The following is a 55908-nucleotide window of genomic DNA, read 5'->3' as shown; positions in this document are numbered from 1 at the left end:
GGGCGTGGTCGCGCTGCCCAGCTACATGGCCGCGCCGCACGTGGCGCGCGGCGAATTGCTGCCGCTGCTGCAGGACTGGCGGCTTCCACCCATGCCGATGCATGTGATGTTCCCGCCGAACCGGCACATGAGCCAGCGGCTGCGGGTGTTCATCGATTGGGTGGTGGAAGCGTTGGGGTGATGCACACGCACCTGTAGAGCCGAGCCCACGCTCGGCTGCTTCTGGCATCACCAAGCCCGCGCTACGCGCGCCAGCCGAGCGTGGGCCCGGCTCTACCGGCATGCGAAAATCACCACAGCACGTAACAGGAAACATCGCCACGCATGAGTCGCATCGTCGCACTGGATACCGAAACCACCGGCATCTCCCACCGCCTGGGGCACCGGGTGATCGAAATCGGTGCCGTCGAACTGATCGACGGCCAGCTCAGCGGCCGCCAGTTCCACACCTACCTGCAGCCGCAGCGCAAGGTGGACTGGGGCGCACAGCGCGTGCATGGCATCAGCGATGCGATGCTGGTGGGCAAGCCGCTGTTCTCCAGCAAGGCCGCCGAACTGCTGGACTTCCTGCGCGGCAGCGAGATGGTCGCGCACAACGCCACCTTCGACGTGGGTTTCCTGGACAACGAGCTGCGCCTGGCCGGCATTCCCGGCACGCTGGCCCAGCACTGCCGCATCACCTGCAGCCTGAAGCTGGCGCGCGGGCGCTGGCCCGGCCAGGGCAACAAGTTGGACGATGTGCTGCAGCGCCTGCGCATCCCCGGCAACCGGGGCCTGCACGGTGCGCTCAAGGATGCCCATCTGCTGGCCCAGGTGATTCCGCACCTGCGCTGAGGCTTGCCCGCTGTTACATCGGACGTAACCAGCGCTCGATCATCGCCACGCCACAGGCCACCCCGTCTTCATCGCTCATCGCCACGCCCAGGGCCGCCGCGCGCGCGCGTACTGCGTCGGCTTCTGCGAAGGTGATGGCTGCTGCCAGCGTTGCTGCATCCAGTCGCTTCGGTGACAACGGTGCCGGTGCCACGCCCAACCGACACAGGCGATCGGCCCAGAAGAACTGATCCGCAGCGAACGGCATCACCAGCGAGGGAATGCCGGCCCGGCAGGCCGAATGCGTGGTGCCGCTGCCACCGTGGTGGATGGCGAGTGCGCAACGCGGGAACAGCGCTTCGTGTGGGGTCGGCCCCAGTACGAAGACCGAATCGGGCAAGCGCATCGCAGGCAGTCCCACCCAGCCAGGAAACAGCAGTACCCGGCGTGGCGCCAGCGCCTGCAGCAAGGCCGGCAGCACGCGTTCGCGATCAAAGCCGGTCATGCTGCCGAAGCCAAGGTAGACCGGCGGCGGGCCGGCATCAAGGAAGGCCCGCAGATCGGCCGGGGGCGCCCAGGGCGCATCAGGAAGCCGCCATTGGCCACAGACGATGTGGTCGGCCGGCCAGTCCGCCGGTGGCGGCAGCAGCTGCGGTGAGATGCCATAGAGCATCGGCAGGCCGGACCACAGCGCGCGGCGCGGCGATTGCCCCAACTGCTGGCGTGCCGCGTTGATCGGCCGGCGGAACTGGCGCCAGATCAGGCCGTTGACCCACCCGTAGCTGGCCCGGTTCAACCAGCCCGGCGAGCGTCCGGGCGGCAGGAACGGGGAGCGGAAGGCGCGCGTCGGGGTCAGCGGAATCATGCCGCTGCCGATGACGGGAATCCTGCGGCGTTCGCCCACGCTCATGCCGACGAAGGCCGCCAGGCCACCGGTCAGAATCGCATCGCAGCCTTCGGCGGCGGCATCGGCCTGGCGCATCCAGCCGCTGACATGCTGCAGCGCCATCCGTGCCAGGCCGGTACTGGCGGCGGCAACGCCGTTGCCACGCGAGACCAGTGCGACCACGTCGTCATGGATGTCACCTTCAAGGGCCGCGTGGGGCACATCCAGTGCCTGCGCGCTGCCCAAGGTGCCGCCATCGGCCAGTAGCGTCACCTCGTGGCCCGCGCCGATCAGCCCATGGCAGAGCATGGCCAGGGGACGTGTGTCGCCTTCGGTTCCGTAGGTCAGGGCCAGCAGCCGCATGGGAAGCTCCGCAGTGGTCCGGGCCAGTATGGCGGCTGGCGCAGGGTCCGGCCTGCCGTGTTCAGTCCCCGGCCTGTGGGTAACTTGCGCAAGTGCTTGAACCGGTGCATAATGCGCGGCTCGCTGTGTCCGGTTTTCTACCGGGCGGCGCCCCTGGGAGCACGTCCCCGGCCGCCCAACGCCAGCGTAACCCTTTGATTCTCTTGACGTGTGGTGGGCAACCATCGAGGCCGCCGTCTCCCGGGCTACGGGCTGACAACTACTATTATCGAGGTGCGCAATGTCCCGCGTATGCCAGGTTTCCGGCAAGCGAGTGCAGACGGGTAACAACGTCTCGCACGCCAACAACAAGACCCGTCGTCGTTTCCTGCCGAATCTGCACGAGCGCCGTTTCTGGGTGGCCAGCGAGAACCGCTGGGTCAAGCTTCGTGTTTCCGCGCATGCACTGCGCACCATCGACAAGAACGGCATCGATTCCGTTCTGGCTGAGCTGCGTGCGCGCGGCGAAAAGGTCTGAGGAGTAAAGCATCATGGCAGGCAAGCGCGATAAGGTCCGTATGATTTCCTCGGCCGGTACCGGCCACTTCTACACCACGGACAAGAACAAGAAGAACACCCCGGGGAAGATGGAATTCCTGAAGTACGATCCGGTCGTGCGCAAGCACGTCCTGTACAAGGAAGGCAAGATCAAGTAATCCGCACGGATTGCTGATTCCCGCGAAGAAACCCGCCCTTGTGGCGGGTTTTTTCATGTCTGGCACTTCCCCCTGGTGGGTGCCGACCCTGGTCGGCACTGCCGCACTCCCTGCGCACGCTGTCGCCAATGACGCCCTGCGCGGAATGATGGGCCGAATGCGATAAGTGATTGTGTCTACCGGTTCCGGCTCTTCGCGCGCTCCAAATCAATTGGAACGACGGGCCCTGCCGTGCCCATGATGGCAAGCCGCTGCGGTTGCAGTGGCCGGGCTTGCAATCCCGTGAAGTCAATCAATCAGTAGACTCGCCAGCCGTCGCCGGAGATCCCTCCGGCGACGGTTGGTGACCTATCCGCCTCTATGGCGGACGGTGCGAGGGGGCCTTGCGCCCGCCGGTTCGTTTGCTGATTGATTGCTTCCCGGTATTGCAACCACGCATCGTCCGCCACCTTCACGGTGGCCAGATCCGTTGAAGGAGGTTGCATGAACACCCCGTCACACCGGCAGGACCTGGAACTGGGCTGGCTGCGCCTGCAGCGCATGCTGCAAGGCATCGAGGGCATGGCGCTGCTGCTGTGCGACCACCATCTGGCACTGGCCAACGGTGCGCCGTCGCCGCTGCCGGAGGCGCAGCTGGAGCGGGCCGCACAGGCCATTGCCTGCATGGCGCTCAACGGCCGCCGCCATGCCGATTCGGTACGCCAGCTGTGCGAGGTGCCGGTGCGGCACTGAGCCATTCTGTAGAGCCGAGCCCACGCTCGGCTGCTCTGCGGTCGGAACGAAAGGCAGTCGAGCATGGCTCGACTCTACAAATCCCGCTGGGCAGAATGGCCCATCACCTCCCGACGGGCGACACGATGCTGTTCGAGTGGTTGCTGGGTTCGTACCTGCTGCTGATCGACTGGCTGATCCGGCTGGTCGCGCTGTGCTGGATTCCCACCCGCACCACGCCGGGGGCGGCGCGCAGCTGGCTGCTGCTGGTCGGCTTCGTGCCGCTGCTGGGCCTGCCGCTGTACCTGCTGTTCGGCCACCCGTGGCTGTCGCGCGAGCGCATCCGGCGTCAGGCCGAGGCCTCGCAGGTCATCCGCGAGGAACAGGCGCTGCAGCATCGCCTGCGCTGGACACCGCAGCCGGACACCGCCAGCGCCGAAATCGTGCCGCTGGTGCAGCGCCAGGGCGATTTCATGCCGGTGCACGGCAACGCCGTCGACCTGCTGACCGACTACGACGAATCGCTGCACACGCTGATTGCCGACATCGACCAGGCCGAAGACCGCGTGCACCTGCTGTACTACCTGATGTTCGATGACGCGGTGGGCGAGGCGATCGTCGAGGCCCTGCAGCGTGCGGCTGCACGCGGCGTGCAGTGCCGCGTGCTGCTCGACGCGGTGGGCGCCAAGCGCGGCCTGCGCGCCTATCGCAAGCGCCTGCAGGCGCGCGACATCGAGGTACGCGCGATGCTGCCCGGCGGCCTGCGCTGGCGCCGCAGCGGGCGCATGGACCTGCGCAACCATCGCAAGATCGCGGTGATCGACAACGAAGTGGCCTATGTCGGTTCGCAGAACCTGGCCGGCCCGCAGTTCGTGCCCGGCCACCCGAACCGCGAGCTGGTGGCGCGCGTGCGTGGCCCGGCAGTGGCGCACCTGGAAGCGGTGTTCGCCAGCGACTGGTACATGGAAACCGGCCAGCGCCTGGACGTGATCGCCGATGTGCCCGAGTGCAGTGACGACATCGCCACCCAGCTGCTGCCAAGCGGCCCGGCCTATCCGTACAGCAATGCGCGCGATGCGGTGGCGGCGCTGATCCACCTGGCACGGCGACGGCTGGTGATGGTCACGCCGTATTTCGTGCCTGACGAAGCTACGCTCAGCGCGTTGCGCATTGCGGCCTTGTCCGGTGTGCAGGTGCAGCTGATCCTCTCGGCCAGCAACAACCAGCGGCTGACCTCGTGGGCGCAGGAGGCGTACTACGACGAGCTGCTGCGCTGTGGCGTGCGCATCGCGCTGTACGAGCCGCAGTTCCTGCACGCCAAGCACATGAGCGTGGACGAGGACATCGCCGTGCTCGGCTCGATCAACATGGACATCCGCTCATTCGCGCTGAATGCCGAGATCGGCCTGGTCTGCTACGACCGCGCGCTGGTGCAGCAGCTGTGTGCGATCGAGGATGGCTACCTGCGCGAGTCGCGGCAGCTGGACCTGCAGCAGTGGCGCAGCCGCCCCACGTGGCGGCGCAGCCGCGAAGGCATCGCACGGCTGGCCGATGCGTTGATGTGAGGCGGCGGCAATCGCCCGCTTCGGCAACCCGGCCCGTCATCGCCGATGGCCTACAATCGGCGCATGACTGATTCACCGCGTAATGGCGAACTGGACCTGGCAATCATCGGTGGTGGTGCGGCCGGGGTGCTGGTGGCGATCCAGGTGCTGCGCCAAGCCAAGGCGCCGCTGGCGATTGCCGTCTTTGAACCCGCCTCGCAGCTGGCCCAGGGCATCGCCTATGCCACGCCGTGGCCGGAGCACCTGCTGAACGTGCCGGCGGCGAAGATGAGTGCGTTTGCCGACCAGCCCGGCGATTTCCTCGACTACCTGATGGCCGCCAACGCCTACCCGGGCCAGGCGCGAGAGGTGCTGGGCGAGCGTTACGTATGCCGCCACTACTTTGCCGCCTACCTGCAGCAGCGCCTGCAGGAGGCCGCTGCGGCCAGCCCGGCGCAGCTGCAGGTGATCGCGCAGCCGGTGCTGGGCCTGCAGCCGGATGACCATGGCTACCGGCTGACACTTGGCGATGCCCAGACGCTGCACGCCGTGCAGGCGGTGCTCGCCACCGGCAACAGCATGCGGCCGCTGCCGGTGGCCGGTGCCGAGGCACTGCCCGCCGATGATGTGATCGAGGCCTGGGACTACGACGGCGTGCGTACCCTGGCCGGTGAGCAGGCCGTGGCCATCGTCGGCTCCGGCCTGAGCATGGCCGACACCGTGCTGGCGCTGGTTGCCGCCGGCCACACCGGCCCGCTGCACGTGATCTCGCGCCATGGCCTGCTGCCGCTTCCGCATGCGCATGGCGGCCTGCCCACGTTCGACCCGGCCACGCTGCTGCCGATGCGCCTGCGCCAGCGCCTGCGCGCATTGCGCGGGTTCGCTCGCCAGGCGCAGGCCGACGGGCTGCCGTGGCAGGGCGTGATGGACCGCATCCGTCCGCATGGACAGGCGCTGTGGTGCAGCCTCGACGCGGCCGACCAGCGCCGCTTCCTGCGCCATGTGGTGCGCTACTGGGACGTGCATCGCCACCGCATCGCCGAAGAGGTCGACGCACAGCTGCAGGCGCTGATCGAAAGCGGCCAACTGCGCATTCACCGGTCCCGCCTGCAACGCGTCGGCCGCGAAGGCGATGCCCTGCGGCTGTCGGGTCGCGATGCCAACGGCAATGAACAGCACTGGACGATCGGCGGCGTGGTCAACGCCACCGGCGTGGAAACCCGCGCCAGTGCGCTGCGCAATCCGTTGCTGCAGCAGCTGCAGGCCGAGGGCCTGGCACGCCCCGGCCCGCATGGGCTGGGCCTGGACAGCACGGTGCCGGGCGACCGCCTGCGTGCTGCCGGTGGCCAGCCGCAGGCACGGCTGGGCGTGCTCGGCAGCCTGCGCATCGGCAGCCTGTGGGAAAGCCTGGCGGTGCCTGAACTGCGTCAGCAGGCGCAGGCGCTGGCCAGCCAGGTGGTCGCAGGAGCCGCGACGGCGATGCCGTAAAATGGAGGCATGGATGTCTCCCACCTGCTTGATGGCCTGAACCCGGCCCAGCGCGAAGCCGTCTCCGCTCCCCCCGGCCACCACCTGGTGCTGGCCGGTGCCGGTTCCGGCAAGACCCGCGTACTCACCCACCGCATCGCCTGGCTGCATGAAGTCGATGGCGTGCCGACCCACGGCATTTTCGCGGTGACCTTCACCAACAAGGCGGCCGGCGAAATGCGCCACCGCATCGACGCCCAGCTGCCTCATGGCAGCCGTGGCATGTGGATCGGTACCTTCCACGGCCTGGCCAACCGCCTGCTGCGCCTGCACTGGCAGGACGCCAAGCTGCCAGAAGGCTTCCAGGTGATGGACTCGGACGACCAGCTGCGGCTGGTCAAGCGCGTGGTGCAGGCGCTGGAGCTGGACGACGGCAAGTACCCGCCCAAGCAGATCGCGTGGTGGATCAACGCGCAGAAGGACGAGGGCCGCCGCCCGCAGCACATCCAGCCCGAACCGCACGACGCGTGGCTGGAAACCATGCGCCAGGCCTACATCGAATACCAGGCGCGCTGCGACCGCGCCGGCCTGGTCGACTTCGCCGAGCTGCTGCTGCGCGCGCATGAACTGCTGCGCGACAACCCGGCCCTGCTGGCGCATTACCGCGCCCGCTTCCGCGAAATCCTGGTGGACGAGTTCCAGGACACCAACGCCATCCAGTACGCCTTCGTGCGCGTGCTGGCCGGCGATTCCGGCCACGTGTTCGTGGTCGGCGACGATGACCAGGCCATCTACGGCTGGCGCGGTGCCAAGGTCGAGAACGTGCAGGGCTTCCTGCGCGACTTCCCGGGTGCGCAGACCATCCGCCTGGAGCAGAACTACCGCTCCACCGCCAACATCCTCGGCGCCGCCAACGCGGTGATCGCGCACAACCCGGATCGCATCGGCAAGCAGCTGTGGACCGACAGCGGCGACGGCGAGCCGATCGACCTGTATGCGGCGTACAACGAGATGGACGAGGCGCGCTACATCGTCGAGCGCGCCCGCCAGTGGGTGCGCGACGGTGGCAGTTACACCGAAGTGGCCGTGCTCTATCGCAGCAACGCGCAGTCGCGCGCGCTGGAAGAGGCGCTGCTGAGCGAGCAGGTGCCGTACCGCGTGTATGGCGGCATGCGCTTCTTCGAGCGTGCCGAAATCAAGGACGCGCTGGCCTACCTGCGCCTGCTGTCCAACCGCAATGATGACGCCGCTTTCGAGCGCGCGGTCAACACGCCCACCCGGGGCATCGGCGACCGCACGCTGGACGAAGTGCGCCGCGAGGCGCGCGCGCAGGGCATTTCGTTGTGGGAAGCGACGATGCTGGTCACCCAGGGCAGCGCGCTGGCCGCACGTGCGCGCAATGCACTGGCCGGCTTCCTGGGGCTGGTCAACGAGCTGCAGGCCCAGACCGTGCACATGACCCTGGCCGAGCGCGTGGACCACGTGCTGGCCCGCTCGCAGCTGCGCGAGCACTGGAGCAAGGAAAGCCGCAATTCGCTGGATTCGGAATCGCGTACCGACAACCTCGACGAACTGGTCTCGGTGGCGTCGCGCTTCGTGCGCCGCGCCGACGACATCGAGGAAGTGGGCGAGGACATGGACGAGCTGGTCGCGTTCCTGGCCTATGCCGCGCTGGAGGCCGGTGAAGGCCAGGCGCAGGCGGGCGAGGACGGCGTGCAGCTGATGACCCTGCACTCGGCCAAGGGCCTGGAATTCCCGCTGGTGTTCCTGGCCGGCCTGGAGGAAGGCCTGTTCCCCAGCGCACGTTCGCTGGAGGAAAGTGGGCGTCTGGAAGAAGAGCGTCGGCTGGCCTACGTGGGCATTACCCGCGCGCGCCAGAAACTGGTGCTGAGCTATGCCGAATCGCGCCGCATCCACGGCCAGGACAACTACAGCCTGCCATCGCGCTTCCTGCGCGAGATTCCGCGCGAGCTGCTGCACGAAGTGCGCCCGAAGGTGCAGGTCTCGCGTCCGGCCTCGCTGGGCAGCAGCCGGGTGATGGGCCATGCCTCGATCGAGGCACCGCCGGTCAAGCTTGGCGCACTGGTCACCCATCCCAAGTTCGGCGAAGGCATGGTGACCGACTACGAAGGCAACGGCGCCCACGCCCGCGTGCAGGTCGAGTTTGCCGACGCGGGGAGCAAGTGGCTGGTGATGGCCTACGCCAACCTGACGGTGATCTGATCACCGTCGGGGGGGCAGGAATTCCTGTAGAGCCGAGCCCATGCTCGGCTGCCTCTGGCGGGAAAGAGCAGCCGAGCATGGCTATGCCGGTCGTCCTGACCGGCACCCTTCGGGCCGTCGCAAGCGACGTTGGCAGCGGCTCCTGCCGCTACCTTCGGCTCTACAACAGCGGTCGGCTATCAGCCGGTGGTGAATGTCTCCACGGCTGCCACCAACCCGGCGCGATCCATTGCTTCTTCATCCTGGCGGTTGCGGATCAATACGTAGTGGCCCTCCTCCGGCGACAACACCTCGATCACCTCATTACGATAGTTGGTGATCTCGATGAAGCCGCTGCTCACTCCGTTGAGGTTGTCGATCTCGGCCATTAACGTCTCCAGGCTCACGATGGCGCCGTCCTTGTCCGTTCCGCCGCCAGTGCGGGGATTGTCGAAGTACACGCATATCTTCGGCTGCCTGGTCCTATGCCAGTTGTTGACGTCAACGATGTGATGTGTGGACCACCTGAAATCCTCTGCTGATTCGTTGCCGTTGAACTCACACCGGAAGATCGGCAGGCATAGGAACAGCCCCGTGCGCTTCTCGATCCGATTCAGAAGCCCGTGATAGGTGCTGGGAACCGCCATCGCATGAGTGAACCCATAGGCGTTGGACGGAATCTCGAAGATCGTTGGCCCATCATGTGAAAGATGGTGCGGTGCGTTCAGCACAACGCTGGTGGCGAATTCCGGATCATCGACATTCTTGGACGCGATCGCGAGGTCATGTCTCTTGGCATTCCTCACGCAGCAATAGAGTACGTACGTCGCGACTACGTACTTGCTGAAGTAGCACCGTGGACTTCGGCCACCTCTCCGAACGACGTTAACAGGTCATCCTTGGTGATCATGGACATCTGGACGGTGGCAAAAGCACATGGTGGCCCCTTGAACGGTCATCCGACCATGCAATTTGTCTGAAAGCACCCTGTTGGTGTCAGAGCCCTTTTCCGTTGGAAAAGGAATTCGACCCCGATTAGGCTGCGCTCATGACCCGCAACGTGCTCTTCCTCTGCAGCCAGAACCGCCTGCGCAGCCCTACGGCCGAGCAGGTATTTGCCGATTGGCCGGGCATCGAGACCGCCTCGGCCGGGCTGCTGGCCGACGCCGAGGAAGTGCTCAGCCCTGAGCTGCTGCAGTGGGCGGACCTGGTGTTCGTGATGGTGCGCGCCCACCGCAACCGGCTGTCCAGCCGCTACAAGGCATGGCTGAACGGCAAGCGGGTGGTCTGCCTGGATATTCCCGACGACTACGACTACATGGACCCGGTGCTGGTGGAGCTGCTGAAACGGAAAGTGCCGCCGTTCCTGCGCTGACGGGCTGTTGTAGAGCCGAGCCCACGCTCGGCTGCTTCTGGCTGGAAGAACAGCCGAGCATGGGCTCGGCTCTACAGGGGTGCGCAAAGGGCAGTCGAGCAAGCTATGCCGGTCGTCCTGACCGGCACCCTTCAGGCCGTCGCAAGCGACGTTGGCAGCGGCTCCTGCCGCTACCTTCGGCTCTACAATAGGCGGCACTTCTTCCAGGAACGCCCCCATGACCGAACCCGCGCTGCACGTCACCGTGACCTTGAATGCCCGGCTGCAGCCCGAACATCGCCACGAGCTGTTCGAAGATCCGCTCGATGCGCTGCTGCAGGCGGCCAATGTCGGCGAGATCACCGGTGGCGGCACCGCGATGTCCGACGACGGCGAGGTCGAATACGGCGATATCGAAGTGGCGCTGGTCGATGCCGATGGCGTGCCGAAGCTGATCGATCTGCTGGAACAGCTGGGTGCGCCGAAGGGCTCGAAGATCCAGGGCGCGGGTGAAGCCGATCGCAGCTTCGGCGTGACCGAGGGCCTGGGCATCTACCTGGATGGCCTGAACCTGCCGGACGAGGTCTACGAACAGTGCGATTCCAACCACGTGTTCGAGCAGCTGTCCGAGCGCATTGATGGCCTTGGCGAGATCTGCAGCTGGTGGCAGGGCCCGAGCGAGACCGCGCTGTACATGTACGGCCAATCGTTCGAGACGATGCGCGATGCGATCGCTGAATTCGTGGGCAGCTACCCCCTGTGCCAGAACGCACGCGTGGTGCAGATCGCCTGAGGGCGGAAAATGTGGAGCCGAGTCATGCTCGGCTCATGCATCCGAAGCCGAGCATGGGCTCGGCTCTACAGAAGGGGGGCGGGCAAGCGGGTGGCGCGCACGGGCCGCTGCACGGCGCCGGATTGATCCTGCTCAAGGCGCCGCCTCCACATCCGGTGTGTAATGGTGTTGTTCCCATCTGGCAGACCGCCACGGAGCCCTACCATGTACAAGCGCATCCTGATTGCCACTGACGGGTCCGAGCTGGCCGACAAGGGCCTGGCCAAGGGCCTGGAGCTGGCCAAGGACCTCAATGCCGAGGTCGATATCGTGACCGTGTCCGAGCCGTGGGCCGTGGGCATGTATGACGCCATGGGCTGGAGCGTGGGCTACATGAACAGCCCGGAATACAAGGCTGACCGCGAGGAGGGCGCGCAGAAGGTGCTGCAGCCGGCGCTGGCCAAGGCCGCCGAGCAGGGCATCACGGCCAACCCGGTGCACGTGCTGGACCGCTACGCGGCCGACGGCATCATCGAGACGGCGGCCGAGCGCAACAGCGACCTGATCGTGATGACCTCGCACGGCCGCCGTGGCGTGACCCGTGTACTGCTGGGCAGCCAGACTGCCGAGGTGCTGGCGCGCAGCACGCTGCCGGTACTGGTCATCCGCTGATCCATACCCGCTGATTGAAGCGTTCCCCGGGGAGGGGACCCGACGCCGGTGCGCAGGATGCGTGCCGGCGTTGTTTTTTGTAGGGGGCTGGGGTGAATCCACGCATGGCGTGGATCTACTGGATCGCAGGGATCCGACCCGGTCACCTCACCAGCTGTACAGCTTCCAGTAGACCGGCGAGACACCGTCCTTGTCGTTGTCCATGCGGCCGTCGCCGTTCTTGTCATACATGTAGAACGGGGCACCGCGCGACGGGGTCACCTTGACCATGCGCAGCTGGCCGGACACACGGTATTCCTCGATGGTGTCACCGTTGTCCATGGTGCGCCTGGACACATCCGCGCCCTTGACGTCCACCGGGGGAGCACCCGCGCCACCCATGCTGGCGCAGCCAGCGAGCAGGAGCAGGGAAGCCAGCATCAGGGTCTTCATCGGCGGGGGCCTTTGCCTGGAAAGAGCCCTGATTATGCCCCATCGCGGTGTGCGCGCCGTGTCGCCGCGGTGCAGGCACGGGCGCGTAGAATCAGCGCATGAGCAGATTAGTCCTGATCGACGGGTCCAGTTACCTGTACCGCGCGTTCCACGCGCTGCCGCCCCTGTCCAATGCACAGGGTGAACCCACCGGCGCGCTGTTCGGCGTGGTCAACATGCTGCGTTCGACGCTGAAGGAGCGCCCGGCCTACGTCGCGTTCGTGGTCGATGCGCCCGGCAAGACCTTCCGTGATGACCTGTACGACCAGTACAAGGCCAACCGCCCGCCGATGCCCGATGAACTGCGCAGCCAGGTCGAGCCGATGTGCCGCATCGTCGAAGCGCTGGGCATCAGCATCCTGCGCATCCCCGGCGTGGAAGCCGACGATGTGATCGGCACGCTTGCGCTGCAGGGCCTGGCGCAGGACCTGAAGGTGACCATTTCCACCGGTGACAAGGACTTCGCCCAGCTGGTGCGGCCGGGCATCGAGCTGGTCAACACCATGACCGGCAGCCGCATGGATTCCGACGCGGCGGTGATGGACAAGTTCGGTGTGCGCGCCGATCAGATCATCGACCTGCTGGCGCTGATGGGCGACGCGGTCGACAACGTGCCGGGTGTGGAGAAGTGCGGGCCGAAGACCGCTGCCAAGTGGCTGGCCGAGTACCAGCACCTGGACGGGGTGATGGCGGCCGCGCCGACCATGAAGGGCAAGATCGGCGAGAACCTGCGCGCTGCGCTGGAACGCCTGCCGCTGAACCGCGAATTGGTGACGATCCGCACCGATGTGGAACTGGAGGCCAGCCCGACCACGCTGGCGCTGCGCGAGCAGGATGTTCCGGCGCTGACCGAGCTGTATACGCGCTATGGTTTCACCCAGGCGCTGAAGGAGCTGGGCGCGCCTGTGCCGGCACCGGTGGCCGCCAGCGAGGCGACCCCGAGCCTGCGCGGCACTGCGGCCGGCTTCGCGCGTGGCAGCGTCGAGGCGCCCGCCGCCGGCACGCTGGATCCGGCACTGTCCGCGCCGGGTGAATACGAGACCGTGCTGACCAGCGGGCAGCTGCAGGCCTGGGTCGAACGCCTGCAGCAGGCCGACCTGATCAGCTTCGATACCGAAACCGATGCGCTGGACGCGATGCGCGCGCGGCTGGTGGGCATCAGCCTGGCCGTCGAGCCGGGCAGGGCGGCGTACATTCCGGTCGGCCACGATTACCCGGGTGCGCCGGCCCAGCTGCCGATGCAGCAGGTGCTGGATGCACTGCGCCCGGTGCTGCAGGACCCGGCGAAGAAGAAACTGGGCCAGCACGGCAAGTACGACCTGCATGTGCTGCGCCGTCACGGCGTGCAGGTGCAGGGCTACCACGACGACACCATGCTCGAGAGCTTCGTGCTCAACTCCACCGCCACCCGCCACGACATGGATTCGCTGGCCCTGCGTTACCTGGGCTACACCACCCTCAAGTTCGAGGACGTGGCCGGCAAGGGCGCCAAGCAGATTCCGTTCTCGCAGGTGGGCATCGACGAAGCCAGCCGCTATGCGGCCGAGGACGCCGACATTACCCTGCGCCTCCATCGCGCGCTGCAGCCGCAGCTGCTGGCCGAGCCGGCGCTGGACAGCGTGTACCGCGACATCGAGATGCCGCTGGTGCCGGTGCTGACCAGCATTGAAGCCAACGGCGTGCGGATCGACACCGACGAACTGCGCCGGCAGAGCCAGGACCTGTCCTCGCGCATGCTGGCCGCGCAGCAGAAGGCCACCGAGCTGGCCGGCCGCAGCTTCAACCTGGATTCGCCCAAGCAGCTGCAGGCGGTGCTGTTCGACGAGCTGAAGCTGCCGGCGGTGGTGAAGACCCCGAAGGGCCAGCCCAGCACCAATGAAGAGGCACTGGAGGCAATTGCCGACCAGCACGAGCTGCCACGGGTGATCCTCGACTACCGCGGGTTGGCCAAGCTGCGCAGCACCTACACCGACAAGCTGCCGGAGATGGTCAACCCGGACACCGGCCGGGTGCATACCAGTTACCACCAGTCCGGTGCCGCCACCGGCCGCCTGTCCTCATCGGACCCGAACCTGCAGAACATCCCGATCCGCACCGAGGACGGCCGCCGCATCCGCCGCGCGTTCGTGGCGCCGGAGGGCTTCCAGCTGCTGGCCGCCGACTATTCGCAGATCGAGCTGCGGATCATGGCCCACCTGTCCGAGGATCCGGGCCTGGTGCGCGCCTTCGAGCAGGGCGCCGACGTGCACCGCGCCACCGCCGCCGAGGTGTTCGGGCGCACGCTGGAGGAGGTGACCCCGAACGAGCGCCGCGCCGCCAAGGCGATCAACTTCGGCCTGATGTACGGCATGAGCGCCTTCGGCCTGGCCCGCAATCTGGGCATCGACCGTGGCCAGGCACAGGACTACGTGGCGCTGTACTTCAGCCGCTATCCGGGCGTGCGCGACTTCATGGAGCGGATGCGCCAGCAGGCCCGTGACCAGGGCTACGTGGAAACCCTGTCCGGCCGCCGCCTGTACCTGAACGACATCCACGCCCGCAACCAGGGCCTGCGTGCCGGTGCCGAGCGCGCCGCGATCAACGCGCCGATGCAGGGCACCGCCGCCGACATCATCAAGCGTGCAATGGTGGATGTGGACCAGTGGCTGCGCGACAGCGGGGCACCAGCGCGGATGATCCTGCAGGTGCACGATGAACTGGTCTTCGAAACCGAAAGCAGTTTCGTTGAAGACCTGCGTTTGCAGGTGGTGGAGCGCATGTCGCAAGCGGCCAAACTGCGAGTGCCGCTGGTGGTCGATACCGGCGTCGGCAGCAACTGGGATGAGGCGCACTGACGGAATTCAGGCCGAAAACGATGTGAATGTGTTCATGAGTCGGGGGTTTCTGACTCGACCATGAATGTTGCCCCGATTGAAATTCATTAAATGGGGCCCCTTCACGAACCGTTAGTGTTCGGAGTGCTTCTATAACTCCCGACAGGCGCAATGCCTGTTGTGGATCTCTCCCATCCCCTGGAGCAGATCTCGGAACGGGGACTCCTCCCCAAGTGCCCGTTCCCCGGCCCCGTTGACCTCCCCCTGGTCAGCGGGGCTTTTTATTTGTGCCGTTGCCAGACGCCATCGCCTGCGCCACGCTGGGCCACCGTTCCGCAGGGGAAGACCATGCCCGACCTGTTCGCCCTGGCCATGCCGTGGTGGGAATTCATCCTGCGCGCGGTGGTGGTGTATGTCGTGGTGCTGGGCATGGTCCGGCTGGGCGGCAAGCGGGCCCTGGGGCAGATCACGCCCTTCGACGTGCTGCTGATCGTGCTGCTGGGCAACGCGGTGCAGAACGCGCTGCTGGGCGCTGACACCTCGCTGGGCGGCGGCCTGCTGCTGGCGGCGACCCTGATCCTGCTGAACTACGGGGTGGGCTGGCTGACCACCCGGAACCGGCGGATGGAGCGGTTGATCGAAGGAGAACCCACCGTAATCGCGCGCGATGGTCGCCTGTTCGAGGCGGTACTTCGCCGCGAGCTGATCAGCCGCGCCGACTTCGATGCCGCGCTGCGCCAGCAGGGCGGGCTGCAGATTGAAGACGTGCAGATTGCCCTGCTGGAGACCACCGGGCACATCACCATCATCGCGCGGAAGGGCAGCTGACCAGCGCCGAGCCCACGCCCCGCGCGACGGCACCCCTCAGAGCCAGTCGCGCGGCACCAGATAGTCTGCCAGGCGCGATTCGGGGCTGCCCGGTTCGGGCGAGAAGCCGTATTCCCAGCGCACCCGCGGTGGCAGGCTCATCAGGATGCTTTCGCTGCGGCCACCGCTCTGCAGCCCGAACAGGGTACCGCGGTCGTAGACCAGGTTGAATTCCACGTAGCGGCCGCGGCGGTACAGCTGGAACTCGCGTTCGCGTTCGCCATGCGGGGTGTCCTTGCGCTGCTGCACGATCGGCAGGTAGGCGTCGAGGAAGCCATCGCCGACCGCGCGCAGATAATCGAAATCGCGCTCGAAGTCGCCGTGCAGGTCGTCGAAGAACAGACCGCCGACACCGCGCGTTTCGTTGCGATGACGCAGGAAGAAGTATTCGTCGCACCAGCGCTTGTGCGCGGCGTAGCGTTCGTCGCCGAACGGCGTGCACAGGTCGCGTGCGACCCGGTGCCAATGCTGCACGTCCTCGTCGAACGGGTAGAACGGGGTCAGGTCGAAGCCGCCGCCGAACCAGCTGGCCACCACTTCGCCGTCGCGCTGCGCCTGGAAAAAGCGCACGTTGGCATGGGTGGTCGGCACGTACGGGTTGAGCGGGTGGAACACCAGCGACACGCCGGTGGCGCGCCAGGAGGCGCCCGCCAGTTCCGGGCGGTTGGCCGAGGCTGACGGTGGCAGGCGGCTGCCAGCCACGTCGGAGAAGCCGATGCCGGCCTGCTCGAACACCGCACCGTCGCGCAGCACGCGGGTACGCCCGCCACCGCCCTCGGCACGCTGCCACAGGTCTTCCTGGAAGCGGGCCCGGCCATCGACGGCCTCGATCGCCGCACAGATGCGGTCCTGCAGCTCGGTGAGGTAGGCGCGAACGCGCTCGAATTCGTTCATGGCGCGTACTTTACCGCAGGGCCCGGCCAACGCCGCGGACAGGCCCTGGCAGGCTCAGCGCTTGCGGTTGGTAGTGCGCGGCGCCGGAGCGTCGTCCAGGGCCGCTTCATCAACCGCCTTCTGCAGGGCACCGCCCAGCGTGATCAGCTCCCAGTTCTGGGTTCCGAGCACATCGCAGGCCACATGCAGGCCGCTGCGGTCGGCCTCGCACAGTTGCCCCAGGATGGCGCGTGCATCCACGTCCGCCCCATTGCCCTGCGCGGTGACCAGGTTCTCGCACCCTTCGCGGACGCCGGCGCGGCAGACCGTGGTGTAGTGCTCTGCGGCCTGCAGCCAGTGCCCGGACAGCGCCAGCCGGTTGCCGAGTATGTTGCAGCCCTGCAGCTTGCCCTGCGCACAGCAGGCGTCGGCGCCGTCCTCGTTGGCCAGCGCCAGTGGGCAGTCCTGCGGCAGCGGCAGCACCGTGTAGTGTTTCGGCGGGCTGCAGGTGCTCGCGCCCTCGCCGGTCGGCACGAACACCTGGAAGCGTGTCCACGTGTCCAGGCCCAGCAGCTGGCCCCCGGGCAACGGCCGCAGCACGAAGTCGCCGCCCTTGTCGTGGCGGATGCGGATGTCGCCCTCTTCGACACGGGCACGCAGCTGGCTGTCCCAGCCGATGCCGACCCGTCCTGCATCGCCGAAGTCCAGCGTATCCATCAGGCCACCTGCGGCGCGGAAGGTACCGCAGGGCAGCGCCGTAGCCGGCTGCGGCCGCAACGAGGCGCCCAGCGCCCGCAACGCAGGCAGGCGCTCACAGGCGGCGCTGTCCTTGCCGGGCGCGCACGCTGTGGCCAGTGCCTGCACCGCCTGCAAGGGGTCGCCGGATTCCCACGAGAGCTCGGCCACGCGGCTGCAGAAGCCGCCATGGCCGACCTGCTGGCACAACTGCAACAGCTGCTGGCGCTGCGCGGCCGGCACCACCACCGGCGTGGAGGGTGACAGCACGGAGCTCACCGCTTCGACCATCGCCGCACCCATCGCGGCCTTGACGATCTGCTCCTGCAGCGCCGGATCCGCTTCCAGCGCCGCTGCACAGGCCGGTGTCTCGTTGCTGAAGCCGCCATTCCGGCACGGCACAGGCAGTTCGATGCCGGCCAGTGCGGTATCGAGGATGGCCTGTTGCTGCGCCTCATCCGGCGTGGCCGGCGCCCTGGCCTCGTCATGCCAGCGATCGGCCAGCTGCAGGCACATGCCGGGCACGCCCTCCCGGCAAGCCGCTGCCAGCACGGTCGGGGTCGCTTCGCGACGGTTGTCCAGGCACGCCGCCGCATCGGCCAGGCAGCTGCCTTCAGCCGGGGTGGCGGCTGCGGCGCATTGTGCGGGGGCCTGCAGGGTGTAGACCGTGCCATCCACCTCGACCGTGCGGCCCCGATCGCGCACTTGCAGCACGCTGGGCAGGCCGTACTCCAGGTTCACCAGCTGCAGCTTTCCGTCGATCTGCTGGAACGCGACCGGCGTCGGTGCGCTGCCGAAGTGCTTCTGCTCGCCGCGGTTGGATGAGCTGACACGCAGCGTGCTGCTGCCTTCGTCGGCCTCGAACAGGCCGCATTGCGGTGACTGTGCCGCGGCCACCGGCGTGGCCAGCAGCAACGCCCAGGCCAGCCAGTGGCGGTACGGTGCGCGTGAGAGCATGTCATCTCCTTGACGATCAAAGGCAAACGCCGGGTGCTGCCGGAGGCCCTGGCCCACGCCCGGCAGAACTCAGTGGAAGCGCGCGCGCACGTCGGGGCGCAGCAGTCGCCAGGCCAGCCAGCCCTGCAGGCCGAGAAGCACGAACGACATGCCGACCACGGTCAGCGTGATCAGCCAGCGTTTCAGCTGCAGCTCCTGCAGCAGGGCCGGGTCATCGGCCAGCAGCGGAATGAAGTCGCCCATGAACAGGTCCAGCCACCAGGCGGCTGCGAAGTTGGTCAGGGCACTCAGCAGCAGCAGTACCACGAAGCTCCACAGGCCCCAGCGACGTTCACGCAGCAGGCCCCAGCTGGACACGGTCGAGGCCAGGCACAACAGCGCGACGACCATTGACGCGGCCACCGGGTGCGCCAGCAGCCAGACCAGGCTGTGCAGCTGCTGTTGCTGCACTTCGCTTTCCACCAGGCGCCACAGCCTGAGGTTCTGCAGCGGCCACAGCACCAGTCCCTGCAGCACGAAGTAGATCGTCAGCAGCAGTGACAGCCAGAACGAAGCCTGTGCGACCGGGCGCACCCAGGCGTGATAGGCCGGGGAAAGCGGCGAGGGGATCGACGGGATCGACATTGACATCCGATGTCCTTGCAGTCGGCGCCCGCCTGCTCAGCGGGCCGTCGCCCGGGTGGCGACGGCCGGCAGGATATGGTGTTCGCTCAAGGGTGCCAAGGGCAGGCCATGCGGCGGTTGCAGCGGCACCCAGGCCAGTTCGGCAATTTCGGCGCGCGCCTGCGGCGCACCGTCCACCTGCACCCACCACGCCTGTGCCTGCACGCGGTGGCCGGGCTCGTTCACCGCCCAGTCCTCGAACGTGCCCAGCGCGATGGCGGCATCGGCGCGCAGCTGCACGCCCAGTTCCTCGTCCAGCTCGCGGGCCAGCGCCTGCAGGGGCGCCTCGCCGGGTTCGGGCTTGCCACCGGGCTGGATGAAGCGGCGCGCACCCTGCTTGCGCACCACCAGCGCCCGGCCGCGGTCATCCAGGATGACCGCAGCCACGATCCGGATCGTGGCTGCGGCATTGCTCACTTCAGGTTCTGCTCGAACAGCTTGAGGATGCGCTTGTACTGGTCCAGCCAGGAATCGGCACGCACATAGCCGTGGCGTTCCAGCGGGTACGGGGCGATCGACCAGTTGTCCTTGTGCAGTTCGATCAGGCGCTGGGTGAGGTTCACCGAGTCCTGGAAGAACACGTTGTCATCCATCATGCCGTGGGCGATCAGCAGGTTGTCCTGCAGGTTCTGTGCGTACTCGATCGGCGAGGACACGCGGTACGCCTCCGGGTCGATGTCCGGGGTGTTGAGGATGTTGCTGGTGTAGCCGTGGTTGTAGTTGTGCCAGTCCACCACCGGGCGCAGCGCGGCGCCGGCCTTGAAGGTGCCCGGCGCACGGAACAGCGCCATGAAGGTCATGAAGCCGCCATAGGAACCGCCGTAGATGCCGGCGTGGTCGCGGTCACCCTGCTGGGTGTCGACCAGCCAGTCCAGGCCGTCCTTGTAGTCTTCCAGTTCCGGGTGGCCCATGTTGCGGTAGATCGCCGTGCGCCAGTCGCGGCCGTAGCCCTCGCTGCCGCGGTAGTCCATGTCCAGCACGATGTAGCCCTTCTGCACCAGCAGGTTGTGGAACATCTGCTCGCGGAAATAGGCCGGGTAGCGCTGGTGCACGTTCTGCAGGTAGCCGGCGCCGTGCACGAACATCACGATCGGGTACTTGCGGCCCGGTTCCTTGTTCTCCGGTTCGTAGTACTTGGCCCAGACCACGCCGGCACCATGCTTGGACGGCACTGCCACCAGCTTCGGCTGGATCCACTGGCGTGCCTTGTAGTCGGCGGTGCGGGTGTCGGTCAGCACGCGCGCCTGGCCACCGGCACTGGGCAGCACCGCCAACTGCGGCGGCAGATAGGCGCCGGAGTAACGCACCAGCAGCTGCTGGCCGTCCGGCGACAGCGAGAAGTCTTCCACGCCGTTGAGGCTGGTCAGCTCGCGCACCTGGCGGCTGCCGGTGTCGACCGCGCAGACTTCGTAGTCATGCGGCGCCTGCTGGTTGCACAGGAAGTAGAAGCCCTTGCCATCGGCCGACGGCACCGGTGCCGAGGTTTCCCACTTGCCGCTGGTCAGCGCCTGCGGCTTGGCGGTGCCGACCTGGGTGTACAGGTGCGAGAAGCCCGATTCCTCGGACAACAGCCACAGCGTGCGGCCATCGGCCATCCAGCCGAAATCGTTGAAGCCCCAGTTGATCCAGGCGTTGTCGGTCAGGCGGTGGCGGTTCTGCACGCGGCCGTCGGCAGCATTGACGCTGATGATCCAGCGGTCCTTGTTGTCGTTGGCGCGCAGCATCACCGCGGCCTGCTGGCCGTCGGCGCTCCAGCGGATGCCGCCGCCCATGAAGTCGCTCATCACCTGCACGCTGCGCTCGCCCTTCAGCGCATCCTTGCCGGCCTTGCGGCGCAGTTCGGCCAGCGGGTCGGTGCTGATGCCCGGCAGGCCGGACAGCGAGACCTTCTCGGCCTTGCCGGTGCGCACGTCCACGTACCACAGGGTGTGTGGCTCGAAGCCGTTGCGGCCGACGCGGGTGCGGGTGTCCTCGGTTTCCTCGTAGCCCGACTCGGTCACGTACAGCGGCATCTTGCTGGTGCGGCCGTCGTCGAAGTCCTTCGGCTTGGTCACCACGATCAGGTGGGTCAGGTCCGGCGACAGCACGCTGTCACCGATCTCGACGTCGGCGCCCAGGTAGACCGGGCCCGGTGCGCGGGTCGGATCAGCCTGGCGCCAGCGCTGGTCCTGGTCCTTCAATGCCTCGCGCTGCTCGCGGTCGCGGCGCAGGGTTTCCAGCGTGCGCAGCTGCTGGTCGCGCAGCACGTCGGCCTTCGGCGGCGTGCGCGGGTCCTTCTCGGCCTTCAGGCTGGCCACCTGCTGCACGCCGCTGGCGGCGGTCCAGTGGAACCAGTTCTGGCCGACGCGCCAGATCACGCCGTTGTCCGCGGCAAAGTTCACGTTGCCCGCGCGCTCGTTGCTGCGGGTCAGCTGGGTCAGCGCGCCGCTGCGCAGGTCGCGCACGAACACATCGCCATTGCGCACGAAGGCGCTGCGGCTGCGGCTGCGGTCGTAGACCGGATCGGCCACGTCCAGGGTGCCGCGCTGGTCATCGGCCACCTGCGCGGCCACGCCGCCGGCCACCGGCTGGCGGAAGGTGTCGCGCACCGGGCTGCCGTTGCGCTTGAGCTGGTATTCCACCTGCTGGCTGTTCCACGACCACCAGGCCTTCTCGACCGGCGGACCGATCCAGTCCGGGTCGGCCATGGCCTGTTCGATGGTGATCGGCGTCGGCGCGGCATGCGCGGCCGGTGCGGCCAGCACGGCCGACAGCAGGAGGGACAGGGGCAGCACTCGGGACATGGGCGGACGGCACCAGAAGAGGAAACCGGGCAAGGGTAGCAGCCGTCCGGACCGGGGGAGGGGGCCACAGGTCATGCAACCCGCTTGGGCAAAGGCCCGGCAGGGCATCGCGTGGCGCATGATGGGCGCCTGATCCGGACGGAACCGACCATGTACTCCTACGACTACCGCATTTCCTTGGGGGTGCAGCACCCTGCGGTCTCCAGCGCCGACATCTCCGCCCGGCTGGGGCTGGAACGGGGGTTCTTCCGCGATACAGGCACCGACCTGCTGGACGGTGATGGGCACTTGATCCGGGTACATGGCTTCACCCGGGTGAGCTTTGAACTGGCTGCTGGCAAGGACGGCTGGCTGATGGACGCCTGGCCGCAGGTGGTCGAGATGCTGCAGGTACGGGTGGAGGTGATCCATGCGTTGAACCAGGAAGGTGCCGACGTCCGCCTGCGCATCGCCGTCTTCGGCAAGCAGGCCTGGGCTGGGTATGAACTGGACGACACGCTGGTGCGCCTGATGGCCGACCTGCGGCTGGGCTTCCATGTGGAAACCTATTTCCCCGATCCGCCGGCCGACCCCGGGACCGACGACGACGCCTGAAATCTGCACTGCAACCGGTGGCCGGCCTCGCGCATCCATTCTCCTGAACCCGCATCATCCACCGAACAGGAGCCCGGCCATGCAGGAACTGATCCCGATCACCCTCTTCATCTGCATCGCCTACGCGATCCATGCCATTGCCGATGCGCGCGCGCGCAGCAAGCTGGTGGCCCCGCACGTACCGGAGGAAGTGATCCGCTCGCTGGCCGTGCTGGAAGAAGAGCGCCGCCGCCAGGGTGCGTTGCGCTGGGGCATCAGCCTGGTCTGCCTGGCCCTGGCCATGGCCCTGCTGGAAGCCATCGGGGCCCGCGACCTGACCTTTGGTGCCGCTGCCGCGCTGGTCGGCAGTGCCGGCCTCGGCCAGTTGCTGGCCTGGCACTTCACCCGGCCTGCCGCGCGCAAGGGCTGAGGCAGGCATGCCACGGGCACAGGGGGCGCCCCGCGCATGAGCCTGCTGGGCGGAGCATTGGCTGCATGGCGGGGACGCCGCCGCGATGTCCGCGTTGAGCCCTCGCTGGACGCGGGCGACGACCGCGCCCTGGTCATCGCCATCATCGACGGCTCGCAACCGGCGTTCGCGCAGCTGGTGCAGGCCCATCAACGTACCTGCGCGCATCTGATCGGGCGGATGGTCGGCGACCGCGACCAGGTGGCCGACCTGCTGCAGGAAACCTTCCTGGCGGTATTCCGCCAGCTGCACCGGTTCCGCTTTGAATCCTCGCTGCGCACCTGGGTCTCAAGGGTGGCCTACACCACGGCGTTGCAGCACCTGCGCCGGCGGCGACTGGAGGCGCAGTGGATGGTGGCGGTGGAGGCGCCGGAGGAACTGGGCATCGGCGATGAAGGCCCCGGGCCCGCCGAGTTGAGCGAGGCGCTACAGGCCGGGCGCCAGCTCAGCGCGGCACTGGAACGGCTGAGTCCGCCGCAGCGCCTGATCGTCGGCCTGCATTACCTGGAGGATTTCGATCTGGCCGAGATCGAACAGGTGACCGGGCTGGCGCGCGGTACCATCAAGAGCCACCTGCACCGCGCGCGCCAGACCCTGAAGCAGGAACTGACGCGGCATGCCACCGCCGGAGAGCTGCTGTGAACCCACCGACCGACCCTCGCGATGCGGAAGCGCGCGCGCTGGCACAGGCGTTGCGTGAGCAGGCGCAGCAGGAAGACACGCCGGATGTGAGCGAGGCGCTGCAGAAGCGCATTGCCGCTGAGTCGCGCGACGATGGCGTGGGTTATGTGGTGGTGCAGGTGCTGTTGTTTGGCGCCCTGCTGGCTGCGGCGGCCTGGTATTTCTGGCACTGAGGCACCCGCCGGGCAAGGGGCCACTCCAATCGCGGTGGGTAGATGCCGACCTGGGTCGGCGCGTGGGCGTGTGTGCCAACCAAGGTTGGCAGCTACCAGAACGGTTGACCCCTGCGACAAAGTGAAGCAGCGCGTCACCCGGTCGCATCCCGTCTTAACGAAATCCTCCTAAAGTGGTCCGGTATCCCACCGGTCGCAGGCAGGAGGCGTCCCTTGGACGCGTTGTTGTTGTCCCGGATCCAGTTCGGATTCGTCATCAGTTTCCACGTGCTGTTCCCCGCCTTCACCATCGGTACGGCCAGCTGGCTGGCCTTCATCGAATGGCGCTGGCTGCGCACGAAGTTGCCGGTGTGGCGCGAGCTGTATTTCTTCTGGCAGAAGATCTTCGCGGTGTCGTTCGGCATGGGCGTGGTCAGCGGCATCGTCATGGCGTTCCAGTTCGGCACCAACTGGCCGCGGCTGAGCGAGGTGGCCGGCACGGTCATCGGCCCGCTGCTGACCTACGAGGTGCTGACCGCGTTCTTCCTCGAAGCCAGCTTCCTCGGCGTGATGATGTTCGGCTGGGGCCGGGTCTCGCCGCGCCTGCATTTCCTGTCCACCTGCATGGTTGCGCTGGGCACGCTGTTCTCCACGTTCTGGATCCTGTCGTCCAACAGCTGGCTGCACACGCCGGCCGGCTACGAGATGGTCAACGGCATCGTGCATCCGGTGGACTGGTGGCAGGTGGTGTTCAATCCCTCGTTCCCCTACCGCCTCGCGCACATGGCGCTGGGCTCGTTCATCACCACCTGTTTCGTGATTGGTGGCGTGGGTGCGTGGTACCTGCGCAGGGGCACGCACGTGGAAGCGGGCCGGCGCATGCTGATCGCCGCTGTGGCATTCGCCGCGCTGACCGTGCCGGTGCAGATCTTCGTCGGCGACATGCATGGCCTGAACACGCTCAAGCACCAGCCGATGAAGATCGCGGCGGTGGAAGCGCATTGGCATGAGACCCGGGAAGGCGAGGGTGTACCGCTGGTGGTGTTCGCGCTGCCCAACGAGAAGGAGGAGCGCAACGATTTCGAAGTGGCCATCCCGAAGCTGGGCAGCGTGATCCTGACCCACAGCCTGGACGGCACCTTCGACCCGCTGACCGCGGTACCGGCCAGCGAGCGGCCGCCGGTGACGCCGGTGTTCTTTGCCTTCCGCATCATGGTCGGGCTGGGCACGCTGATGCTGCTGCTGGCCTGGGTGTCGGCCTTCCAGCTGTGGCGCAACAAGCTGCTCGATTCGCCATGGCTGCTGCGCGGCTGGAACTGGATGCTGCCCAGCGGTTTCATCGCGCTGCTGTCGGGGTGGTTCGTCACCGAGATGGGGCGCCAGCCATGGGTGGTGTATGGCCTGCTGCGCACCGCCGACGCGGTCGGCCCGCAGAGCGCGTGGATGACCGCGCTGTCGCTGGGCGTCTACGTGGTTGGCTACGCCTTCGTGTTCGGCTGGGGCATCTGGTACCTGGTGAAGATCCTGCGCCACGGACCGCAGCCCTACGCCGAAGGGCCGTCGCTGGACCACGGCAGCCACACCCCGGCGCGCCCGCTGTCGGCAGCCGACGAACCGCTGGAGGAGCGCTGACATGGACCTGATGACCTGGCTGCCGGTGGCGTGGTTCGCGGTGATCGGCTTCGGCGTGCTGATGTACGTGGTGCTGGACGGCTTCGTGCTTGGCATCGGCATCCTCGCCCCCTTCGCCGAGGACGAGGAGCAGCTGGACCTGATGATGAACACCGCCGCGCCGATCTGGGACGGCAACGAGACCTGGCTGGTGCTGGGGGGTGCCGGCCTGCTGGCGGCCTTCCCCAGGGCCTATGCGGTGCTGTTGTCGGCGCTGTACCTGCCGGTGCTGGTGCTGGTGGTGGCGCTGGTGTTCCGTGGCGTGGCCTTTGAATTCCGCTTCAAGGCACATCGGTCACGCCGGCTGTGGAGCGTGGCCTTCGGCCTCGGTTCGCTGCTGGCGACGTTCGCCCAGGGCGTGATCCTGGGCACCCTGGTGCAGGGCATCCCGCTGGTGGACGGTGTCTATCAGGGCGGGCCGTTCGCCTGGTTCAGCCCGTTCGCGATGCTGACCGGTGCCGCGCTGGTGGCCGGCTATGCGCTGCTGGGCAGCACCTGGCTGATCCTGAAGACAGAGGGACGCGTGCAGGCGCTGGCGCGGCAGATGACCCGGCCGCTGGTGGTGGCGGTGATCGCGGCGATGGGCCTGGTCAGCAGCTGGCTGCCGTTCCTCGACTCGCGGTTGATGGCGCGCTGGTTCAGCGACGGCAACTTCTGGTGGCTGTCGCCGGTGCCGCTGCTGACCCTGGCGGTAGCCGCCGCGCTGTGGCGCAGTGCCACCCACCCGCGCCACGACCTGCCGCCGTTCGTGCTCAGCCTGGCCCTGTTCGTACTCGGCTTCCTCGGCCTGGTGCTGGGGATGTGGCCCTACCTGCTGCCACCGTCGATGACCCTGTGGCAGGCCGCCGCGCCGGCCTCCTCGCTGGGCTTCACCCTGGTCGGGCTGGTCATTCTGCTGCCGGTCATCCTCGGCTACACGGCGTGGTCGTACCGGGTGTTCCGCGGCAAGGTGCACGCCGATACCGGTTACCACTGATCGATTGAAGCGGGGGCCGCCGGTGCCGGCTCCCGTGTTGGGGAATGTGAAACCTGCACACCCCGTGCAGGACGTGCTAGCGTGCGCTCCTTTCCGGCAGCCAGGGGGGCGGCCGGCGACGTCCTGGACGGACGCACGGCTGCAGGAATGGGGGGCCGCCGCGCGTCGCCGTAATGGCTCGTGCCTATTGTTCTCCCGTTGAAGCACCTTCGCTAAATGATCGAATTCTCCATCGTCGACTGGGCTGCCTGGGCGCCCGGCCTGAGCGAGCGTAGCCAGTGGCTGGGCTGGGCCGATGCGCCGTATCCGCCGGTTGGCGAAGACACGCCGGCGCTGGCCGAGATCCCGGCAATGCAGCGCCGCCGCATCGAGCGGCTGGGCCGGATGGCGATCCAGGCTGCCTGCTGGTGCGAGGATGGGCAGGGGGCGGACAACCAGGTCCCGCTGGTGTTCGCCAGCCGCCACGGCGACGTGGCCCGTTCGATGGAGCTGCTGGGGGCGCTGGCCAGTGATCAGCCCTTGTCACCGACGGGGTTCGGCCTGTCGGTGCACAACGCGATCGCGGCGTTGTACTCGATCGCGCGCGGCCACCGTGGCAACTACCTGGCGCTGGCCGCCGGCCAGGCCACGGTCGAGACCGCCTGCCTGGAAGCGGCCGGTCTGCTCGCCGATGGCGCCCGCGAAGTGCGGGTCGTGGTGTATGAGTCGCGCCTTCCCGAGATTTACGCGACGTTCGCCGACGAACCCGACCCGTTCTTTGCCTGGTGTTGGCGTTTGACGGCGCCGATGCCGGGCCAGCCGACCCTCTCCCTGCAGTGGGAGGCGGCGCCGGAGGCCCCTGCCACGGCCCCGGGCGCGCTGCCGCACGCGCTGGACCTGCACCGGTTCCTGTTGTCCGGCGCGCCGGCACTGGAACACGTGGCCCACGGCCAGCGCTGGCGCTGGAGCCGCCGTGGCTGAGCTGCTGCGCCGCCTCGACCATGCCTGGCGGGTGTTTGGCACCGGTCTGAGTTTTGTCGCATTTGGCCTAGGCGGCCTGCTGCTGGGCGTGCTGGTGATGCCGGTGCTGCTGCTGATGCGCGACCCGGTGGTCCGTCGCCGCCGGGCGCGCCGGGTGGTTCAGGTTGCCTTTGCCAGCCATCTGCGCCTGATGCGCGCGCTGGGGGTGATGACCTACCAGATCGAGGGCGGTGAACGCCTGCAGCGCGACGGTTTGCTGGTCCTGGCCAATCACCCGACCCTAATCGACGTGGTCTGCCTGATCTCGCTGCTGCCCAACGCCGATTGCGTGGTGAAACGGGCCGTGGCCTGCAACCCGTTCATGCGCGGTCCGGTGCGGGCGGCCGGCTACATCTCCAATGACGATGGCGCTGGCCTGGTCGATGACTGCGTGGCGGCGGTGCACGCCGGCGGCACCCTGGTGATCTTCCCCGAAGGCACCCGCAGCGTGCCGGGCCAGCCGCCGCGGCTGCAGCGCGGGGCCGCCAACATCGCCGTCCGCGGCCGGCTGGACATCACCCCGGTGCGGATCACCTGCACCCCGCCCACGTTGACCAAGGGACAGAAGTGGTATCGTGTCCCCTCACGTCGCTTTCACGTTCGGCTGCAGATCGGCGAAGATATCCCGATCGCGCCCTTCCTGGCCGATGACGACTCGCCAAGGGGGGATGCCTTGGCAGCCCGCCGCGTCACCGAGCACCTTTCTCGTTATTTCGACCTGTCTGGAGATCCGCCCCGTGCAAGCACTTGAGCACGAGATCAAGGAATTGATCATTTCCTCCCTTTCGCTGGAGGACATCACGCCGGAGGACATCGATCCGACCGCGCCGCTGTTCGTCGAGGGCCTCGGCCTGGATTCGATCGACGCGCTGGAGCTGGGCCTGGCGCTGCAGAAGAAGTACGGTGTCAGCCTCTCGGCCGATTCGGAAGAAACCCGTCGCCATTTCTCCAGCGTGCGCGCGCTCGGCGAGTTCGTCGCCGCCCGCCAGTCGTAACGGCGCCAGGAATAGCCATGACCAAGAATGAACTGTTCGAACGCATCGTCAGCATCCTGACCGACAGCTTCGAGATTGAAACCGCCCGGATCACCCCCGAGGCCCGGCTCTACGACGACCTGGACATCGACAGCATCGATGCGGTCGACCTGATCGTGCAGCTCAAGCCACTGCTCGGCCGCAACCTGCAGCCGGAAGCGTTCAAGGCCGTGCGCACCGTGCAGGACATCGTTGATGTCGTGCATGGACTGCTGCCGGACCAGGCAGCCGCCTGACCGCAGCGCCGGCGGCTTCGCCATGGCTCGCGCACGTACCGTCGTGGTGGCAGCGATTTCGCTTGCCTACCCGCTGCTGGTGTACCTGGCGATGGGCCGCTTCGAGCCGCGCTGGCTGTCGCTGCTGCTGTTCACCCTGGCCCTGCTGCGTGCGCTGAGCACGCGCCAGCCGTTGTGGTGGGCCGCCGCCGCCGGCACCGGCCTGCTGGCGGTGCTGGCCACCGTGCTCAACCAGGCCCTGCCGCTGAAGCTGTACCCGGCGCTGGTCAATGCGGTGATGCTGGCGGTGTTCGGCACCAGCCTGCGCTTCGGGCCGCCGTTGGTGGAGCGCCTGGCGCGGCTGCAGGAGCCGGACCTGCCCCCGTTCGCGGTGGCCTATACCCGCCGCGTCACCCAGGTGTGGTGCGGCTTCTTCGTTCTCAACGGCAGCCTGGCCCTGCTGACCGCGCTGTACGCGTCGGACCGGGCCTGGATGCTCTACAACGGATTGTTGGCGTACGTGATGATGGGCGTGTTGTTCGCAGGTGAGTGGCTGGTGCGGCGGCGGGTGAAGGCGGCGCACGCGCATGGCTGAGTGGATTGCTCTGGACCGGCTGCTGCTGGAGGCGCGGCCGCAGCGCAGCGTCGGCCTGTGCGACGGAGACATGGTTGACCACGCCTGCTTCCGCCAGCGCGTACGGGGCTGGCGCGCCGCCTTTGCGGCGGCTGAAGGCCGCGACTGGGCCCTGTATTTCGATGACGCCGTGGCCTTCGCTGCGGCGCTGTTCGGCGCCTGGCATGCCGGCAAGCGGGTGTTCCTGGCCGCTGACAACCTGCCGGCCACGCTGCAGGCGCTGCAGCCGCAGGTGAGCGGTTTCGCGGGCGACGTACCGGCCGGCTACCGCCCGCTGGCGGCGCTGGACGCCACACCGGACGACGAACTGCAGGCGCTGGACGAGCGCGCCTGCGAGCTGTGCGTGTTCACCTCCGGCAGCACCGGCCAGCCCAGTGCGATCGGCAAGCGCCTGGACCAGCTGGCGCGCGAGGTGGAAGCGCTGCAGGCCGCGTTCGGTGCGCAGCTGGATGGCGCGCAGGTGCACGGCACGGTGTCCCACCAGCACATCTACGGGCTGCTGTTCCGCGTGCTGTGGCCGCTGGCCGCCGGCCGCCTGATCCATCCGCGTCGGTTCTTCCACGAAGACCTGGTGGGTGCGCTGGCCGGTACCGACACGGTGCTGGTGGCGACGCCGGCCCATCTCAAGCGCCTGCCCGAGCAGCTCGACTGGGCCAGCCTGCATGGCCGCCTGCGCGCGGTGTTCTCCTCCGGTGGCCCGCTGCCGGAGGACGCGGCGCGACACGTGCGGCAGTGGTTGGGCGTGGCCCCGACCGAGGTCTATGGCAGCAGCGAGACCGGCGGTATCGCCTGGCGCCGCTGGGACACCGACCTGCCGCCGTGGCAGCCGCTGCCGGGTGTGCAGTGGCGGATCGACGACGGCTGCCTGGCGGTGGCCTCGGCGCATCTGGAAACCCCCGGCTGGTGGCGCACCCAGGACCGCGTGGAAGCCCTGGCCGATGGCCGTTTCCGGCTGCTGGGCCGCGCCGACCGCATCGTCAAGATCGAAGAGCGCCGCGTCTCGCTGGATGCGCTGGAACGCGCGCTGCGCGAAGACGCCGAAGTGGATGACGTGCGCGTGCTGGTGCTGCCCGGGCAGCGCGAGCAGCTGGCCGCCGTGGTGGTTCCGGCCGATCCGGCGCTGCTGGAGGGCGGCGACGCCGCGCGCCGTGCGCTGGGCCAACGCCTGGGCGCGCGCCTGGCGCATGCGCATGACGCGGTGACCCGGCCGCGCCGTTGGCGCCTGGTGCAGGCGTTGCCGATCAACGCGCAGGGCAAGGTGACCCAGGCGGCATTGGCGGCGCTGTTCCAGCCACTGATGCCGGTGCCGGTCTGGGACCGCCGCGACGCCGCCAGCGCCACGCTGCGCATGACCCTCGACCCGGCGCTGCGGCCGTTCCAGGGCCACTTCCCGCAGGCGGCGATCCTGCCCGGTGTTGCGCAGTTGGACTGGGCGATGCGTTTCGGCCGCCAGGCATTTGCGATGCCGCGCGCGTTCCTGCGCATGGACGCGGTGAAGTTCCAGCACGTGGCCCGCCCCGGCGATGAGTTGACCCTGCAGCTGGACTGGGATGCCGCACGCAACGTGCTGGCCTTCCGCTATACCTCCAGCCACGGTGTACATGCCAGCGGCAGGGTGGTGTTCGCCGATGCGGACTGACCCGGCCGTTGCCGGTGCCGCGTTTGCGCCACTGGTGGTGATTCCCGTCTACGACCACGAGCACGCCATCGTGGCGGTGGTCGACGGTGTGCAGGCCGCTGGCTTGCCTTGCCTGCTGGTCGACGATGGTTCGCATGATGCGTGCGCGGCGGTGCTGCGCACGCTGGCACAGCGCCAGGGCGTCGACCTGCTGCGCCTGGACGCCAACCAGGGCAAGGGTGGGGCGATGCTGGCCGGTTTTGCTGAAGCCGGCGCGCGTGGCTTCAGCCACGTGCTGCAGATCGACGCAGACGGCCAGCACGATACCGCTGACCTGCCACGCTTCATCGAGGCCGCGCGTGTGCATCCCGACGCGGTGATCTGCGGCATTCCGGCTTACGACGCCAGTGTTCCCAAGGCGCGCCTGTATGGCCGCTACGCCACCCACATCTGGGTCTGGATCAACACGCTGTCGCTGCACCTGCGCGACACCATGTGTGGCTTCCGCGTGTATCCGCTGCCGCCGGTACTGCGCCTGATCGGTGAAGAGACCATCGGCCGGCGCATGGATTTCGATACCGAAGTGATGGTGCGCCTGTACTGGCGGCAATTGCCGGTCGAGCACCTGGCCACGCGCGTGACCTATCCCGCCGATGGCGTGTCGCACTTCGATGTGTGGCGCGACAACGTGCGCATCAGCCGCATGCATACCCGCCTGTTCTTCGGCATGCTCTGGCGTGCGCCGCGGCTGCTGTGGCGCCGCCTGCAGGGGCAGCGCTGAGATGGCGACCGCGCAGGATGCCCCGCACTGGGCCGATATCGGCGAATCGACGTCGGTGGCCGGCGTGCTGTTCCTGTGCTGGGTGCACCGCTGGTTCGGGCGCTGGCCATTCCGCCTGTGCGCGTGGCCGGTGGTGGCCTGCCATTGGCTGGGCAACCGTGTGGGGCGACAGGCCTCGATGCAGTACCTGCAGCGGCTGCAGGCATACAGCGGTGTGCTCGGCCGCGCGCCGACCCGGCGCGACAGCCTGCGCCACTTCTTCGCCTTCGCCGACACGATGCTGGACAAGATCCTCGGCCTGGGCGGGCGCTACCCGGCCAACCGTATTCACCTGCACCGCGACCTGGTGCTGCAGAAGATCGCGCGCCGCGAAGGCGGTCTGATCCTCACCGCGCACATCGGCTGCCTGGAACTGTGCCAGGTGCTGGCCGAACAGGTGCCGGGATTCCGCATCACCGTGCTGGTGCACACCGCGCATGCGCAGCGCTTCAACCGCCTGCTGCAGCGGCTGGACCCGCTGGCGGCGGTGGAGCTGGTGCAGGTCACCGAAATGGGGCCGGCCACCGCGGTGATGCTGGCCGAGCGCGTGGCGGCCGGTGGCTTCGTCGCCATCGTCGGCGACCGCACGCCGGTGCAGGGCGGCCGCAGCGTCACCGCCGATTTCCTCGGCCATCGCGCGCCATTCCCGATCGGCGCCTATGTGCTGGCCGCGGCGCTGGGCTGCCCGGTCTACACCATGGCCTGCCTGCACCAGGGCGAGGGCTATCGCGTGGCATTTGAACAATTCGCCGAACGCATCGTGCTGCCGCGCGGCTCGCGCGACGCGGCACTTGCCGAACAGGCACAGCGCTTCGCGCGCTGGCTGGAACTCCAGGTCATCCAGTCCCCGTTGGACTGGTTCAATTTCTTCCCCTTCTGGGATCAGGCTCCGCATGACGACTGACGCCGTACCCGTGTGCCGCTTTGGCGATGCACCGTTGACCATCGAAGACGTGGTTGCCCTGGCCCAGCGCCAGTGCGAGGCCGCACTGAGCGACGCGCCGGCGTTCCGCGCGCACATCCAGCGCGGTGCCGACTTCCTTGACCGCCTGCTGCGCGAGGATGGCGTGATCTACGGTGTGACCACCGGCTATGGCGATTCGTGCACGGTGAACATCCCGCCGGCACTGGTGGCTGAACTGCCGCACCACCTGTACACCTACCATGGCTGCGGCCTGGGCCGCTACCTGGACCCGGTCGAGACCCGGGCGGTGCTGGCCGCGCGCCTGGCCTCGCTGGTGCGCGGCATGTCCGGTGTCAGTGTGCCGCTGCTGGAAGGCCTGGCCACGCTGCTGCTGCACGACGTGCTGCCGATGATTCCGGCCGAAGGCTCGGTCGGTGCCAGTGGTGACCTGACCCCGCTGTCGTACGTAGCGGCGGTGCTGTGTGGCGAGCGCGAGGTGCTGCACGATGGCCGCGTGCAGCCGGCGGCCGAGGTGCTGGCGAAGATCGGCATGACCCCGCTGAAGCTGCGGCCGAAGGAAGGCCTGGCGATCATGAACGGCACCGCCGTGATGACCGGCCTGGCCTGCCTGGCCTGGCAGCGCGCCGACTACCTGGCGCGCATGGCCACGCGCCTGACCGCGTTCAACGTGCTGGCCAGCGACGGCAACGCGCACCACTTCGACGAAACCCTGTTCGCGGCCAAGCCGCATCCGGGCCAGGGCCGCATCGCCGCGCGCCTGCGCAGCGACCTGCACAGCGAGCGTCCGCCACGCAATGAACAGCGCCTGCAGGACCGCTACTCGCTGCGCTGCGCGCCGCACGTGATCGGCGTGCTGGAGGACAGCCTGCCGTTCCTGCGCCAGCTGATCGAAACCGAACTGAACAGCGCCAACGACAATCCGCTGATCGATGCCGATGGCGAGCGCATCCTGCATGGCGGCCACTTCTACGGCGGCCACATCGCGCTGGCGATGGACACCCTGAAGAACACCGTAGCCAACGTGGCCGATCTGCTCGACCGCCAGTTGGCGCTGGTGGTCGATGCCCGCTACAACCATGGCCTGCCGGCCAACCTGTCGGCGGCCACGGGCCCGCGCGCGGCCATCAACCACGGCCTGAAGGCGCTGCAGATCAGCGTGTCGGCCTGGACGGCCGAAGCGCTGAAGCAGACCCTGCCGGCCAGCGTGTTTTCGCGCTCCACCGAGTGCCACAACCAGGACAAGGTCAGCATGGGCACCATCGCCGCGCGCGACTGCCTGCGTGTGATCGAGCTGACTGAACAGGTGGTGGCCGCGATGCTGATCGCCGCCCGCCAGGGCCTGGCGCTGCGCGAACGGGTTGGCCTGAACGCGCAGCTGCATGGCAGTCTGGCCGACATGTACGCCGACCTGGGGCAGCGCATCGCCCTGGTTGAAGAAGACCGCGCGCTGGATCGCGAACTGCGGGAACTGCTGGTGGAGATCCGCGCGCAACGTTGGGAGCTGTATGCCGGTGAATGAGGCCATCGAACGGGTCGGCGAGATTGCGCTGACCCCCGCCTTCCATGACTGCGATCCGATGAACGTGGTCTGGCATGGCAACTACTTCAAGTACTTCGAGATCGCGCGCTGCGCGCTGCTCGGGCGCTATGACTACGACTACCCGCAGATGCTCGAATCGGGCTACCTGTGGCCGGTGGTCGATGCCCGGGTGAAGTACGTGCGCCCGCTGCTGTTCAACCAGGCCTTGCGCGTGATTGCGCGCATCGTGGAATGGGAGAACCGGCTGAAGATCGAGTACGAAATCGTCGATGCGCAGAGCGGCCAGGTACTGACCCGCGCGATGACCATCCAGGTCGCGGTGGACGCGGCCAGCAAGGAAATGCTGTACCAGTGCCCGCCGGTACTGTGGGAACGCCTGGGAGTGCCTGCGCCGTGAACATGCTTGTCCGTCTTTCCAGCGTGCTGCTGTGCGCGCTGATGTTCATTGCCGCACCGCAGGTGCAGGCCGCCGCCCCCGCCATCGATGCGATCACCCAGGCGGTGGCGCGGCCGGACGTGCTGCGCGGCCAGTTCAGCCAGGAAAAGCAGGTCAGCGGCTTCAAGAACCCGCTGCGCTCGCAGGGCCAGTTTGTGGTCGCGCGCCAGCACGGCGTGATCTGGACCACGCTCAAGCCGTTCCCCTCCGAAGTGGTGGTCACCGCCGACCGCATCCTCAGCCGCCAGCGCGATGGCAGCACCCGTGTCGAGCTCGATGCACGGCAGCAGCCGGCGATGCGTTCGGTGAACGCGATCATGTTCGCGCTGATGAGTGGCGACGTGCAGGCGCTGTCCGGCCAGTTCAACGTGGCGGCCAGCCGTGAAGGGCAGGGCTGGCGGCTGCGACTGACGCCGAAGTCGGCGATGCTGGCCAAGGCGTTCCAGTCGCTGACCCTGCAAGGTGACCGCTACGTGCGCCAGGTCGAGATCGTCGAGGCCAACAAGGACCGCACGCAGATCCAGTTCAGTGCACTGAGCGAAGCGCCGGCCACGCTCACCGCCGACGAGGCACGCCGCTTTGAGTGAGGGGGCAGCATCGAACGGGCCGGACCGGTTGCGGCGCTGGTGGCACTGGCTGGGCATCGCCTGGCTGGTGCTCCTGCTGGTGTTGGGTGCGCAGCAATGGCGCCTGTGGAGCCAGCAGTCGCGGATCGACACCGACATCCTCGCCCTGCTGCCGCAGGACGCGCATGACCGCCTGTTGAGTGACGTCACCCGGCGCATCGCCGACGGCAGCTCGCGCCAGGTGGTGGTGCTGCTGGGCAGCAAGGATGGCGCCGCCGCCAAGCGCGCACAGGCGGCGTTCGCTGCGGCGATGGCCAAGGACAACGACCGTGCTCTGCTGGTGCCCAGTGGTTCGATCGAAGGCTGGTTCGACGAGGCGCGCGCGTTCTACGCGCCGTACCGCGACCGCCTGCTGACCCCGGCCCAGCGCGAGCAGCTGCAGGGCAGCGAGCCGGGCGCGTTGGCCGAGCAGGCGTTGGCTGCGCTGTACGGTCCGATGGGCGCACCGCGCCTGACCGATTGGCGGCAAGACCCGCTCTCGCTGTGGCCGCAATGGTGGCAGCAGCAGGCGCAGGGGTCGGGGTTGCGGCTGGGCGATGACGGCCTGCTCGAAGCCGAGGGCAAGCATTGGGCCGCGCTGCAGTTCGATACGCCGGGTTCGGCGTTCCAGCTCGATGGTGAGCGCCATCTCGATGGCCTGCTGGAACGTGCCGGGCAGGCCGCCAGGGCGGCGGCGCCCGAGCTGGAAATCCTGCATGCCGGCGTACCGCTGCATGCCGAAGCGGCCGCAGTGCAGGCCAACCAGGAGATCAACACGATCGGCTGGGGCTCGCTGGCCGCGGTGCTGCTGCTGGTGTGGCTGGCGTTCCGTTCGCTGCGGCCGATCCTGCTGGTCGCCGCGTCGTTGCTGATCGGCTGCGGCGTGGCGCTGGCGGTGACCGTACTGGTGTTCGGCAAGGTGCACGTGCTCACCCTGGTGTTCGGCGCGTCGCTGGTGGGCGTGGCCGAGGACTACGGCATCCATTGGTTCGCTTCGCGCCAGGCCGAACCGGCTGATCGTCGCTGGAAGCTGCTGCGGCACCTGCTGCCCGGCCTGTGGCTGGCCCTGCTGACCAGCGCGCTGGCCTACCTGGCACTGGGCCTGGCCCCGTTCCCGGGCCTGCGCCAGATGGCGCTGTTCTCGGTGGTCGGCCTGGCTGCCGCCTTCCTCACGGTGATTTTCTGGTTCCCGTGGCTGGATGGCGGTGAGATCCGCCAGACCCGTTTCTCGCAGTGGCTGGGCAACACGCTGGAGCGCTTCCCGCGGTTGCATGGCCGCCGGCCGGTGACGGTGTTCGTGGTGATCACGCTGGCACTGGCTGCCATCGGCATTGCCCGCCTGAACAGCAACGACGACCTGCGCAGCCTGCAGTCCTCGCCGCCGGCGTTGATGGCCCAGCAGATCCACCTGAGCCAGCTGCTGGGCATGCCCAGCCCGGCGCAGTTCTACCTGGTGCAGGGCAGTGACGCCGCACAGCTGCTGCAGCGCGAAGAAGCGCTGACCGAACGCCTGCGTGTACTGGCCAACGACAAGCGCATTGGTGGCTACCGTGCGATCAGCGACTGGCTGCCGTCGCCAGCGCGCCAGCAGGCCGATGCGGCGCTGACCGCCAAGGTGGAACCGGGCGTGCTGGACGCGGTGTCCGAGGCGGTCGGCGAACCGCTGCCGCGCCCGGATTTCGCCGCTACGCCGCTGACCGCGGAGGCGTTCCTGGCCTCGCCGGCCTCGCAGCCGTTCCGCCACCTGTGGGTGGGCCAGGTCGGCGGGCAGATGATCAGCGTGGTGATGGTCGATGACCTGTCGCGCGCCGATGCGCTGACCACCCTGCGCGGGGCGGCCGAAGGCCTGCCGGGTGTGCGCTGGGTGGATCGCACCGCCGACTTCTCGCAGCTGCTGGGCCACTACCGCAAGCTGATGGGCGGGCTGCTGCTGGTCGGCATCGTGCTGGTGTTCGGCGCGCTGTGGCTGCGCTATCGCCGCCAGGCCTGGCGCGTGTTCGCGCCGACCCTGATTGCCGGTGCGCTGACCCTGGGCCTGCTGGGCCTGTTCGGCCAGCCACTGCAGCTGTTCAACGTGCTGGCACTGATGCTGTTGCTGGGCATGGGCATCGACTACGGCATTTTCCTGATCGAGCACCGCGGCGACGCCAGTGCCTGGCTGGCCGTGTGCGTGGGCGCGGCCAGCACCTGGCTGTCGTTCGGCCTGCTGGGCCTGTCGCAGACCCCGGCGTTGCGCGCGTTCGGCCTGACCCTGCTGTTCGGCATCGGCCTGGTCTGGCTGATCTCGCCGCTGTTCCGTCCGCCGCCGCACGATCTGCCGCCGGCCTGAACCTGTTTCCGACTTCCTTCTTTCCACTTGATCGAGCAACAAGGACGCACCGATGAACACTGCTGTGGATGCTGTCGAACGTACTGAAATCCTGATCATCGGCGCGGGCCCGGCCGGTTCGGTGGCTGCGGCGATGCTGCGCCAGCAGGGCCGCCAGGTGCTGATGCTGGAACGCCAGCAGTTTCCACGCTTCTCCATCGGTGAAAGCCTGCTGCCGCAGAGCATGGAGTACATCGAGGCGGCCGGCCTGCTGCAGGATGTGGTCGAGGCGGGCTTCCAGTACAAGAACGGTGCCGCCTTCGTGCACGGCGAAGCGCGCACTGCATTCGACTTCAGGAAGAAGTTCTCGCCGGGTTGGGGCACCACCTACCAGGTGCAGCGCGCCGACTTCGACAACGTGCTGGCACGCGGTGCCGAGCGCATGGGTACCACGCTGCGCTTCGGCGACGAAGTGCTTGCGGTCGAGCCGGGCGAGCAACCGGCGGTGACGGTGCGCCGCCCGGACGGCAGTGAATACCGCATCGAGGCCGATTTCATCCTCGATGCCTCCGGTTTCGCGCGGCTGCTGCCGCGGTTGCTGCAGCTGGAGTCGCCGTCCAACTTCCCAGTGCGCGGCGCGATCTTCTGCCACGTGCGCGACAACATTCCGGCCGAAGCGGACTTCGACCGCAACAAGATCCTGATCACCACCCACCCCGAGCACATCGACGTCTGGTACTGGACGATTCCGTTCTCCAACGGCTGCTGTTCGCTGGGCGTGGTCGCCGAGCCGTCGTTCTTCGAGCGCTACGAGGGTGACGACCTGCAGAAGCTGCAGGCTATCGTCGGCGAGGACCCCAACCTGACCGGGCTGCTGGCCAACGCCGAATGGGCGGTGCTGCCGGTGCGCCGCATCACCGGCTATTCGGCCAACGTCAGTTCGCTGTGGGGGCCCGGCTACGCGTTGCTGGGCAACGCCGGCGAGTTCCTCGATCCGGTGTTCTCCTCCGGCGTGACCATTGCCTTCAAGTCCGCGCAGCTGGCCAGTGAATGCCTCAAGCGCCGCTATGCCGGCCAGGCCGTGGACTGGGAGGCCGAGTTCTCGATCCCGCTGCGTGCCGGCGTGAAGACCTTCCGGCGCTTCGTCGAAAGCTGGTACGAGGGCGGTTTCCAGAAGATCATCTACCACCCGCAACAGCAGCCCGAAGTGCGCGACATGATCAGCTCCATCCTGGCCGGCTACGCCTGGGACACCAACAACCCTTACGTGGCCGACGACAGCGGCCGCCGCATGCGCGTGCTGGAGCAGCTGTGCGGCGCGTGATTGCCCGTACTGCGGTGCTGCTGCTGTGCCTGCTGCTGGCCGCCTGTGCCGGCCGCATGCCGAAACCGCAGGTGGAACTGCCGCCGCTGCGCCTGGCGCCGGCCAGCCTGCCGGCGCCGCTGGCGCTGCAGCAGCAGCTGCATTTCCGCTTCGGCACGCATGAGCGCGATCTCGACGCGCTGCTGGAAGCCGACGCCCAGCAGGTGCAGCTGGCCGTGCAGGCGATGGGCCAGACCGGCGTGCGCCTGCAATGGGACGGCCAGCAGCTGACCCAGCAGCGCGCGCCATGGCTGCCACCGCAGGTGCGCGCCGAGCGCGTGCTGGATGACCTGCAGTTCGCGCTGTGGCCGACCGCGGCCATTGCCGCCGTGCTGCCGGCGGGCTGGCAGGTCAGTGATGATGGCCATCAGCGCAGCCTGTCGCGTGAGGGCACCGTGTGGCTGCACCTGCAGCGGCTGGACGATGGCAGCGTGCAGCTGGACAACCGCGCCGAAGGCTATGCGCTGCGCATCGAATCGATCGACATGGCCGGGCCGGACCGATGAGCGCACCGATCTACCTGAACGACCTGGGTGTGGTCTGTGCACTCGGCGCTGGCCGCGCCGCCGTGACGTCGGCACTGTTCGCCGACGCGCCGGGCGGGCTCAGCGACAACGAGAGCCTGTTGCCGGGGCGCACCCTGGCGCTGGGGGAAGTACGCACGCCGCTGCCGGCGCTGGATGACCTGCCGGTGGCCCTGCGCGGGCGCAACAATGCCCTGCTGGACGTGGCATTGGCTCAGATCGCGCCGGCAGTGGCCGCGGCGATCGCCCGCCATGGCGCCGAGCGCGTAGCGGTGGTGCTGGGCACCAGCACCTCGGGCATTGGTGAATCCGAGCAGGCATTGCGCAGCCATGCCGAACAGGGCCAGTGGCCGCAGGGCTTTGATTACGCCCAGCAGGAAATGGGCACCGCCGCGCAGTTCGTGCGCCAGCGCAGTGGCGCACAGGGGCCGGCATGGACCCTGTCCACTGCCTGCTCGTCCAGTGCCAAGGCGCTGATGTCGGCCGCACGCATGCTGCGCGCCGGCATCGTCGATGCGGTGATCGCCGGTGGCGCCGATTCGCTGTGCCGCTTCACCGTGGCCGGCTTCAGCGCGCTGGAATCGGTCTCGGCCCAACGTTGCAATCCGTTCTCGCAGCATCGTACTGGTATCAACATCGGCGAAGGCGCCGCGCTGTTCCTGCTCACCCGCGAACCCGGCCCGGTATGCCTGGCGGGGTGGGGCGAGTCGGCCGACGCCCACCACATGTCCGCCCCGGACCCGCAGGGCCTGGGCGCCATCGACGCCCTGCAGCAGGCGCTGCAGCGTGCTGGCTGGGCCGCCGGCGAAGTGGACTATGTGAACCTGCATGGGACCGCGACCGGCCACAACGATGCGATGGAAAGCCTGGCCGTGTCGCAGGTGCTCGGCAGCCACGTGCCGGCCAGTTCGACCAAGCCGTTGACCGGCCATACGCTGGGTGCCTCGGGTGCCATCGAGGCGGCGCTGTGCTGGATCGTGCTGGCCGAGAACCCGCAGCAGCTGCTGCCGCCGCACTGGTGGGACGGCGTGGCCGACCCGGCACTGCCGGTGCTGCCGCTGGTCGCACCGGGCACGCGCCTTGCGCAGCCGCCACGGCGGGTGCTGAGCAATTCGTTCGCCTTCGGCGGCAGCAATGCCGTGCTGGCACTGGAGCGTCGATGAACACGCTGTACGCGATCGAAGACGTGGTGCCGCACCGCCAGGACATGTGCCTGCTGGAGCGCATCACGCAGTGGGACCAGGACGCCATCGAGGCCGAACTGGTGGTGCCCGAGGCCGGCCTGTTCGTCGAGGATGACCAGGTGCCGGCATGGGTCGGCATCGAGTACATGGCGCAGGCCATCGCGGCCTGGGCCGGTTGCCGAGCGCGTGCGGCCGGCAGGCCACCGCAGCTGGGCTTCCTGCTCGGCAGCCGCCGCTACAGCAGCGCGCGCAGCAGCTTCCCCAGCGGTTCGCGGCTGCGCGTACAGGCGCGCTGCGAGTTGTTGGGTGACAATGGATTGGGGATGTTCGCCTGCCGCATCCTGGCAGGCGAGGAAGAATGGGCGACAGCCAACGTGTCGGTGTTCGAACCGGCCGACGCGATGGCCTATCTGGAGAGTGGACAGGCATGACAGGGAATCGAAGCGTGCTGGTGACCGGCGCCAGCCGGGGCATCGGCCGGGCCATCGCGCTGCGCATCGCGCGCGATGGCTTCGACGTGGTGGTGCATTGCCGCAGCCGCGTGGATGAAGCACAGGCGGTGGTCGCCGAGATCCAGGCACTGGGCCAGCAGGCCCGCGTGCTGGTGTTCGACGTGGCCGACCGCGCGTCTGCGCGGGCCGCTCTGGAGGCCGATGTCGAAGCGCACGGCGCTTACTACGGCGTGGTCTGCAATGCCGGCATCGCCCGCGATGGCGCCTTCCCGGCGCTGTCAGCGGACGATTGGGACCAGGTCATCCACACCAACCTGGATGGCTTCTACAACGTGCTGCATCCGCTGATCATGCCGATGGTGCGGCGGCGCAAGCCGGGCCGCATCGTCACCCTGTCGTCGGTCTCCGGACTGGCCGGCAACCGCGGGCAGGTCAACTACAGTGCCGCCAAGGCCGGCATCATCGGCGCCACCAAGGCCCTGGCGCTGGAACTGGCCAGCCGCCAGATCACCGTCAACTGCGTGGCCCCGGGCCTGATCGAGACCGAAATGCTCAACGACGAAGTGGTTGAACACGCGCTCAAGCTGATTCCCGCCGGCCGCGTTGGCCGCCCGGACGAAGTGGCGGCTACCGTGGCGTTCCTGCTGTCCGAACCGGCCGGCTACATCACCCGCCAGGTGATCTCGGTGAACGGAGGCATGCTCTGATGGCCGCCGATCGTCGCGTGGTGGTTACCGGCGCCGCTGCCATCAGTCCACTCGGCCACGACTGGCCGACCATCGAAGCGCACCTGCGCAGCTGCCGCAACGCGGTGCGTGCGATGCCCGAGTGGGATGTCTATGCCGGGCTGAACACCAAGCTGGCCGCGCCGGCGCAGGACTTCGAGCTGCCGCCGAACTACAACCGCAAGACCACCCGCTCGATGGGCAAGGTCGCGGTCATGTCGGTGCGCGCCACCGAGGTGGCGCTGCGCGAGGCCGGCCTGAATGAGCATCCGGTGCTGCGCAGTGGCCGTACCGGCGTGGCCTATGGCTCCTCGTCAGGCAGCCACGAGGCCACCGGCGAATTCGGGCGCATGCTCAACGAATTCACCACCGATGGCATCAGCGCCACGACCTATCTGAAGATGATGAGCCACACCGCGCCGGTCAACATCGGCGTGTTCTTCGGCCTGTCCGGGCGCGTGTACACCACCTCCAGCGCCTGCACGTCGGGCAGCCAGGGTGTGGGCGCGGCCTATGAAGCCATCCGCAGCGGCAAGCAGACGGTGATGGTGGCCGGCGGTGCCGAGCAGCTCGATGCCACCGCTGCAGCGGTGTTCGACACGCTGTTCGCCACCAGCGTGCGCAACGACGCGCCGCAGACCACGCCTCGCCCGTTCGATGCCGGCCGCGATGGCCTGGTGCTGGGCGAGGGCGCCTGCACGCTGATCCTGGAAGACCTGGAACACGCGCAGGCGCGCGGCGCCACCATCCTTGCCGAGGTGGTCGGCTACGGCACCAACAGCGATGGCCAGCACGTCACCCAGCCCAGTGCCGACACCATGGCCCAGGCCATGCGCCTGGCATTGGAGGACGCCGGCCTGGACGCGGCGCAGATCGACTACGTCAACGCCCATGGCACCGCCACCGACCACGGCGACATCGCCGAGACCCAGGCCACCGCACAGGTGTTCGGCAGCCGCGTGCCGATCAGCTCGCTGAAGAGCTACGTCGGCCACATGCTGGGTGCCTGTGGCGCGTTCGAGGCCTGGGTGAGCATCCAGATGATGCGTGCCGGCTGGTTCGCGCCGACCCTGAACCTGGCCGCGGTCGACCCGCGCTGTGGCCAGCTCGACTTCATCACCGGGCAGGGCCGCGAACTGCAGGCCGAGTACGTGATGAGCAACAACTTCGCCTTCGGCGGCATCAACACCTCGCTGGTGTTCCGCCGCTGGAGCGAGTGATCCACTGCGCCAACACACCGTTCCCGTTACCCCCGCACCCTCGACAAGGAGATGTTCCGATGCGCCGCACTCTCATGATCGCCACGGCTACCGCGCTGCTGGCCCTGACTTCCACCGCTTCCGCCCGCGACACGCGTGTCGAACAGTCCCTGCAGGAACTGGTCAATTCGCAGGCCGCCAAGGACGCCGGCATCGACGGCAGCGTGCGTTTCTATCTGGCCGGCCAGCCGGTCAGCGTGCAGCAGCGCCTGGGCGAAGACGTGACCAACAAGAAGACCAACGCCGCCAACAAGAGCGATGCCGAGGCCTGCCGCTGGGTTGCGCTGTCGGCACTGCGCGCGCTGCAGGACGGTGCCAAGTCGCGCGGCGCCAACGCCGTGGTCGACATCGTCAGCTATTACAAGAAGAACGAGTTCAAGAGCAGCACCAACTACGAGTGCTACGCCGGTGCCATCCTCGCGGGTGTCGCGCTGAAGGGCACCTACGCCAAGGTCAAGTAAGCGCCCGTGTGGCGGCGGCGCAGCCTGAACGTCGCCGCCACATTGCTGAACCCCACAGGCGAAACGCCGCCGATCGCGCCGCCATCGTCGGCTGACGGCTTTCCCCGGTGTCGGCTTTCCGACACAATCATGGCTCTTCCCGGGTTATCGTCCCGCGGACATGCACGCCTACGTCTATAAAAGCCAACTCAAGCCGGACACCTACGTCTACGTTCCCCGACGCGATGATTTCAGCGCGCTGCCCGCGCCGCTGCTCACCTCGCTGGGGACGCTCGCCTTCGTGCTGGAGGTGGTCCTGGATGCCCAGCGCCGCCTGGCGCAGGCTGACCCGGAAAAGGTCCGCAGCGAAATGAGCGAGCGCGGGTTCTACCTGCAGGTGCCGCCGTCGGTGGCCAGCCTGATGCCGCGCCACTATGACTGACGCCTCCCGTCCGCGCATTCTGTCAATTGCCTTCGCCGCGGGCGCGGTGCTGGCGCTGGGCGCCGCCGTGGGCGGCGTTCCGGGTGCGGTCCTTGCCGCACTGGCGCAGCCCGCGTTCGCGCTGGCGATATCGTGGTGGCGCCGCAGCCGCGCGCTGCGGCCGCTGAAGGTGGTCGCACGCCAGGACATGCCGGCGCTGCTGGCATTGTGGGCAGCCGCCCCGCTGTTGCTGGCGCTGCTGCTGGCCTGGCCGCTCGCTGCGCTGCGTGACAGCGGCAGCCTGGCGGCAGTGCTTGGCCTGAGCGTACTGGTCAGTGCCGGCCTGCTGGCGGCCTGGCGCACCTGGCCATTGTGGAACGATGTCGAACGCCTGGATGGCAGCCTGGCCCAGCACTGGCAGGCGCTGGCGGGGCGCGACCTGACTGCTTGGCGTGGCCTCGGCGTGGCCGCGCTGGTCATTGCGCTGGCCGCGCTGGTGGTGCTGCCGGCCTGGCCGGGCCTGTTGCCGGAAAGCGCGCGCTGGCCCGCCGCGCTGGCGGTCGTACTGCTGTCGCCGGTGCTGCACCTGCTGCTGCAGCGGGTCGCGCCTGCGCCGCTGGTGTCGTTGCGCTCCAGCCCGTTGGTGGCGTCCAGCGCTGAACCCGAACCGATGTTCGCAGCGGCGGCCGACGCCCTGCCGCTGGAGGCGATGGCGCCGCAGGAACTGACACCGGCGCTGTATGAAGCCGCCCGCCAGGGCCGCATCGACCGGGGCCTGCAGCTGCTGCAGGCCGGTGCCGATCCGTATGCGCTGCCGGACCCGAACTGGCGTGACCAGCGCAGCCTGGCGGTGCTGGCCGCGGTGCTGCCGGACCTGCGCCTGCTGCGCGAACTGATTGCCCGCGGCGTCGATGTGAATGCGCCGCACCGGGGCATGACCCCGCTGCTGGCGGCGACCCGCGACAGCTGGCATGGCCGCCCCGAAGCGGTGATGACCCTGCTCGCCAACGGCGCCGACTCGCGTGCCACCGACAGTGATGGCAACACCCCGCTGCACCATGCCGCACGCAGTTCCGACCCGGGCGTGGCCGCGCTGCTGCGCGATGCCGCTGCCGAAGTCGATGCGCTGAACCGTGATGGCTGGTCGCCGCTGGCGGTGGCCTGCCAGGTGGGCAACTGGCGTCTGGCCCGCTTCCTGCTCGAACGCGGTGCACGCTGCGAACCGGCCGATGGCACCCCGGTGCTGCTGGCCGCCGCCGCCACCGAGGATGACGATCCGGCGGGCGTGCAGCTGCTGCTCAAGCACAAGGCACGGGCCGACGCCCGCGATCGCCAGCGCCGCAGTGCGTTGCATGAGGCGGCCCTGGCCGGCCATGTCGAGATCATCGGCGTGCTGCTCGGCGCGGGCGCCAATCTGGAGGCGCGCGATGCACTGGGGCGTACGCCGTGGCTGGAAGCGGCCCGTGCCGGTCGCGCCGCCGTGATCGAGCACCTGCTGCCGCACAAGCCGGACCTGGTCGCGGTGGACGGCGAAGGCCGCAATGCGGTGCAGCTGGCGGCGATGGCCGAGGATGTCTCGCCGCTGCTGATCAAGCGCCTGGTCGAACTGGGCATCGCGACCGATGCCACCGATCCGGTCGGCCGCCGTGCGGTGGACTACGCCGCCGAGGCCGGCCGCTGGGCGATCGTGGCCCTGCTGGACCCGTCCTATCCGTTGCCGGCCGCGGTCAGTGATGGCCTGGCCGATCGTGGCGAAGCAGCCAGTGCCAGCGGCCTGCTGCCGGACCGTCCGCCGCTGACCCTGCTGCGCGAGGCCCTGGGCTTCGGCAACACCGACGGCATGGCGGCGCTGGCCAGGCTGTGCCAACCGGAGGAACTGGGCGGGCTGCTGCTCGATCCGGAGTTGGCGCTGGAACCGCGTGCGGTGGACTGGCTGCTGGGCCACGGCGCCGATCCCTATGTGCGTGATGCCTGCTCCGATACGCCGATGTTCGCGCTGTTGTCGCGCGGCATCGATGCGGTGCCGGCGTTGCAGGTGATGCTGCAGCGTGGCCTGTCGCCGGCCGGCCGCGGTGGCCTGGCGCGCTTCCTTGCTGCCTGCGCACAGCACGACCAGGCCGCGCGTGGCCTGGAACAGCTGGCACTGGAACTGCTTGAGCGTGGCGCCGATCCGTTCGCCGCCTCGCCGGCGGGCGATCCGCCGCTGTCGCTGGCGGTGCGCCTGGGGTGGCTGCGGCTGCAGCAGGCCCTGCTCAAGGCCGGCGTTGATCGCGAAGCACGCGACAGCCACGGCATGACCGCGCTGCACCTGGCCACCGCATTGGCCCGCGAAGGCGCGCTTAAGCTGCTGGTGCAGCATGGTGCCTCGCCGGAAGCACGTGCCGCCGACGGCCAGACACCGCTGGGCGTGGCGCTGTCGATCGGTCGCCGCGATCTGGCCGACTGGCTCGATTGGCGGGTGTGGCCGTTGCCGCGCCGCACCCTGCGCGAGGCCGATCTGCCGGCCGCCGCAATGGCCGGTGACGTCGATGCAGTGCGCCGCCTGATCGATCTGGGCTTCGCCGTCGACGCCGTCGACGCACAGGGCTGCACCGCGCTGCTGCGTGCTGCCGGTGGCGGCCACCTGGCGGTAACCGACCTGCTGCTGGCGCGCGGCGCCGATCCGCAGCACGCGGCGGCCAGTGGCGCGACGCCGCTGTCGGCGGCAGTCAGCATGCGCCAGGTGGACATCGTTTCGGCCCTGCTCGACGCTGGCGCCAAGCTGGAACACCGCCTGCCGGGTGGCGTGACGGTGCTGATGCTGGCCTCCGCGCTGGGCCTTCCGGACATCGTCGCGCGCCTGCTCACGGCGGGTGCCGACGTGCATGCCGGTGACGCGCAGCAGCTGGGTCCGCTGCACTGTGCCGCGCTGTACGGTTTCAGTGCCCGCGACCGCTCGCGCCTGCTGGCGCTGCTCGACACCCTGCTGCTGGCCGGTGCCGAACCGGACCAGGCCGCCGCTGGTTCTGTCACGCCGCTGCTGTTGCTGCTGGGCGCGCGCGCCGAGCCGGGTACCGCCTGCGACGAGCAGGTGGTGATGGCCGCAGTGGAGCGCCTGCTGGACGAGGACGTAAGCCTGGATGTACGCGACCCGCGTGGCTTCGGCCCGCTGCATCTGGCCGCGCTGCATGGCCTGCCGCTGCTGGTGCAGCGCCTGCTGCGCGCCGGCGCCGATCCTGAAGCGCGCGACAGCCTCAACCGCAGCCCGCGCGAGATCGCGGTGATGCGTGGCTTCATCGACGTGGCCGGCGAGTTCGAGCCGCGCGTGCCGGGCGTTTCCTCGATGGCGCGGTTCCTGCGCGACAACGGCTGATCGGGACCCGGTAGATCCACGCCATGCGTGGATGATCGTGCCCGGAAGCCAAAGCATCCACGCATGGCGTGGATCTACTGCCGGAATCCGCAACCTCAATCTGTGGTGGGTGCCGACCGTTGGTCGGCACGCCTATTTGTCGTCCCTTTCCGCGTCGGCCTCGAACAGGTGCATCAGGTCGTTGCGCGCATCACGCGAGGTCTGGATCACCGCGGCCTCGTCGTCGTACACCAGGTACTGGTCACGCAGCAGCTGCTCATCATGCTCACGGAAGCGCTGCACATGGCGTTCGGCCACGTCTGGTGCCACGCCCAGCGCCGTCAGTACGCGCCCGCTCATCTCCAGGCTGGTGCCGAACACTTCGCGGAACGGCTCGGCCGACATGTCCATCAGGCGCCACGCATGCTGGCGGTTGCGCGCTCGCGCCAGCACCTTCGCGTCCGGGTACAGCCGGCGCACCATGCGCACCGCGCGCAGGTTGGTCTCCGGGTCGTCCACGGTGATGACGAACACATCGATGTGCTCGCCACCCGCTGCACGCAGCATCTCCGGGCGGGTCGGGTCGCCGTAGTACAGCTGGTTGCCGAAGCGGCGCAGGTCGGCCACCGTGTCCGGGTTCGCCTCCAGCGCCACGAACGGCACCTTCTGTGCGGTCAGCAGGCGTGCGATCACCTGGCCGAAGCGGCCCATGCCGGCGATCAGCACCTTGGGCCGGTTGTCCGGTGCCACCTTGTCGGCCTCGGCGGTCCCGCGCGGTGGAGCCTTCTCCTGGCCGAGCAGCTTGAGCAGCGCGATCATCAGCAGTGGCGTGATCGCCATCGACAGGCCGACGATCGCCACCAGCCGATCGTGATTGGCGTTGCCCAGCAGGTGCGCGCGCTGCGCTTCGTTGAACACCACGAAGGCGAACTCGCCCCCCAGCCACAGCACGCTGCCCAGCAGCAGCGACTGCCGCGGACTGAGATTTGCAATACGGCCAATCACATACAGCAGGCTGAACTTGACCACCAGCAGGATCGCCACGCCGGCTGCGATCAGCCACGGCTCTGCGGCGATGCGGTCGAGATCGATGCCCATGCCCACCGCGATGAAGAACAGCCCCAGCAGCAGGCCCTTGAACGGCTCGATCTGCGCTTCCAGTTCGTGCCGGAACTCCGAATCGGACAGCAGCACCCCGGCCAGGAACGCGCCCAGGCTGGGGCTGAGGCCCGCTTCCTGCATGAACCAGGCAGTGCCCAGCACCACCAGCAGGGCGGTGGCGGTGAACACTTCCGGGCTGCGGGTGCGCGCGATGATGCTGAACACCTTGCGCAGCACCGGTCGCCCGCACAGGATCACCACGGCCAGCGCGCCGAGGGCCACGGCGGCGTCTTCCCAGCGCAGGGTCTCGTTCTTCGCCCCGCCCAGCAGCGGGATGGCCGCCAGCAGCGGGATCGCGATCAGGTCCTGGAACAGCAGGATGGCAAAACCCAGCCGGCCATGGTCGCTGTTGATCGCCTTGTGCTCGGACAGCAGCTGCAGGCCTACCGCGGTGGATGACAGCGCCAGCGCAACACCGACCACCAGCGCGCTCTTCCACTGGAAGTGGTCGAGCAGCAGCAGGCCGCCCAGCACCAGCCCGGACATCGCCACCTGCGCCGCGCCCGCGCCGAACACCGAGCGCCGCATCACCTTCAGGCGTGCCGGCGACAGCTCCAGGCCGATCACGAACAGCAGCATCACCACGCCGATCTCGGCCGCGCCGAGGATGCGGTCGGCGTCCTGCACGAAGCCCAGCCCGTCCGGGCCCAGCACCACGCCGGCCGCCAGGTAGCCCAGCACCGCGCCGAAGCCGAACTTCTTGAACACCGGCACGGCAATGACCGCCGCCAGCAGCAGCACCAGGGCCAGTTCCAGACCGCCGCTATGCATGGGAATACCTGGTCATCGGGGAAGCCCGCAGTGCGTCCGTTCGGGGGGGGAAAGCGTGGCGAGCGCCACCCGGCCATTATGCGCGCCGGTTGGTGTATGCACGAGAACAACCGGCCGGCAGGCGCCCGGCGCAGGGATGCCGGGTTGACCTGCATGGCCCGCGGGTCCAGACTGCCCGCCGCTGGCGGCGCACCGCCGGCACGCGCATTCCGGAGTCCCCAACCCATGTCCAGCGACAGTAGAAGTCGACCTCGTTCGACGCCAGCGATGGCCACCGCCTGACATCGGGACGGTTTGCCTGCGTTGGCGTTGCGCGAGGTCGCACCCCCACAAGGCAAAACCGATGAACCAGAAGCAATTGCTGCGCCCGGTGGCCGATGCCGCCGCATTGGCCGCACCGCTGGCGAACTACAACACCGCCGATGCGGTGGAATTCCTCAACACATTGGAACTGGCCCGCGCCGCGGAAACGCTGGCCGCGCTGCCGTTGCCGCGTGCAGTGAAGATGCTGGAAGCGCCGGAGCTGCACCGCAGCGGTGAGCTGGTGGCCGCGCTGCCGCCGGCACGCGCCGCTGCCCTGCTCGGGCTGATGGCTGACGACCGCGCCACCGACATCGTCCACGAGCTGGATGAGGAAGAACGCGCGCGGCTGATCCCGCTGCTGGGCACCGACGCCCGCCAGGTCATCCAGAAGCTGCTGAGCTACCCGCCGAACACCGCCGGCGCGCTGATGACCACCGAATACGTGGCGGTGCCCGCCAGCTGGACCGTGGCGCAGACCCTGCAGCACATCCGCCAGGTCGAGCGCACGCGTGAAACGGTGTACGCGATCTACGTGCTGGACCCGGCCAGCCAGCAGCTGCAGCAGGTGGTGACCATGCGCCGGCTGATCACCGGCCTGCCCGAGGAATCGATCCTGGACGTGGCCCAGGTCAATCCGCCGGTGACGGTGGACGCGCTGATGGACCAGGAAGAAGTGGCGCGGCTGATCCGCCGTCACGACCTGCTGGCGATCCCGGTGGTCGACGCGCAGCAGCAGATGCTCGGCATCGTCACCGTGGACGACGTGCTCGATGCGCTGATCGAGGAATCCACCGAGGACGCGCACAAGTTCGGCGGCATGGAAGCGCTGGACAAGCCGTACATGCAGATCGGCTTCTTCGAGATGCTGCGCAAGCGCGCCGGCTGGCTGAGCGTGCTGTTCCTGGGCGAGATGCTGACGGCCAGTGCGATGCAGCACTACGAGGACGAACTGGCGCGCGCGGTGGTGCTGACCCTGTTCATCCCGTTGATCATGAGTTCGGGCGGAAATTCCGGCTCGCAGGCCACCTCGCTGTTGATCCGCAGCCTGGCGCTGCGCGAACTGCGCCTGCGCGACTGGTGGAAGGTGGCCATCCGCGAGATCCCGACCGGCATGGTGCTGGGTGCCATCCTCGGCTGCCTGGCGATCGTGCGCATCGTGATCTGGCAGCTGGGTGGCCTGCATGACTACGGCGAGCACTGGATCCTGCTGGCGATCACCATCGGCGCCGCGCTGGTCGGCATCGTCACCTTTGGTTCGCTGTCCGGCTCGATGCTGCCCTTCGTCCTGAAGCGCCTCGGCTTCGACCCGGCCAGCGCCTCGGCCCCGTTCGTGGCCACCCTGGTGGATGTGACCGGCCTGGTGATCTATTTCAGCATCGCCGCGCTGATCCTGCACGGCACGCTGCTGTAACAAAACGTGCACGCCGGGGTCGGATCCCTTTCCTGCGAAAAGGGATCCGACCCTTCCTCCGACCCCATCGCCACGGAATTTGGGTACCGTAGGCGCATGAGTACCTACCACCTGCAGTCCGTATTCCGTCCGCAGTCGGTCGCGGTGATCGGCGGCAGCCCGCGTGAGCGTTCGGCCGGCCGCGCAGTGATGCGCAACCTGCGCGGCACCGGCTTCCCCGGCAAGGTGGCGTGGATCAACCCGCGGCACGCCGAGATCGATGGCATCCGCACGGTCAAGCGCTTGAAGGACCTGGACTGGGTGCCCGACCTGGTGGTGATCACCGCGCCGGCGGCAATCGTGCCGCAAGTGGTGCGTACAGCTGCAGAGCGTGGCGTGCAGGCGGCGATCATCCTCACCGCGCACCTGGGCGAAGGCCCGGGTTCGTTGTCCGCACAGGTAGAGGCGGTGGCGCGCAAGCATGGCCTGCGCATCCTCGGGCCGCATTGCCTGGGCGTCATCGCGCCGCACGCGCGACTCAATGCCAGCATCGCCGCGCACTTCCCGCAGGCCGGCGACCTCGCGCTGATCTCCGAATCCTCGGCCATTGCCGCCGCGCTGGTGGAGTGGGGCGTGGCGCGCTCGGTGGGCTTCTCCGCCGTGGTTTCGCTGGGCGACACGATGGACGTCGACTTCGGCGACCTGCTCGACTACTTCGCCACGGACTACCGCACCCGCGCCATCCTGCTGTATGTCGAGCAGATCAAGGACGCGCGCAAGTTCATGTCGGCCGCGCGTGCCGCCGCCCGCGCCAAGCCGGTGGTGGTGGTGAAGTCCGGTCGCGCCGAGCGCGTGCAGCCGGGCAGCCGCGATACCCATGTGCAGGCCCTGGCGCGTGCCGATGATGTGTATGGTGCGGCCTTCAATCGTGCCGGCCTGCTGCGCGTGGGTGCGCTGGACGAACTGTTCACTGCTGCCGAATCGCTGGGGCGGCTGGGAACCTTTCCCGGTCGCCGCCTGGCCATTCTCAGCAATGGCGGCGGTGTCGGCCGCCTGGCCGTGGACCAACTGATCGCGCTGCGTGGCACGCTGGCCACCCTTTCCGTCAGCACGGTGGAGAAGCTCGATGCGGTGCTGCCGCAGGGCTGGTCGCGCAGCAATCCGGTGGACATCGTGGTCGACGCCGATGGTGACCGCTATGCGTCGGCCATCGAAGCACTGCTGGCCGACAACGAGAACGATGCGGTGATGGTGGTCAACGTGCCAACCGCGTTTACCTCGTCCGCCGACGCGGCGCAGGCCCTCACCCGCACGCTCGGCCTGCGCCCGCGCCATCATCGCGACAAGCCGGTGTTCGCGGTGTGGCTGGGCAACGACGACCAGGCCACCGCCACGCTCAACGCAGCACGAGTGCCGACCTATCCGACCGAGGCCGAAGCAGTACGGGGCTTCCAGCACCTGGTGCGCTACCGCGAGGCACAGAACGCGTTGATGGAAACGCCGCCCAGCCTGCCGCAGGACTTCAGCGTCGACACAGCCACCGCGCGCGCACTGGTCGATGCCGCGCTGGCCAACGGCCAGCAGTGGCTGGACCCGCTGGCCACGCACGAGCTGCTCAAGGCCTACGGCATCCCGTCGGCGCCGGTGATGCATGCGCGCGATGCGCATGAGGCGATGGACCTGGCGCAGCCACTGCTGGAACGCGGTGCGTCCGTAGCGCTGAAGATCCTGTCGCCGGACATTCCGCACAAGTCCGAAGTGGACGGCGTGCGCCTGAATCTGTCCACGCTGCCGGCGGTGCAGAGCGCGGCCAACGCGATCCTGTCGCGTGCGCGCCAGCTGCGGCCGGATGCGCGCATCGATGGCCTGCTGGTACAGCCGACCATCGTCCGCCCGAAGGCGCGCGAACTGATTGTCGGCATCGCCGATGACGCGACGTTCGGCCCGGTGATCGTGGTCGGACGCGGCGGAACCGCCGTCGAAGTGATCAACGACAAGGCGCTGGCCCTGCCGCCGCTGGACCTGCGCCTGGCCCACGAGCTGATCGGCCAGACCCGCGCTTCGCGCATCCTCAAGGCCTACGGCGATGTGCCCGCCGCCGACGAGCGCGCACTGGCGCTGGCACTGGTTAAGCTGGCACAGCTGGCCGCCGACATTCCCGAAGTGCGTACGCTGGACATCAACCCGCTGCTGGTCGACGGCAAGGGCATCCTCGCCCTCGACGCGCGCGTGGCAGTGGCACCGTCGCGCATCCTGCACAAGGGCCGCGGGCATCCGCGCTTCTCGGTGTTCCCGTACCCGAAGGAGTGGGAGCGCACCATCGAACTGTCCGATGGCGGCCGCGCGTTCGTCCGCCCGGTGCGGCCGGAAGACGATGCGCTGTTCCGCGCGTTCTTCGCCCGCGTCAGCGACGAAGACCTGCGCCTGCGCTTCTTCCAGTCGGTGAAGCACTTCAGCCACGAATTCATCGCGCGCCTGACCCAGCTCGACTACGCGCGCTCGATCGCGCTGGTAGCGATCGAACCGCGCAGCGGCGAGATGCTGGGCGCAGTGCGCCTGCACGCCGATGCCGATTACCACCGTGGCGAGTACGGCATCCTGATCCGCTCGGACCTGAAGGGCCACGGCATCGGCTGGCGGCTGATGGCGATCATGATCGAGTACGCGAAGTGGCTGGGCCTGGACGTGGTCGAAGGCCAGGTGCTGCGCGAAAACAGCACCATGTTGGCGATGTGCCAGAGCCTGGGATTCAAGACCAGGCTGGACCCGGACGACCCGACGGTGATGATGGCGACCTTGCCGGTGCAGCAGGTCGAGGTGCCCGACGTGCCGCCGGTGGCGTAATTCCTGTAGAGCCGAGCCTACGCTCGGCTGCTTTTGCGTACGCTTGGCGGCTGCATCACCGCACCGGCTCTACCACCACCGCCGTGCCATAGCACAGCACTTCGGTCAGCCCGGTCATCACATCAGTGGCGTCGTAGCGCATGCCGATGATCGCGTTGGCACCCAGCTGCCGCGCGTGCTTGACCATGTCGCGGTAGGTTTCCTCGCGAGCCTGTTCGCACAGCTCGGTGTAGATGGTGATGTTGCCACCGAAGAGCGTCTGGATACCGCCCAGGAAGTTGCCGACGATCGAACGCGAGCGCACGGTGATACCGCGCACCACGCCGAGGTTGCGCACGACGCGATGGCCGGGCAGCTCGAAGGCGGTGGTGACCAGCGCATCGTCGAAGCGCAGTGCCGGCGGGGAAGGGGTGCCGCTGTTGTAGGGGTCTGCCATGGTCGCGTCCGTGTCGCTGCCTTCTGTAGAGTCGAGCCATGCTCGACGGGCTGTGCTGCAGTCGAGCATGGCGCGACTCTACAACGCAATCGCCCGTTGCGGCATGGTTCCGTCACCGTGCTGGCGCGACAATATCCCCATGACCGACCGTATCCCCCTGTTGCTGCTGCCCGGCCTGCTCAACGATGCTGAGCTGTGGCGCGCGCAGCTGGCCGACCTGGCCGATATCGCCGACTGCACCGTGGGCGACCAGACCGGTGGCGAGACCCTGCAGGCGGTGGCCGAGGACGTGCTGGCGCAGGCGCCGGAACGCTTTGCGTTGGCTGGATTCTCGCTGGGCGGTTTCGTCGCCCAGCAGATCCTGCGCATCGCGCCGGAGCGGGTCCTGCAGCTGGCGCTGATTGATACCTCGATCCACGCCGACTCACCCGAGCGGGCCGAGCAGCGCCGCAGCCAACGTGCCAGCGTGCGCCTACCCGGCAAGTTCCATGGTTTCGGTGATGTGCTGATGCGCAGCTACATCGATGCCTCGCGGCTGGATGATTACGTGCTGGTGCAACGTGTGCGTGACATGACCGCCCGCCTGGGCGCGGAAGTGTTCCTGCGCCAGAGCGCACTGGAACGCCGCGATGGCCATGATGTGCTGGCCGGTTACCGTGATCCGCTGTTGATCGTGTGTGGCGCCAATGACCGCATTACGCCACTCGCGGTGAGCGAGGAAATGCACGCGATGGTGCCGCACTCGCAGCTGGTGGTGGTGCCCGATTGCGGGCACCTGGCGCCGATGGAGAAACCGGACGAGGTCAGTGCGGCAATGCGTGGGTGGTTGTTGCAGGGCAGGGGATGATCCCCGCGTTCTGGTAGGTGCCGACCTTGGTCGGCACGGTGTTTCATCGATCGGTCAGACGTCTGCGCCGACCAGGGTCGGCGTCTACCAGAGCAGTTGCGCGCCGTCGTTGGAATCAATCCCAGGCTGGGGCGATGCCTTCCGGGTTGGCAAGGCGATGGCCGCGGTCGAGCTTGGCGATCTGTGCCATGTCTTCGTCGGTCAGGCGGATCGCTGCTGCCTCCAGGTTGCTGGCCAGGTTCTCGCGCTTGGTCGAGGACGGAATGACCGAGAAGCCCTGCTGCAGCGCCCAGGCCAGCGCGACCTGCGCCGGCGTGGCCTGGTGGCGGCCGGCGATGGCCTGGATCACCGGGTCCTTGATTACCTCACCATAGGCCAGGCTCATGTAGGCGGTGATGTGGATGCCGTTGTCCTGCAGGAATTTCACCAGCAGGCGGTTCTGCAGGTACGGGTGGATCTCGATCTGGTTGGTGGCGATGGCGCCGGCACCCAGGATGCCGATCGCCTTGCGGGTCTGCGCGATGGTGAAGTTGGAGATGCCGATCTCCTTCGTCAGGCCCTGTGCCTTGGCCTCGGCCAGTGCGGTCAGGTACTCCTCCATCGGCACGTCGACCTTGTCGTTCGGCGACGGCCAGTGGATCAGCGTTAGGTCGACATGATCGGCGCGCAGCTTTTCCAGGCTGGTACGCAGGCTGGCCAGCAGCGCTTCGCGCTTGAACGCGGTGATCCAGACCTTGGTGGTCAGGTAGATCTCATCGCGCGGCACGCCGGAATCGGCGATGGCCTGGCCGACTTCGGCTTCGTTGCCGTAGATCTGCGCGGTGTCGATGGCGCGGTAGCCGACCTCCAGCGCGTTGCGCACGGAATCGATCACGGTCTGGTCTTTGAGGCGGAAAGTGCCGAGACCGAAGGCGGGGACTGTCATGAGGGGCTCCAGCAGTGGGGGAGGGAGACGGGACTATCCACGAAAGGGTAGGTCAGCGGCCGTGTGCATGCCGGCAACGGTGCATTGCACTGCCGTGTACGACCACAGGCCGTAATGAGTGCGGAACGTTGGTCCGCACTGTTCATGCCGCCACCCATGTAGCGTTGGACGCTGCCGGCCAGCGGCCGGCACTACCCCCGTCCGCGCTCCACGGTGGTGGGGGGGGGGGGGGGGG

54 protein-coding genes (1 of these 54 running past the window's edge) are annotated in these 55908 nt (G+C 68.1%); 43 read left to right on the top strand and 11 right to left on the bottom strand.

Annotated features, from left to right (window positions below; translation table 11 throughout):
- Both ACM0O9_RS16095 and dnaQ read left to right on the top strand, forming a co-directional pair.
- On the top strand, window positions 1-181 hold the end of the coding sequence (locus tag ACM0O9_RS16095) for a LysR family transcriptional regulator (protein WP_065177820.1). It extends 713 nt beyond the left edge of the window; the window shows 181 of its 894 coding nt (coding positions 714-894); the start codon falls outside the window, past its left edge; the stop codon is at window positions 179-181.
- A gap of 143 nt (window positions 182-324) precedes the next feature.
- Window positions 325-834: a DNA polymerase III subunit epsilon gene (gene dnaQ, locus ACM0O9_RS16090; protein WP_065177821.1), complete on the top strand. Its 510-nt coding sequence runs from the start codon at window positions 325-327 to the stop codon at window positions 832-834.
- A gap of 13 nt (window positions 835-847) precedes the next feature.
- Here the strand turns inward: dnaQ and ACM0O9_RS16085 are convergent, their stop codons facing one another.
- A complete protein-coding gene (locus tag ACM0O9_RS16085) occupies window positions 848-2062 on the bottom strand; it encodes a glycosyltransferase (protein ID WP_065196788.1) in 1215 nt (404 codons plus the stop codon).
- Window positions 2063-2342: 280 nt separating this feature from the next.
- Between ACM0O9_RS16085 and rpmB the strand changes: the two genes are divergently transcribed.
- The 6 genes from rpmB (at window position 2343) to uvrD (ending at window position 8702) form a co-directional block, all read left to right on the top strand.
- Window positions 2343-2579: a 50S ribosomal protein L28 gene (rpmB, locus tag ACM0O9_RS16080; protein WP_005411638.1), complete on the top strand. Its 237-nt coding sequence runs from the start codon at window positions 2343-2345 to the stop codon at window positions 2577-2579.
- Window positions 2580-2589: 10 nt separating this feature from the next.
- Complete coding sequence (gene rpmG, locus ACM0O9_RS16075) at window positions 2590-2757, top strand: 50S ribosomal protein L33 (RefSeq protein WP_169411268.1); 168 nt, start codon at window positions 2590-2592, stop codon at window positions 2755-2757.
- A gap of 483 nt (window positions 2758-3240) precedes the next feature.
- Window positions 3241-3489: a hypothetical protein gene (locus ACM0O9_RS16070; RefSeq protein WP_005420350.1), complete on the top strand. Its 249-nt coding sequence runs from the start codon at window positions 3241-3243 to the stop codon at window positions 3487-3489.
- Window positions 3490-3614: 125 nt separating this feature from the next.
- Window positions 3615-5033, top strand: a complete 1419-nt coding sequence (gene cls, locus ACM0O9_RS16065; RefSeq protein ID WP_014648869.1) for a cardiolipin synthase — start codon at window positions 3615-3617, stop codon at window positions 5031-5033.
- 45 nt (window positions 5034-5078) lie between these two features.
- Window positions 5079-6500 carry an FAD/NAD(P)-binding protein gene (locus ACM0O9_RS16060; RefSeq protein ID WP_065185915.1) on the top strand — a complete coding sequence of 474 codons (1422 nt, stop codon included), beginning with the start codon at window positions 5079-5081 and terminating at the stop codon, window positions 6498-6500.
- 9 nt (window positions 6501-6509) lie between these two features.
- Entirely contained in the window at window positions 6510-8702 is a 2193-nt protein-coding gene (gene uvrD, locus ACM0O9_RS16055; protein ID WP_065177826.1) for a DNA helicase II, read from the top strand.
- Between the two features lie 179 nt (window positions 8703-8881).
- On the opposite strand, the gene ACM0O9_RS16050 is transcribed toward uvrD, so the two are convergent.
- Window positions 8882-9487: a hypothetical protein gene (locus ACM0O9_RS16050; RefSeq protein WP_414604011.1), complete on the bottom strand. Its 606-nt coding sequence runs from the start codon at window positions 9485-9487 to the stop codon at window positions 8882-8884.
- A 242-nt stretch (window positions 9488-9729) separates the two neighbouring features.
- On the opposite strand from ACM0O9_RS16050, the gene ACM0O9_RS16045 reads away from it, so the two are divergent.
- The 3 genes from ACM0O9_RS16045 to ACM0O9_RS16035 all read left to right on the top strand — a co-directional run bounded on the left by ACM0O9_RS16045 (window position 9730) and on the right by ACM0O9_RS16035 (window position 11479).
- Window positions 9730-10056 carry a low molecular weight protein tyrosine phosphatase family protein gene (locus ACM0O9_RS16045; RefSeq protein ID WP_065177827.1) on the top strand — a complete coding sequence of 109 codons (327 nt, stop codon included), beginning with the start codon at window positions 9730-9732 and terminating at the stop codon, window positions 10054-10056.
- Window positions 10057-10273: 217 nt separating this feature from the next.
- A complete protein-coding gene (locus ACM0O9_RS16040) occupies window positions 10274-10828 on the top strand; it encodes a hypothetical protein (protein WP_065177828.1) in 555 nt (184 codons plus the stop codon).
- Window positions 10829-11032: 204 nt separating this feature from the next.
- Window positions 11033-11479, top strand: coding sequence for a universal stress protein (locus ACM0O9_RS16035; protein ID WP_005420335.1), 447 nt, complete (start codon window positions 11033-11035; stop codon window positions 11477-11479).
- A 147-nt stretch (window positions 11480-11626) separates the two neighbouring features.
- Here the strand turns inward: ACM0O9_RS16035 and ACM0O9_RS16030 are convergent, their stop codons facing one another.
- Window positions 11627-11911, bottom strand: coding sequence for a DUF2782 domain-containing protein (locus tag ACM0O9_RS16030; RefSeq protein ID WP_005420332.1), 285 nt, complete (start codon window positions 11909-11911; stop codon window positions 11627-11629).
- A gap of 98 nt (window positions 11912-12009) precedes the next feature.
- Here ACM0O9_RS16030 and polA point away from each other — a divergent pair, with 98 nt between their 5' ends.
- Window positions 12010-14784, top strand: a complete 2775-nt coding sequence (gene polA / locus ACM0O9_RS16025; RefSeq protein ID WP_414604012.1) for a DNA polymerase I — start codon at window positions 12010-12012, stop codon at window positions 14782-14784.
- 327 nt (window positions 14785-15111) lie between these two features.
- Window positions 15112-15591, top strand: coding sequence for a DUF421 domain-containing protein (locus ACM0O9_RS16020; RefSeq protein ID WP_053498330.1), 480 nt, complete (start codon window positions 15112-15114; stop codon window positions 15589-15591).
- Between the two features lie 36 nt (window positions 15592-15627).
- Here the strand turns inward: ACM0O9_RS16020 and hemF are convergent, their stop codons facing one another.
- The 5 genes from hemF to ACM0O9_RS15995 all read right to left on the bottom strand — a co-directional run bounded on the left by hemF (window position 15628) and on the right by ACM0O9_RS15995 (window position 21641).
- Window positions 15628-16524 carry an oxygen-dependent coproporphyrinogen oxidase gene (gene hemF, locus ACM0O9_RS16015; RefSeq protein ID WP_414604013.1) on the bottom strand — a complete coding sequence of 299 codons (897 nt, stop codon included), beginning with the start codon at window positions 16522-16524 and terminating at the stop codon, window positions 15628-15630.
- A gap of 54 nt (window positions 16525-16578) precedes the next feature.
- A complete protein-coding gene (locus ACM0O9_RS16010; protein WP_329953517.1) occupies window positions 16579-18195 on the bottom strand; it encodes a hypothetical protein in 1617 nt (538 codons plus the stop codon).
- A 69-nt stretch (window positions 18196-18264) separates the two neighbouring features.
- Window positions 18265-18825 (bottom strand): hypothetical protein, encoded by a 561-nt coding sequence (locus ACM0O9_RS16005; RefSeq protein ID WP_032954647.1) that lies wholly within the window; start codon window positions 18823-18825, stop codon window positions 18265-18267.
- A gap of 30 nt (window positions 18826-18855) precedes the next feature.
- Window positions 18856-19275: an NUDIX hydrolase gene (locus tag ACM0O9_RS16000; protein ID WP_005420325.1), complete on the bottom strand. Its 420-nt coding sequence runs from the start codon at window positions 19273-19275 to the stop codon at window positions 18856-18858.
- Entirely contained in the window at window positions 19272-21641 is a 2370-nt protein-coding gene (locus ACM0O9_RS15995) for a S9 family peptidase (RefSeq protein ID WP_235648981.1), read from the bottom strand. Before ACM0O9_RS15995 ends, ACM0O9_RS16000 begins: the two co-directional genes overlap by 4 nt.
- A 150-nt stretch (window positions 21642-21791) precedes the next feature.
- On the opposite strand from ACM0O9_RS15995, the gene ACM0O9_RS15990 reads away from it, so the two are divergent.
- The 27 genes from ACM0O9_RS15990 to ACM0O9_RS15860 all read left to right on the top strand — a co-directional run bounded on the left by ACM0O9_RS15990 (window position 21792) and on the right by ACM0O9_RS15860 (window position 47017).
- The gene (locus ACM0O9_RS15990; protein WP_235648982.1) at window positions 21792-22235 is read left to right on the top strand and encodes a hypothetical protein; all 444 of its coding nucleotides are present in this window, start codon (window positions 21792-21794) and stop codon (window positions 22233-22235) included.
- 79 nt (window positions 22236-22314) lie between these two features.
- Window positions 22315-22644, top strand: a complete 330-nt coding sequence (locus ACM0O9_RS15985) for a hypothetical protein (RefSeq protein ID WP_005414880.1) — start codon at window positions 22315-22317, stop codon at window positions 22642-22644.
- A 36-nt stretch (window positions 22645-22680) separates the two neighbouring features.
- Window positions 22681-23325, top strand: a complete 645-nt coding sequence (locus ACM0O9_RS15980) for an RNA polymerase sigma factor (RefSeq protein WP_005420322.1) — start codon at window positions 22681-22683, stop codon at window positions 23323-23325.
- Window positions 23322-23537, top strand: coding sequence for a hypothetical protein (locus ACM0O9_RS15975; RefSeq protein ID WP_065196790.1), 216 nt, complete (start codon window positions 23322-23324; stop codon window positions 23535-23537). The genes ACM0O9_RS15980 and ACM0O9_RS15975 overlap by 4 nt, the downstream gene beginning before the upstream one ends.
- Before the next feature lie 213 nt (window positions 23538-23750).
- Window positions 23751-25148 carry a cytochrome ubiquinol oxidase subunit I gene (locus ACM0O9_RS15970; RefSeq protein WP_005420319.1) on the top strand — a complete coding sequence of 466 codons (1398 nt, stop codon included), beginning with the start codon at window positions 23751-23753 and terminating at the stop codon, window positions 25146-25148.
- A 1-nt stretch (window position 25149) separates the two neighbouring features.
- Complete coding sequence (gene cydB / locus ACM0O9_RS15965; RefSeq protein ID WP_235647548.1) at window positions 25150-26163, top strand: cytochrome d ubiquinol oxidase subunit II; 1014 nt, start codon at window positions 25150-25152, stop codon at window positions 26161-26163.
- A 216-nt stretch (window positions 26164-26379) separates the two neighbouring features.
- Window positions 26380-27123, top strand: a complete 744-nt coding sequence (locus ACM0O9_RS15960) for a beta-ketoacyl synthase chain length factor (RefSeq protein ID WP_414604014.1) — start codon at window positions 26380-26382, stop codon at window positions 27121-27123.
- Window positions 27116-27913 (top strand): lysophospholipid acyltransferase family protein, encoded by a 798-nt coding sequence (locus tag ACM0O9_RS15955; protein ID WP_138953448.1) that lies wholly within the window; start codon window positions 27116-27118, stop codon window positions 27911-27913. The genes ACM0O9_RS15960 and ACM0O9_RS15955 overlap by 8 nt, the downstream gene beginning before the upstream one ends.
- Window positions 27900-28157, top strand: a complete 258-nt coding sequence (locus ACM0O9_RS15950) for a phosphopantetheine-binding protein (RefSeq protein WP_005411610.1) — start codon at window positions 27900-27902, stop codon at window positions 28155-28157. The genes ACM0O9_RS15955 and ACM0O9_RS15950 overlap by 14 nt, the downstream gene beginning before the upstream one ends.
- Before the next feature lie 17 nt (window positions 28158-28174).
- Entirely contained in the window at window positions 28175-28432 is a 258-nt protein-coding gene (locus ACM0O9_RS15945; protein ID WP_005411609.1) for an acyl carrier protein, read from the top strand.
- Window positions 28433-28454: 22 nt separating this feature from the next.
- Window positions 28455-29006, top strand: coding sequence for a COG4648 family protein (locus ACM0O9_RS15940; RefSeq protein WP_049416044.1), 552 nt, complete (start codon window positions 28455-28457; stop codon window positions 29004-29006).
- Window positions 28999-30684, top strand: coding sequence for an ApeI family dehydratase (locus ACM0O9_RS15935; RefSeq protein ID WP_414604015.1), 1686 nt, complete (start codon window positions 28999-29001; stop codon window positions 30682-30684). The genes ACM0O9_RS15940 and ACM0O9_RS15935 overlap by 8 nt, the downstream gene beginning before the upstream one ends.
- Window positions 30674-31444 carry a glycosyltransferase family 2 protein gene (locus ACM0O9_RS15930; protein WP_414604016.1) on the top strand — a complete coding sequence of 257 codons (771 nt, stop codon included), beginning with the start codon at window positions 30674-30676 and terminating at the stop codon, window positions 31442-31444. The genes ACM0O9_RS15935 and ACM0O9_RS15930 overlap by 11 nt, the downstream gene beginning before the upstream one ends.
- A 1-nt stretch (window position 31445) precedes the next feature.
- Window positions 31446-32387 (top strand): lysophospholipid acyltransferase family protein, encoded by a 942-nt coding sequence (locus ACM0O9_RS15925; protein WP_005420301.1) that lies wholly within the window; start codon window positions 31446-31448, stop codon window positions 32385-32387.
- Window positions 32377-33927 (top strand): HAL/PAL/TAL family ammonia-lyase, encoded by a 1551-nt coding sequence (locus ACM0O9_RS15920; RefSeq protein WP_414604017.1) that lies wholly within the window; start codon window positions 32377-32379, stop codon window positions 33925-33927. Before ACM0O9_RS15925 ends, ACM0O9_RS15920 begins: the two co-directional genes overlap by 11 nt.
- Window positions 33914-34345 carry an acyl-CoA thioesterase gene (locus tag ACM0O9_RS15915; protein WP_014038931.1) on the top strand — a complete coding sequence of 144 codons (432 nt, stop codon included), beginning with the start codon at window positions 33914-33916 and terminating at the stop codon, window positions 34343-34345. Before ACM0O9_RS15920 ends, ACM0O9_RS15915 begins: the two co-directional genes overlap by 14 nt.
- 2 nt (window positions 34346-34347) lie before the next feature.
- On the top strand, window positions 34348-34971 hold the full coding sequence (locus ACM0O9_RS15910) for an outer membrane lipoprotein carrier protein LolA (protein ID WP_414604024.1): 624 nt from the start codon (window positions 34348-34350) through the stop codon (window positions 34969-34971).
- A complete protein-coding gene (locus ACM0O9_RS15905) occupies window positions 34964-37318 on the top strand; it encodes an MMPL family transporter (protein ID WP_414604018.1) in 2355 nt (784 codons plus the stop codon). The genes ACM0O9_RS15910 and ACM0O9_RS15905 overlap by 8 nt, the downstream gene beginning before the upstream one ends.
- A gap of 52 nt (window positions 37319-37370) precedes the next feature.
- Window positions 37371-38621: an NAD(P)/FAD-dependent oxidoreductase gene (locus ACM0O9_RS15900; RefSeq protein ID WP_005420291.1), complete on the top strand. Its 1251-nt coding sequence runs from the start codon at window positions 37371-37373 to the stop codon at window positions 38619-38621.
- Complete coding sequence (locus tag ACM0O9_RS15895; RefSeq protein ID WP_005420289.1) at window positions 38609-39166, top strand: DUF3261 domain-containing protein; 558 nt, start codon at window positions 38609-38611, stop codon at window positions 39164-39166. Before ACM0O9_RS15900 ends, ACM0O9_RS15895 begins: the two co-directional genes overlap by 13 nt.
- Window positions 39163-40347: a beta-ketoacyl-ACP synthase gene (locus ACM0O9_RS15890; protein ID WP_065185902.1), complete on the top strand. Its 1185-nt coding sequence runs from the start codon at window positions 39163-39165 to the stop codon at window positions 40345-40347. Before ACM0O9_RS15895 ends, ACM0O9_RS15890 begins: the two co-directional genes overlap by 4 nt.
- Window positions 40344-40799 (top strand): hotdog family protein, encoded by a 456-nt coding sequence (locus tag ACM0O9_RS15885; RefSeq protein ID WP_005420287.1) that lies wholly within the window; start codon window positions 40344-40346, stop codon window positions 40797-40799. Before ACM0O9_RS15890 ends, ACM0O9_RS15885 begins: the two co-directional genes overlap by 4 nt.
- Window positions 40796-41527, top strand: a complete 732-nt coding sequence (locus ACM0O9_RS15880; RefSeq protein WP_049416034.1) for a 3-ketoacyl-ACP reductase FabG2 — start codon at window positions 40796-40798, stop codon at window positions 41525-41527. Before ACM0O9_RS15885 ends, ACM0O9_RS15880 begins: the two co-directional genes overlap by 4 nt.
- Window positions 41527-42765: a beta-ketoacyl-ACP synthase gene (locus ACM0O9_RS15875; RefSeq protein ID WP_414604019.1), complete on the top strand. Its 1239-nt coding sequence runs from the start codon at window positions 41527-41529 to the stop codon at window positions 42763-42765. Before ACM0O9_RS15880 ends, ACM0O9_RS15875 begins: the two co-directional genes overlap by 1 nt.
- A 59-nt stretch (window positions 42766-42824) precedes the next feature.
- A complete protein-coding gene (locus ACM0O9_RS15870) occupies window positions 42825-43265 on the top strand; it encodes a hypothetical protein (RefSeq protein WP_005420284.1) in 441 nt (146 codons plus the stop codon).
- Between the two features lie 160 nt (window positions 43266-43425).
- The gene (locus ACM0O9_RS15865) at window positions 43426-43686 is read left to right on the top strand and encodes a YcgL domain-containing protein (RefSeq protein ID WP_065177845.1); all 261 of its coding nucleotides are present in this window, start codon (window positions 43426-43428) and stop codon (window positions 43684-43686) included.
- Window positions 43679-47017: an ankyrin repeat domain-containing protein gene (locus ACM0O9_RS15860; protein WP_414604020.1), complete on the top strand. Its 3339-nt coding sequence runs from the start codon at window positions 43679-43681 to the stop codon at window positions 47015-47017. Before ACM0O9_RS15865 ends, ACM0O9_RS15860 begins: the two co-directional genes overlap by 8 nt.
- 132 nt (window positions 47018-47149) lie before the next feature.
- On the opposite strand, the gene ACM0O9_RS15855 is transcribed toward ACM0O9_RS15860, so the two are convergent.
- On the bottom strand, window positions 47150-48928 hold the full coding sequence (locus ACM0O9_RS15855) for a monovalent cation:proton antiporter-2 (CPA2) family protein (protein ID WP_235648986.1): 1779 nt from the start codon (window positions 48926-48928) through the stop codon (window positions 47150-47152).
- A gap of 343 nt (window positions 48929-49271) precedes the next feature.
- Between ACM0O9_RS15855 and mgtE the strand changes: the two genes are divergently transcribed.
- Window positions 49272-50642 carry a magnesium transporter gene (mgtE, locus tag ACM0O9_RS15850; RefSeq protein ID WP_005420274.1) on the top strand — a complete coding sequence of 457 codons (1371 nt, stop codon included), beginning with the start codon at window positions 49272-49274 and terminating at the stop codon, window positions 50640-50642.
- 96 nt (window positions 50643-50738) lie between these two features.
- Window positions 50739-53465, top strand: a complete 2727-nt coding sequence (locus ACM0O9_RS15845; protein WP_414604021.1) for a bifunctional acetate--CoA ligase family protein/GNAT family N-acetyltransferase — start codon at window positions 50739-50741, stop codon at window positions 53463-53465.
- A 55-nt stretch (window positions 53466-53520) separates the two neighbouring features.
- On the opposite strand, the gene ACM0O9_RS15840 is transcribed toward ACM0O9_RS15845, so the two are convergent.
- Complete coding sequence (locus tag ACM0O9_RS15840; RefSeq protein ID WP_065185897.1) at window positions 53521-53901, bottom strand: YbjQ family protein; 381 nt, start codon at window positions 53899-53901, stop codon at window positions 53521-53523.
- A gap of 139 nt (window positions 53902-54040) precedes the next feature.
- Here ACM0O9_RS15840 and ACM0O9_RS15835 point away from each other — a divergent pair, with 139 nt between their 5' ends.
- Window positions 54041-54748 (top strand): alpha/beta fold hydrolase, encoded by a 708-nt coding sequence (locus ACM0O9_RS15835; RefSeq protein WP_164229326.1) that lies wholly within the window; start codon window positions 54041-54043, stop codon window positions 54746-54748.
- Between the two features lie 115 nt (window positions 54749-54863).
- Here the strand turns inward: ACM0O9_RS15835 and dkgB are convergent, their stop codons facing one another.
- On the bottom strand, window positions 54864-55673 hold the full coding sequence (gene dkgB / locus ACM0O9_RS15830) for a 2,5-didehydrogluconate reductase DkgB (protein WP_414604022.1): 810 nt from the start codon (window positions 55671-55673) through the stop codon (window positions 54864-54866).
- Window positions 55674-55908 lie beyond the last annotated feature (235 nt).

Source organism: Stenotrophomonas sp. FR012, assembly GCF_047520565.2.
In the GTDB taxonomy this organism is placed as follows: domain Bacteria; phylum Pseudomonadota; class Gammaproteobacteria; order Xanthomonadales; family Xanthomonadaceae; genus Stenotrophomonas; species Stenotrophomonas sepilia.
Note: the sequence above shows the minus strand (reverse complement) of the source record. Positions and strands in the feature narration are given on the sequence as shown.

Excerpts from the sequence above, each read along its gene's own strand:
- dnaQ (WP_065177821.1), top strand. The coding sequence starts at position 325 with ATGAGTCGCATCGTCGCACTGGATACCGAAACCACCGGCATCTCCCAC.
- ACM0O9_RS16085 (WP_065196788.1), bottom strand. The coding sequence starts at position 2,062 with ATGCGGCTGCTGGCCCTGACCTACGGAACCGAAGGCGACACACGTCCC.
- rpmB (WP_005411638.1), top strand. The coding sequence starts at position 2,343 with ATGTCCCGCGTATGCCAGGTTTCCGGCAAGCGAGTGCAGACGGGTAAC.
- ACM0O9_RS16070 (WP_005420350.1), top strand. The coding sequence starts at position 3,241 with ATGAACACCCCGTCACACCGGCAGGACCTGGAACTGGGCTGGCTGCGC.
- cls (WP_014648869.1), top strand. The coding sequence starts at position 3,615 with ATGCTGTTCGAGTGGTTGCTGGGTTCGTACCTGCTGCTGATCGACTGG.
- ACM0O9_RS16060 (WP_065185915.1), top strand. The coding sequence starts at position 5,079 with ATGGCCTACAATCGGCGCATGACTGATTCACCGCGTAATGGCGAACTG.
- uvrD (WP_065177826.1), top strand. The coding sequence starts at position 6,510 with ATGGATGTCTCCCACCTGCTTGATGGCCTGAACCCGGCCCAGCGCGAA.
- ACM0O9_RS16045 (WP_065177827.1), top strand. The coding sequence starts at position 9,730 with ATGACCCGCAACGTGCTCTTCCTCTGCAGCCAGAACCGCCTGCGCAGC.
- ACM0O9_RS16040 (WP_065177828.1), top strand. The coding sequence starts at position 10,274 with ATGACCGAACCCGCGCTGCACGTCACCGTGACCTTGAATGCCCGGCTG.
- ACM0O9_RS16035 (WP_005420335.1), top strand. The coding sequence starts at position 11,033 with ATGTACAAGCGCATCCTGATTGCCACTGACGGGTCCGAGCTGGCCGAC.
- ACM0O9_RS16030 (WP_005420332.1), bottom strand. The coding sequence starts at position 11,911 with ATGAAGACCCTGATGCTGGCTTCCCTGCTCCTGCTCGCTGGCTGCGCC.
- polA (WP_414604012.1), top strand. The coding sequence starts at position 12,010 with ATGAGCAGATTAGTCCTGATCGACGGGTCCAGTTACCTGTACCGCGCG.
- ACM0O9_RS16020 (WP_053498330.1), top strand. The coding sequence starts at position 15,112 with ATGCCCGACCTGTTCGCCCTGGCCATGCCGTGGTGGGAATTCATCCTG.
- hemF (WP_414604013.1), bottom strand. The coding sequence starts at position 16,524 with ATGAACGAATTCGAGCGCGTTCGCGCCTACCTCACCGAGCTGCAGGAC.
- ACM0O9_RS16010 (WP_329953517.1), bottom strand. The coding sequence starts at position 18,195 with ATGCTCTCACGCGCACCGTACCGCCACTGGCTGGCCTGGGCGTTGCTG.
- ACM0O9_RS16005 (WP_032954647.1), bottom strand. The coding sequence starts at position 18,825 with ATGTCAATGTCGATCCCGTCGATCCCCTCGCCGCTTTCCCCGGCCTAT.
- ACM0O9_RS15995 (WP_235648981.1), bottom strand. The coding sequence starts at position 21,641 with ATGTCCCGAGTGCTGCCCCTGTCCCTCCTGCTGTCGGCCGTGCTGGCC.
- ACM0O9_RS15990 (WP_235648982.1), top strand. The coding sequence starts at position 21,792 with ATGTACTCCTACGACTACCGCATTTCCTTGGGGGTGCAGCACCCTGCG.
- ACM0O9_RS15985 (WP_005414880.1), top strand. The coding sequence starts at position 22,315 with ATGCAGGAACTGATCCCGATCACCCTCTTCATCTGCATCGCCTACGCG.
- ACM0O9_RS15980 (WP_005420322.1), top strand. The coding sequence starts at position 22,681 with ATGAGCCTGCTGGGCGGAGCATTGGCTGCATGGCGGGGACGCCGCCGC.
- cydB (WP_235647548.1), top strand. The coding sequence starts at position 25,150 with ATGGACCTGATGACCTGGCTGCCGGTGGCGTGGTTCGCGGTGATCGGC.
- ACM0O9_RS15960 (WP_414604014.1), top strand. The coding sequence starts at position 26,380 with ATGATCGAATTCTCCATCGTCGACTGGGCTGCCTGGGCGCCCGGCCTG.
- ACM0O9_RS15945 (WP_005411609.1), top strand. The coding sequence starts at position 28,175 with ATGACCAAGAATGAACTGTTCGAACGCATCGTCAGCATCCTGACCGAC.
- ACM0O9_RS15940 (WP_049416044.1), top strand. The coding sequence starts at position 28,455 with ATGGCTCGCGCACGTACCGTCGTGGTGGCAGCGATTTCGCTTGCCTAC.
- ACM0O9_RS15935 (WP_414604015.1), top strand. The coding sequence starts at position 28,999 with ATGGCTGAGTGGATTGCTCTGGACCGGCTGCTGCTGGAGGCGCGGCCG.
- ACM0O9_RS15930 (WP_414604016.1), top strand. The coding sequence starts at position 30,674 with ATGCGGACTGACCCGGCCGTTGCCGGTGCCGCGTTTGCGCCACTGGTG.
- ACM0O9_RS15925 (WP_005420301.1), top strand. The coding sequence starts at position 31,446 with ATGGCGACCGCGCAGGATGCCCCGCACTGGGCCGATATCGGCGAATCG.
- ACM0O9_RS15920 (WP_414604017.1), top strand. The coding sequence starts at position 32,377 with ATGACGACTGACGCCGTACCCGTGTGCCGCTTTGGCGATGCACCGTTG.
- ACM0O9_RS15915 (WP_014038931.1), top strand. The coding sequence starts at position 33,914 with ATGCCGGTGAATGAGGCCATCGAACGGGTCGGCGAGATTGCGCTGACC.
- ACM0O9_RS15910 (WP_414604024.1), top strand. The coding sequence starts at position 34,348 with ATGCTTGTCCGTCTTTCCAGCGTGCTGCTGTGCGCGCTGATGTTCATT.
- ACM0O9_RS15900 (WP_005420291.1), top strand. The coding sequence starts at position 37,371 with ATGAACACTGCTGTGGATGCTGTCGAACGTACTGAAATCCTGATCATC.
- ACM0O9_RS15890 (WP_065185902.1), top strand. The coding sequence starts at position 39,163 with ATGAGCGCACCGATCTACCTGAACGACCTGGGTGTGGTCTGTGCACTC.
- ACM0O9_RS15885 (WP_005420287.1), top strand. The coding sequence starts at position 40,344 with ATGAACACGCTGTACGCGATCGAAGACGTGGTGCCGCACCGCCAGGAC.
- ACM0O9_RS15880 (WP_049416034.1), top strand. The coding sequence starts at position 40,796 with ATGACAGGGAATCGAAGCGTGCTGGTGACCGGCGCCAGCCGGGGCATC.
- ACM0O9_RS15875 (WP_414604019.1), top strand. The coding sequence starts at position 41,527 with ATGGCCGCCGATCGTCGCGTGGTGGTTACCGGCGCCGCTGCCATCAGT.
- ACM0O9_RS15870 (WP_005420284.1), top strand. The coding sequence starts at position 42,825 with ATGCGCCGCACTCTCATGATCGCCACGGCTACCGCGCTGCTGGCCCTG.
- ACM0O9_RS15865 (WP_065177845.1), top strand. The coding sequence starts at position 43,426 with ATGCACGCCTACGTCTATAAAAGCCAACTCAAGCCGGACACCTACGTC.
- ACM0O9_RS15860 (WP_414604020.1), top strand. The coding sequence starts at position 43,679 with ATGACTGACGCCTCCCGTCCGCGCATTCTGTCAATTGCCTTCGCCGCG.
- ACM0O9_RS15855 (WP_235648986.1), bottom strand. The coding sequence starts at position 48,928 with ATGCATAGCGGCGGTCTGGAACTGGCCCTGGTGCTGCTGCTGGCGGCG.
- mgtE (WP_005420274.1), top strand. The coding sequence starts at position 49,272 with ATGAACCAGAAGCAATTGCTGCGCCCGGTGGCCGATGCCGCCGCATTG.
- ACM0O9_RS15845 (WP_414604021.1), top strand. The coding sequence starts at position 50,739 with ATGAGTACCTACCACCTGCAGTCCGTATTCCGTCCGCAGTCGGTCGCG.
- ACM0O9_RS15840 (WP_065185897.1), bottom strand. The coding sequence starts at position 53,901 with ATGGCAGACCCCTACAACAGCGGCACCCCTTCCCCGCCGGCACTGCGC.
- ACM0O9_RS15835 (WP_164229326.1), top strand. The coding sequence starts at position 54,041 with ATGACCGACCGTATCCCCCTGTTGCTGCTGCCCGGCCTGCTCAACGAT.
- dkgB (WP_414604022.1), bottom strand. The coding sequence starts at position 55,673 with ATGACAGTCCCCGCCTTCGGTCTCGGCACTTTCCGCCTCAAAGACCAG.